Raw genomic sequence first — 54,852 nt, 5'->3', positions numbered from 1 at the left:
TCGTCGAATATGGCCCGGGCGTCGGCACCTTCTGTCGCCCGATTCTGGAGAAGATGGCGCCCGACGCGACCTTGCTCGCGATCGACACCAACCCCGATTTCATCAACTATCTGCGCCACACGATCGCGGATTCGCGCTTCGTCGCGGTCCACGGCTCGGCCGCCGACGTCGAGACGATCGTGCGCGATCACGGGCATGAAAAGGCCGATTACGTCCTGTCCGGCCTCCCCTTTTCGACGCTGCCGACCGGCGTCGGCCCGGCGATCGCCGCCGCGACGCAGCGCGTGCTGCGCACCGAAGGCGCCTTCCTGGTCTATCAGTTCAGCCCCAAGGTCCATGATTTCATCGCGCCGCACTTCCCGCGGATCGATCACGGGATGGAATGGTGGAACGTGCCGCCGGCGCAGCTCTATTGGGCGTGGAAGGACGGCGAGTAATCGCCTCTAGCCCCTCCCCTGAAGGGGAGGGGTGTTGAAGACTCACTCCTCGTCGATCGCCAGGTTGAGCCCGCGCGATACGGTGGGATCAAGCACGCCGACCACCAGATAAGCGACGAACTGCCGCACGCGCTGCCACCAGCCGGTCTCGGCGCGATAGCGTTCGGGGGTCACTTCCGCCGATTGCGCCACCTCGCCGTCGACATAGCGGTGGACATAAGCGGCAAAGGCCTCGTCCTCGATCCGCAGCATCAGCTCCAGATTGATCAACAGGCTGCGCATGTCGAAATTGGCGCTGCCGATATGGACGGCGCTGTCGATCGCATAAAGCTTGGTATGCAGCTTCGACGGCAGATATTCGAAGATCCGCGCGCCGCGCTTCAGCAACCCGCGATAGGTGAAGCGCGCGGCGGCGATCGTCGTCTTGTTATCCGAATGCGCCGCGGTGACGATACGCACCTTCGCGCCGCGCAGCCCGACGCGATCGAGCCGGCGCAGCATCCGCGGGCTGGGGGTGAAATAGCCCGCGACGATATCGATCCGGCGGCCGAAGCGGATATCGTGCCGCACCGCGCGCACCCACGGTGACAGCCGCCGCGTCGGCCCGCCGATCAGCCACCGCACCCGCCCGCTGTCCTCGCTCCATTGCGCAAGCTGGCGGCCGAGCCGCCGCGCCGGGCGGTTCGGCGCGCTCGCCCAGCCGTATAGCGCATCGAAATAGCCGGTGATCCGCCCCGCCGCCGGCCCCTCGACCAGCAACCCCAGGTCGCGCCACGCCTGCTTGCCGCTGGTAAAATAATCGTCCTCGACGTTGAACCCGCCGATCAGGATGCGCGCGCCGTCGGCGAGCGCCATCTTCTGGTGGTTGCGCAACAGATAGCTGCGGCCGAAGCGCGGGATGAACCGGCACAGCGAGACCCCTGCCGCCTCCAGCGGGGCGAAGAATTGCCGGCGCCGCTCGACGTCGCTGCCGAAACCGTCGACGATCAGCGTCACCTTCACCCCGCGCGCGGCGGCGGCGATCAGCGCCTCGTTGACGCGGCGGCCGGAATCATCATCGGCATAGATATAATAAAGGATGCGCAGGCTCTCCCGCGCGCCCTCGATCAATCCGATCAGCGCATCGAGCCGCGCCGGCCCTTCGGTCAGCAGCGTCAGACGATTGCCGTCGACGGTGAAATGCTCCATCGCCACCCTGATGGCCGGATGCGGCGCGCGCGACAAGCCGGGGCGGGCGCACTTTTCTTGACTTTGCCCGCCCGCCTCCCTAGATCGCGCGCCTTCATCCAGCGATATTTTGCGAAGGAATAGCGTCCATGGCGCGCGTCACGGTCGAGGATTGCGTCGACAAAATCCCCAACCGCTTCGATCTGGTTCTGCTCGCAGCGCAGCGCGCGCGGCAGGTTTCGGGTGGTGCGGAGCTGACGATCGATCGCGATCGCGATAAAAATCCGGTCGTCGCGCTGCGCGAGATCGCCGAAGAGACGATCCTGCCCGACGATCTGGCCGAATCGCTCGTCGGCAGCCTGCAGCGCGTGCAGATCGACGACGATGACGAGGCCGATGCGGTCGGCAGCCTCGCCGCCTCGGCGGAAGCGCTGCGCCTCACCGCCGCCGCCCCGCCGCGCAACCAGAATCTCGGCGCCGATTACGAAGGCTGAGAATCTGGGGCTGAGAATCTGGGGCTGAGATCGCCCGAAAAAAAAGGCCGCGACCGTCATCCACGGTCGCGGCCTTTTTTTTGCGCGCCCCCGCTGACACCCCCCGTTCGGGCGGAGCTTGTCGAAGCCCGATAAGCTCAGGCGAACGGATTGCCTACAGGCTCAGCGTGGTGCTCAGCGACAGGATGTGATCCATCATCGGGCGATCGCCGCCGCGCGCGAAATGATATTGGTTGAGATAGCCGGCCTCGAACGACAGGGCCTCGCTCGCCTGCCAGTTGATCGCGATCAGGTTCCGCATCCGGTCCGCCCCGGTCATCTGCCCCCAATCGGTGTTGTTGAGCTCGACGATGCTCTCGTGGCTCGCGATCAGCGAGACGTCACGCGGCGCGATCGGCAGCGTCGCCTTGATCCGCGGGCGGAGACGAAATCCGGTCATGTCGGCGGCGGTGCGGGAGCGGTATTCGAGCCGCAGCCGGCCGGCGAGCCTCACCCGACCCAGGCGGCGAGTCACCTCGACCTGCGCGCGGACGCGGTTCTCGACGTTGCGGGCGCGGCCGCCGGAATAGCCGTTCACCCGCGCATAGGTCACCTGCACCGCCACATGCTTGGCGATCTCGCGCGTCGCCCCGCCGATCCACAGCGATTCGTACAGCCCGCCCGAATTGTCGCTGAAACGATAGGCCGCTTCGACGTCGATCCGCGTCCGCTGGTCCAGCCTGACCTTGCCCGTGGTGGTCAGCCACAAAGCGCGATCCTCCACCTGCGCCAGCGCCGGCGCGGCGACGAGCGAAACGGGAAGCGCGAAAAGGCTCGGGCGCATGCGACGGTGGATCAGGCGGCGGCGAGCGCCTCGTCGCTGACGAACATGTTCCACCGCCGCTCGTGCCCGAAGGTGCTCGGCTTGCCGTGGCCGGGGACGAAGGCGGTATCGTCGCCCAGCGGCCACAATTTGGTGACGATCGAGGTGATCAGCTGCTGATGATCGCCCTGCGGCAGATCGGTCCGCCCGATCGATCCCTGGAACAGCACATCGCCGACCTGCGCGAATTTGGACGGGGCATGGTGGAAGATCACATGCCCCGCGGTGTGGCCGGGGGTGTGATAGACGTCGAGTGTCAGCTCGCCCACCGTCACCGTATCGCCGTCGTTGAGCCAGCGGTCGGGCTCGAACGGCACCCCCTCGATCCCCCAGTTGCGCCCGTCGTCGGCGAGCCGCGCGAGCCAGAAGCGATCGTCCTCATGCGGCCCCTCGATCGGCACGCCGAGCTCGTCGGCGAGCGGCTTCGCCGAACCGGCGTGATCGATATGGCCGTGGGTGAGGAGCAATTTCTCGACCGTCACCCCCGCCTCGGCGATCGCGGCGCGGATCCGCGGGAGATCGCCACCGGCGTCGATCACCGCCGCCTTCATCGTGCGGGTGCACCAGATGATCGTGCAATTCTGCTCGATCGCCGTCACCGGCACGATCATCGCGCGGAGCGCAGGTTCTGGCGCGGCGCGCGGCGCGGGTTCGGTCATCGGGTCAATCCTTTCTCCCGATCCCTAACCCGCGCCGCGCCCTTGCCGCAAGGCGGAGCACCGGGCATGCAGCGCGCGCGATGCTCCCACCCCCGCCTTTCGTCCTGCTCGACGATGCCCGCCCCGGCGGCGCGGCGGCGCGGCTCTATCGCGCGCCGGCCGCGGTGATCGAGGTGCGGCAGCCCGGCGACATCCCCGCCGCGCTCGCCGCGCTGCGCGCCGGGGTGGCGGCGGGGCGGCAGGCAGCGGGCTTCCTCGCTTATGAAGCCGGCCTGGCGCTGGAGCCGGGCGCGGGCGACGCGGCTTTGCCCGACGCGCCCTTGCTATGGTTCGGATTGTTCGACGGTTTCCAGGAAATCGCCGATGTCGCCGCCGGGCTTCCCGACCCGGCCGGGGCATGGGTCGGCGCGCCCGAGCCGGAGGTGACCCGCGCCGATTATGACGCGATGATCGCGCGGGTGCAGGCGCTGATCACCGCCGGCGACATCTATCAGGCCAACCTCACCTTTCGCGCGAAGGTGCGCTTCGCGGGCGATCTGCCGGCGCTCTATGCCGCGGTGCGCGCGCGGGCGGCGGCGGGGTGGGGCGCGATCGTCGCCACCGGGCGCGAGACCCTGCTCTCCTTCTCGCCCGAATTGTTCTTCGCGCTCGACGATGGGCGAATCACCTGCCGCCCGATGAAGGGCACCGCGCGGCGCGAGCGCGATCCGGCAGCGGATGCCGCGGCGGCGGCGGCGCTGGCGGCGGACCCCAAGCAGCGCGCCGAAAACCTGATGATCGTCGATCTGATGCGCAACGATCTGTCGCGCGTCGCGCAGGCGGGCAGCGTCAAGGTGCCCGACTTGTTCGCGGTCGAGCGTTATCCCACCGTCCACCAGATGACCTCGACCGTCACCGCCGCGCTCGACGCGGGGCATGATGCGATCGACGTGCTCGCCGCCTTGTTCCCGTGCGGCTCGATCACCGGCGCGCCAAAGGTGCGCGCGATGCAGGTGATCGGCGAGGTCGAGCGCAGCCCGCGCGGCGCCTATACCGGGGCGATCGGGCGGATCGACGCCCCGGCCTCGGCGCAGTTCAACGTCGCGATCCGCACGCTGCACGTTCCGGCCGGCGCGAAACACGCTACGATCGGGCTCGGCGGCGGGATCGTCGCCGATTCCAACGCCGTCGACGAATGGGACGAGGCGCTGGCGAAAGGAGCTTTCTTGACCCACGGCGCGGGCGATTTCGACCTTGTCGAGACGATGGCCTTCGATCCCGAGGCCGGGGTGGCGCGGATCGAGCGGCATCTCGCGCGGCTCAAGGCGAGCGCGGCGGCGCTCGGCTTCGCGTTCGACCGCCACGCCGCGCGCAACGATCTGCAGGCCGCGACCTTCCGGCTGCGCCGCCCGGCGCGGATCCGGCTGCTCGCGGCGCGATCGGGGCGGATCGCGATCGAGACCGGCCCCGCGCCACTCGCCGCGCCGCGCGCGTGGCGTGTCGCGCTGGCGCCGCTGCCGGTCCCCGCGGGCGACTTCCGCTTGCGCCACAAGACCAGCGACCGTGGCTTCCTCGATCGCGCGCGCGTGGCGTCGGCGGCGGACGAAGTGGCGTTCGTCGACCCGCACGGTTTCGTCACCGAGGGAAGCTTCACCAATATCTTCGTCGAGCGCGACGGCGCGCTCGTCACCCCGCCGCTCGCGCGCGGGCTGCTCCCCGGGGTGTTGCGCGGCGAGCTGATCGATCAGGGCCGCGCGCGCGAAGGGGATTTGACCCCCGACGACCTCGCCGGCGGCTTCTTCGTCGGAAATGCGCTGCGCGGGCTGATTCCGGCCGTTGTTGCGGTTGCGAAATCGCCGGGCCTCCCGCTATAGGCCGCGGCGACATCAGCCATCGTTATGAGGCACGCGACATGAAGCCTTCCGCCGCGCTTGACCGTATCAGCCCTTCGCCGACGCTGGCGATCACCACCAAGGTGCTGGAACTCAAGCGTGCCGGGGTCGATGTGATCGGGCTGGGCGCGGGCGAGCCCGATTTCGATACCCCCGATTTCGTCAAGGAAGCTGCGATCCAGGCGATTCGCGACGGCAAGACCAAATATACCAATGTCGACGGCACGCAGGAGCTGAAGGAGGCGATCGTCGCCAAGTTCAAGCGCGACAACCACCTCGATTACACCAGGCAGCAGGTCAGCGTGAACGTCGGCGGCAAGCACACGTTGTTCAACGCGCTCGTCGCGACGCTCAACCCGGGCGACGAGGTGATCGTCCCCGCGCCTTATTGGGTGAGCTATCCCGATGTGGTGCAATTCGCCGGGGCGACCCCGGTGATCGTCGCCGCCGGCGCCGCGCAGGGCTATAAGCTGACCCCCGAGATGCTCGAGGCGGCGATCACCCCGCGCACCAAGTGGCTGATCCTCAATTCGCCCTCCAACCCGACCGGCGCGGCCTATACCGTCGCCGAGCTCAAGGCGCTGGGCGCGGTGCTCGAACGCCACCCGCAGGTGTGGATCTTCGCCGACGATATGTACGAGCATATCGTCTACGACGATTTCGTCTTCGCGACGATCGCCGAGGTGTGCCCGTCGCTCTACGAGCGCACGCTGACGGTCAACGGCTGTTCCAAGGCCTATGCGATGACCGGCTGGCGGATCGGCTTCGCCGCGGGCGCGCCGTGGCTGATCAAGGCGATGGCCAAATTGCAGTCGCAATCGACCTCCAACCCCTGCTCGATCGCACAAGCGGCGGCGACAGCGGCGCTCAACGGCGACCAGTCGTTCCTCATCGAGCGCAACGCGGCGTTCAAGTCGCGCCGCGATCTCGTCGTGTCGATGCTCAACCAGACCGACGGCATCACCTGCCCGCGCCCCGAAGGCGCCTTCTACGTCTATCCCGAAGTCTCCGGGGTGATCGGCAAGACGACGCCGGGCGGCAAGCGGATCGAGAACGACAGCGATTTCGTCGGCTATCTGCTCGAGGATGCGCGGGTCGCGGCGGTGCAGGGGGTGGCGTTCGGCCTCTCGCCGGCGATGCGGATCAGCTACGCCACCGGCGAGGACGTGCTGCGCGAGGCGTGCGAGCGGATCCAGCGCGCCTGCGCCGCGCTGCGCTGAAGAGATTTCAGCCGCGAAACACAGCGTTTCGGTTACCGCAATACAACGGCAATGAACCGCACCCTATGTAGCGGCTGAACGACGGCGTCAGGCCGCGTTCAGCGACAACAAATTACAGGCTTTCTTGGGTTTCCGGCGCAGCGCCCCCCAGCGGGCCGCGAAGAAGCGAGTCGAAAAGAGTTAAGCAGATGATCCAGTTCCTGAAATCGACCTTCCTGTGGCAATTCGCCGGAGGTTTCCTGATCGGGGCGGTCGGGCTGTTCGCGCTGCATCCGGCGTCCGCCGTCACCGCCACGACCGATGCGCCGACGCATATCGTCAAGCGCTGATAGCATCGCGCACGCGCGCGCATTATATCGGCGGACATGATCCGCGCTCCCATGACGATCGCCGCGGTCCTGGTGACCGCCAGCCTTCCCTTCCTCCCCGCCCGCGCCGAACGCGCGGTGCCGATCCCGCCCCCGGCGCGCGACGTGCCCGCCACCCCGAGCGCGCAGACCGCAATCCTCGCCGGCGGGTGCTTCTGGGGGATGGAGGCGGTGTTCGAGCGGGTGAAGGGCGTCCGCGCGGTGACCTCGGGCTATGCCGGCGGCGCGGCGCATAGTGCCAATTACAGCGCGGTTTCGAGCGAATCGACCAAACATGCCGAAGCGGTGCGAATCGTGTTCGATCCGCGTCAGGTGAGCTACGGCACGTTGCTGCGCATCTATTTCTCGATCGCGCATGATCCCACCCAGCTCAACCGTCAGGGGCCGGACCGCGGCCCGAGCTACCGTTCGGCGATCTTCCCGCAATCCGAGGCGCAGCGCGCGGTGGCCGAGGCCTATATCGCGCAATTGACCCAGGCGCATGCCTGGCCGCAGCCGATCGTGACGCGGATCGAGCGCGGCGATTTCTTTCCGGCGGAGGCGGTCCACCAGAATTTCTACGATCGCAACCCGACCAATCCCTATATCGTCCGCTGGGACAAGCCCAAGGTCGCCGCTTTCCAGGCGGCCTTTCCCAAGCTGGCGAAATAGGAAGATTCCCCCTCCGCCGTTCGGGCTCAGCGCGAACGGCGGGACGGATTAGCCTGTCGCGTTAAGCACCCGCGCCTGCTCGATCAGCAGCACCGGCACCCCGTCACGGATCGGATAGGCGACCCCGGCGGCGTCCGACGCCAGCTCCTGCGCCGCTTCGTCATAGACGAGCGGCCGCCGACTCACCGGGCACACCAATCGTTCGAGCAGCCAGGCGTCGATCATTGCAAGGTCACGCGATCCTGCCCGTCGTGTCGCCCGAAGAATTGCAGCAGCTGGACGATCAGTTCGGCGCGCTCGGCGATCGTCTTCGTTTCGAGCAGCGCCTGTTTGGCGGCGGCGTCGAACGGCGCGATCTGCGCGATGCCGTTGACCAGGCTGGCGTCGTCGAGCCGCCCGACCGCATCCCAATCGACCGCATAGCCCTGCGCCTCGGCGAAACGCTTCGATTCGAGCTCGAGCCCGGCGCGCGCGGCGAGCGACAGATCGTCGTCGGGCGCGCTATCGAGCAATTCGGCCTCGACCTGCCGGAACGGAGTCGACACTTCGAGCTCGCGCGTGACGCGGAACAGCGATACCCCCTCGAGGATGATGTTCGAGCGGCCGTCCTCCAGCATCTCGATATCGGCGATCCGCCCGACGCAGCCGATATCGTAGAGCTGCGGGATCTTCGCCTCGGCGTCGCCGCGCGGCTGGATCATCCCGATCCGCCGGTCACGCGCCATCGCATCGGATATCAGCGCACGATAGCGCGGCTCGAAGATGTGCAGCGGCAGATGCATCCCCGGAAACAGGATCGCACCGGCCAGAGGAAAGATCGACAGCCGCGTCATGTCACCCGAACAGGACGGCGGAAAGCTTGCGGCGCTGCTGCGCCACCCACGGATCCTCCAGCCCGACCACCTCGAACAATTTGAGCAATTGCTGGCGCGCCGCGCCCTCGTTCCAGTCGCGCTCGGCGGCGGTAATCGCGAGGAACCCCTCCGCCGCCGCGTCGCGATCGCCCGCCGCCATCTGCGCATTGGCCAGATCGTAGCGCGCCTGGAGATCGTCGGGGTTCGCCGCGACCTTGGCCTCGAGCGGCGCGAGATCGTCGACCGCGGGCGCCGAGCGCGCGAGATCGAGCGCCGATTTGGCGCGCTCGATATCGGGGAGCTTGGCCAGCTCCTCGGGCAGCGCCGCGATCGCCGCTTCGGCGGCGGCGGTATCGCCCGCCGCGACCAGCGCGCGGATCCGCCCCGAAACCACCGCGGGATGATCGGGGGCCATTTCGGCGAGCTGGTCGAAGATCGACAGCGCCCGCGCGGCGTCGCCCGCGGCGAGCACTTCCTCGCCCATCGCGATCAGCGGCTCGAGCTCCGCTTCCTGTGCCTGCGCCTCGCCCTGGATCGGCAGCTGGCGCAGCAACTGATCAAGCATCACGCGGAGCTGCGATTCGGTGCGCGCGCTCGTCAGATCGGCGACGAGTTGCCCCTGGAACATCGCATAGACGGTGGGGATCGACCGCACCTGGAATTGCGCGGCGATGAACTGGTTCTTGTCGGTATCGACCTTGGCCAGCACCACGCCCTTATCGGCATAGGCCGCGGCGACCTTTTCCAGCACCGGCGCCAGCGCCTTGCACGGGCCGCACCATTCCGCCCAGAAATCGATGATCACGAGCTGCGTCATCGACGGCTCGACCACATCGCGCCGGAACGCCTGTACCGCCGCCTTTTCCGCTTCGTTCATTCCAAGGGTCGCCAAGAGCCGCTTCCTGCTAAAATCACTGCGGCCCTTATGTGGGGACGGGCCGGGGGAAGCAAACCCCCCGGCGCGCGAATCAGCGTCTGAGTGAGGAATGACGGCGCTGGAGCGCGCCTTACCCGCTCCTCCTTCTTTCCTTCTCCCCTCCCCGCTTTCTTCTCCCCCTTCTTCCCCCCTCCCTTGTTCAAGGGAGGGGGGAAAGCAGGGAAGGTTCAGAAGGCGGCGGTGATCGAGAACAAAGCGGTCGATCCGGCGATCGAGCTGCCGTCCTTGGTCGAGGAGAAGTTCGGCACGATATAGGCCGAACGACGCCGGGTGATATCGGTATCGATCCACGCCGCGCTCAACGTCAGCGGGGTGCCCTTCACCGCGAAATCGGCGCCGAGCATCCAATCCCAATAATGGCCGGTCGGCGCCGCGCTGGTGCCGTTCGGGCCGAGCCCCGGGTTGCCGTGCGAATAGCCGAGATGCGCCTTGGCGGTCAGCGGCGTCTTCGGGATCGCGGCCGACAGATCGCTCCAGACATAGAGATTGTCGTGCTTGGCGCCGGGATGATCGGGCACGCCGGTCGCATAGCTGGCGGCATTGTCATACCATTTGCCGAGCGCTTCCTGCTTGGGTGCATAAGCCACCCCGACGAGCACGGTCGCCGGCCCGGCGGTGCCCGACAGCTTCACATAAGGCTCGGCAAAGTCGGTCTTGTTCGCCCCGCCGGGGTACATGTACCAGGTGAGCCCGGCATCGACCGAGATGCCCCCGCCGAGCGACCTTTTATACCCGCCGATCAGGTCGAGCTCCATATTGGCGCCGCCGAACGTGCCCCAGCCGGCCAGGTTCGATGCCCAGGTGCTGACGTAGAAGCCGCTCTTGTGGGTCACCGTGATGCCGCCCTGCACCGCGGCATGCTTGTCGGTCTGCGATACGCCGCGCAGGCGATAATCGCTGACCAGCGCGACGCTGCCGGTGACGGTGATGTCCTTGGGCGGCGCTGTTTCCTGCGCCGCGGCGGGCGAGGCGGCGGCACCGAGCGCCAGAGCGAGAGAGAGATAGACTGTCTTCAATGGAACCTCCTTGTGAGAAGAGGCTCCTCCTGCTGCGCGATCGCCGGTGCTCTCACCGCAGGGCGGCGGGCACCGGTTGATCGGCAGCTGTTACGCTAGTGCAGCAATTTCTCCCATATATTGCTATATTGTATCGAAATGTTGCCGGATGCCCGCTCAGTGGGCAAGTGTGGCCAAACGGCCACTGTCGCCCCCCAGCAACTCGACCGGCGTGCCGCTCGCGCGACGCCGCTGGAGCCAGTCCCGCAACAGCTCGGCCGTCGTATGGTCGACCGCGGCGAGGCGGGTGACGTCGAGCCGCACCGGCTTGCCCGCCGGGACGCGATCGAGCGTGGCGGAGAGCTTGGGCAACGTGACGAAGGTCGCGGTGCCGTCGAGCGCGATACGGTGCGTCTCGCCCTCGGGCTCCTCTTCCACGCCGAGCCGCAGCCGGCGCAGGTGCGGCGCGAGCTCGAGCAGCGTCAGCCCGATGCCGACCAGCACGCCGGTCAACAGATCGGTCGCCACCACCATGATCAGCGTCGCCGCCCAGATCACCACCGGCAACGGGCCGTGATCGCGCAGCAAATGTTTCGCATGGGTGAGGCTCACCAGCCGCCAGCCGGTGACGACGAGGATCGCGCCGAGCGCCGCCATCGGAATCTCGCGCAGCAGCCACGGCAGCAACGCGACGAAACCGAGGATCCACACGCCGTGGAGGATCGCCGAGGCGCGGGTGATCGCACCCGCCTGCACATTGGCGGACGAGCGCACGATCACCCCGGTCATCGGGAGCGCGCCGGCCGCGCCGCACAGCAGATTGCCGATGCCCTGCGCGCGCAATTCCTTGTTGTAATCGGTGCGCACGCCGTCGTGCATCTTGTCGACCGCCGCCGCCGACAGCAGGGTTTCCGCCGAGGCGATGAACGCGATCGCCACCGCCGCCGCGATCACCGACGGATCGAGCCATTTCGCCCAGAAACCGCTTTCGGGGAGCGAGATCGCCGCGGTGATCGACGCGGGCACCTGCACCTTGGCGACATCGAGCCCCAGCGCGACGGTGAGCAAGGTGCCCGCCACCACGCCGACCAGCGCGCCGGGCATCAGCCGCAGCGCCGCCGGGCGCCACTTCTCCCACGCCAGCATCGCGCCGATCGTGACCAGGGCGACGATGAACGCGAGTTCGGCCGCCGCCATGTTGCTGAGCGACAGGCCGAGCAGCCGCCCGGGCATCGCGGCGAGGTTGGCCGGGCCGCTCGACAGCGGCTTGGCGTCGAACAGCACATGGAACTGGCCGACGACGATCAGCACGCCGATCCCGGCGAGCATGCCATGGACCACCGCCGGGCTGATCGCGCGAAACCACCCGCCGAGCCTGAACACCCCGGCGACGACCTGGATCGCGCCGGCGAGGATGAGGATCGGGCCGAGTGCGCTGAATCCCTGATCGCGCACCAGCTCGAACACGATGACGGCGAGCCCCGCCGCCGGGCCGCTGACCTGCAACGGCGATCCGGCGAGCGCGCCGACGACGATCCCGCCGATGATCCCGGTGATCAGCCCCTTTTCAGGCGGCACGCCGGAGGCGATCGCGATGCCCATGCACAGGGGCATCGCGACGAGGAACACGACGATCGACGCGGTAAGATCGCGCCCGAGGAATTGCAGCCGCGGCACCGATACGCCGGGCCGCGCGGACATCGCCTGGGTCATTACTCGGCCGCCTCTGCCTGGACGAAATCGGCGGCGAGGCGCTGCGCCGCGCGGACGGCGACCGGCAGCGGCTCATTCTCGCGCACCGGCAGGAAGCGCCCGGTCTCGCCGTCGAGCGCGAGCATCTGGCCGGCATGGATGTCGACGAACCAGCCGTGGAGCGCGATCTCGCCGCGCGCGATCCCCGCCGCGACCGACGGGTGGGTGCGCAGATGCGCGATCTGCACCACGACATTCTCGAGGCTCGCCGCGCGCACCGCCGCGCCGTTTTCAAGGTTGGGGTAAGAGGCGTCGAGCACCGATTTCGCCGCCTGGCTGTGGCGCAGCCACGCCGCGACATTGGGCATTCCTTCGAGCAGCTCGGGATTGACCAGCGCCTTCATCGCGCCGCAGTCCGAATGGCCGCAGACGATGATGTCGCGCACCTTGAGCGCGGCGACGGCGAATTCCACCGTCGAGGAGACGCCCCCGTTCATCGTCGCGAACGGCGGGACGATATTGCCCGCGTTGCGGCATACGAACAGGTCGCCAGCCTCGGCCTGCATGATATGTTCGGGGACGACGCGCGAATCGGCGCAGGAGATCATCAGCGCCTTGGGGCTCTGCCCCTGCGTCGTGAGCTTGGCGTAAAGCGCCTGCTGGCTCGGGAATACCTGTTTCTCGAAGCTGAAGACGCGTCCGATGAGGTCGTTCACTGGATCTGCTCCTCTTGTCATGGAGCAGGATAATTAAGCCGGCAATTTTGCTGCGACGCCGCGGAAATGTTAAATTTTGTGTCCGGGCAAATGGATAGTCGCCTCCAGCCCGTGCGGCACGCGGTTCGCCAGCGTCAATGTGCCACCCTCGGCCTGCACCGCCTGCGCCGCGATCGCCAGCCCGAGCCCGAAGCCGACCGTGTCGCGCCGCCGCGCCGGATCGAGCCGGACGAACGGCTGGAGCACCGCGACGAGCTGATCCTCGGGGATCCCGGGGCCGTCATCGATCACCCGCACCGTCACCGCCGCGCCGTCGGTCGACAGCGCGATCGTCAGCCGATCGCCATAATGGAGCGCATTGTCGACCAGATTGGTCAGCGCGCGCTTGAACCCCGAGCGACGCAGCCGAAGCTCGAGATGATCCGGCCCGACATAATCCGCCGCATGGCCCGCGTCCTGCGCATCGTCGACCAATGTCGCGCACATCACCGCCAGATCGACCGGCACGGGCGCCTCGGGATCGCTGTCGCCGCCGAGAAAGGCGAGCAGCGAGGTGATCATCGCCTCCATTTCGGCGACATCATGCCCGATCGCGTTGCGCGTCTCCGGGTCCGCCACCCCTTCGCTACGCAACCGCAGCCGCGCGAGCGGGGTGCGCAGATCGTGCCCCACCGCGGCGAGCGCCTGGGTGCGGTTGTCGATCAGCGCACGGATTCGCGCCTGCATCCGGTTGAACGCGACGACCACGCGGCGCACCTCGCCCGGGCCGTCCTCCGGCACCGGATCGACCGGATCATGCCCGACGCGGTCCGCCGCCACCGCCAGCCGGCGCAGCGGCAGCAACGCGCGGCGCAGCATCAGCCCGCCGATCACCATCAACGCGATCGCGGGGACCAGCGCCAGCGCGACGCGCTCGAACCCGAAATCGAGCCGCGCCACCGGCTCGAGCGTGCGGAAATGCAACCAGCTGCCGTCATCGAGCTGGAGCCCTCCGCTCACCGCCGAGCTGCGCCCGGGCAGGGTCAGGCGGATGCGCAGATCGCGTGTGCCGAGCGACGGCTCCCATTCGACGATCTGCCGGCGCATCTGATCCAGCGCGGGCGCGACCGACGGGACGCGCGGCGGATCGCGATCCCAGTGGATCTCGTAGCGATCGGTGGTGAGATGGCTCGCCATTTCGGGGCGCGTGCCCGGCGGGCGATCCTCGACCAGCCGGCGGCAGATGACGAGATGCTCGGCGAGCCGCCGTGCCTCGTCGTCGCGCACCGAAAACTGGCTCGCGCGCTCATACAGCAAGGTCGAGACGCCGAACTCGATCAGCATCGTCAGCAGCAGGATCGCGACGACCTGCCCGAGCAGGCCGGTCGAGGGGATCAATTTCCTCAACGGCGCTCCACCGGCACGTTGAGCATATAGCCCACCCCGCGCACCGTGACGATCGGCGCGGCATGGCCTTCGCCCGAAAGCTTGCGGCGCAGCCGGCTGACCAGCACGTCGATCGAGCGATCCGAGCTGTCCCCCAGCCGTGTGCGCGACAGCTCGATCAATCGCTCGCGCGCGATCACTCTTTGCGCATGATCCGCCAGCACCACCAGCAGATCGAATTCGGCGCCGGTGAGATCGACCACCGCCCCCGTCGGCGAGATCAGCTCGCGGCGCGGCAGATTGACCGTCCACCCCTCGAAGGTCATCACCCCCGCTTCGCGCGCGCCGGTGCCGCGATCGAGCGCCGGGCGGCGCAGCACCGCGCGCACCCGCGCGACCAGCTCGCGCACCCCGAACGGCTTGGCGATATAATCGTCCGCGCCCAGCTCCAGCCCGACGACGCGATCCATTTCGCTGGAGCGCGCCGACATGAAGATGATCGGCACGTCGCTTTTCTGGCGCAGCGCGCGGCACAGATCGATCCCGCTGGTGCCGGGCAGCATGATATCGAGCAGGACGAGATCGACCGGCCCCGAATCGAGCGCCAGCCACATTTCCGGCGCGGCGGAGGCGGGGCGGACGACAAAGCCGTTTTCCTGCAATGCGCGCGCGGTGAGCATGCGCAATGCCGGATCGTCCTCGACGAGCAGGATAACAGGGGCGGTCATCGTGCGTGGGCCTAATCGCGAACGGGCCGCGCGGTCAACGTGACGACAATCGAACAGGGGGGGGTTGGCAAGCCCGAAATCCGCTGCTAGTGGCCGCGCCTCACCCGCCCGGAAGCTTCCGGGCCAGGCGCCAGAGCGGGCGTAGCTCAGGGGTAGAGCACAACCTTGCCAAGGTTGGGGTCGAGGGTTCGAATCCCTTCGCCCGCTCCAGTCGCGATGCGACGGCCGATCGAAATTTCAGCGTAAAATCAACGATCAGCGCGAATGCCGCGATCGCCGGACATGAGTCGGCCGCCGACGCATGGGCGCCGGCGGCCGTGAGATCCGGCTTACCAGAAGAAGTTGCGGATCACGTCGACGACGATGCCGCGGCGATAATCGATCAGCAGCACGTCGTTATAATGCCGCACCCAGCGGGTGTAGGGCCGCGCCGGCGGCAGGCGATAGCGCCACGGATCGGCGATCCAGTAACGCTGACCATAATAATTCGGCGCGATGCGGACACCCGCGCGGAACGATTGATAGCGGAACGGCGCATTCCAATTGCCACGGGCATAGAGCGAGCGATTCTGGTCGCGCCAGCGGCGCCAGTCGTCGCGCGCCCAGACGCGGTTGCGGTCCTCGCGCAGATCGCGTCGCGCATCGCGCAGGTCGCGCTCTTCGCGGCGGACATCGTGCCGGTCGCCATAGCGCCGCGCCTGATCCAGCTCATATTGCTGCTGGCGGACATCGCGCCGATCGCGGCGCAGATCGTCGTTGGTCTGGGCCGAGGCAACCGCCGGGAACGCCGTCGCCGCCATCAGCACGCCGATGATCAACTTGCGCATCTCTTTCTCCTTTTACTCGCTGGCGCACGGCACAAAGCCGCGTCGCCACATCCGGTTTATCGGCGGGTGGCGCTGAACCGGCCAGGAACGGCGCGGTCAGCAACGAGCAAGGTAACGAAATCGCTGTATAATATTGCGTCGGCCGAGCGCACGGCGACGCGCGCCGATGCCGCGCGAACGGCATCGGCGGCACATTGGCCGGCTATTACGAAATCCCGTCGTTACGGCGTGTCGCGACCGCCGCCGCCGCCACCCGGCCCCATCGCGCCGACCGTGCCGATATTGCCGAACAGATCCTGGAAGAAGCCACGGCGCCGGCCGAGCGTCGGGGTGGTCTTCTTCATCGGGGTGATATCGGCGATCTGGTCCATCCCCGAACGGCGCACCGCGCTGACATTGCCGTTGCGATCGAAGCTGATCTGCATCGTCAGCTGATCGTGCGCCTTGGGCTTGTTGTACGCATAATTGCGGCTGTCGCGCGAAATATAATACCAGTCGCCCTGGTTGAACTGCGCAGCGAAGGTGGGATGCCCCAGCGTGGCGAGCACCGATTCGCGATTGTCGACCCCGGGCTGGATCGCATTCACCAGGTCGGCGTCGACGATATAGCCCTGATGCGACCGGAGCGAGGTGCAGCCGGAAAGCGCGATCCCGGCAGCAAGCGCGACGATCAGAAAGGGTTGGCGCATGGATACTCCGCGAACAGTGAACCCAACCGGCACATTGCGTCCGCGGGCGAACGCCTCAATATGCCGGGGCGAACATCGATACAAGGCAAGGACAAAAGCAGGCGTGGGATTCCTCGACAGGTTCCGCAGGACATCGCGGCAGGACGTGGCGGCGGTGCCGCTCTATCAGGCGGTGGTGGCGCGCGCGCGCCAGCCGCATTGGTATCTCGACGGCGCGGTGCCCGATACGCTCGACGGCCGGTTCGACATGGTCGCGGCGGTCACCGCCTTCGTGCTGATGCGGATCGAGGACGAGCCCGCCGCGGCGCAGCTCGTCGCCGATCTCACCGAGCGGTTCATCGACGATATGGATGCGCAGATTCGCCAGATCGGCTTCGGCGACATGGTCGTCGGCAAGCAGGTCGGGCGGATGATGGGGATGCTCGGCGGACGGCTCGGCGCCTATCGCACGGGAGTCAGCGACGGCGATCTCGCTACGCCGCTGCGGCGCAACCTCTATCGCGGCGTCGATCCGGCGCCGGCGGCGGTCGCGTATGTCCGCGATCGCCTGCTCGATTTCCACGCCGCGCTGAAGGCGGTGCCGCTCGACGCGATCGAGCGCGGGGAATTGCCGTGAGCGCCCCCGAATTCTCGCGCCCCGAACGACTCGACACGATCGGCGAGGCGCCGCGTACCGTGACGATCGAGGCGGATATCGACGAGCGCCGCCGCGTCGCCGGCCGCTTCGGGCTGATCGCAGTCGAGCGGCTCGCGGCGACCTTTGCGATCCGCCGCGACACCGCCGGGGTGATAGCCGACGGACGGGTGACCGCGGCGGTGACGCAGGCCTGCACGGTGACCGGCGATCCGCTGCCGGCGACGATCGACGAGAAAGTGACGCTGCGCTTCGTTTCCGCCGGCACATCCGAGGAAGAGGTCGAGCTGGGCGAGGAATCGCTCGACACGATCGAGATCGACGGCGGCGCGATCGATCTGGGCGAGGCCGCGGCGGAGACGATGGCGCTGTCGCTCGATTCCTATCCGCGTGGGCCCCGCGCCGCCGAGGCGCTGCGCGAGGCGGGGGTGGTCGACGAGGGGCAGAGCGGCCCGTTCGGCGCACTCGCCGCGCTTAAGGACAAATTGGGGAAGCAATAACAGCCTCCTCTCACCGTCATGCCGGGCTCGACCCGGCGTGACGATCTGGAGCTAATCCCGATCCGGCCCGAGCGACGCATCGACGTCGCGCGGGCGGACGAAGCGCGTGAGCTGCGCGCGGCCCGGCGCGGCATCTGCCCAATGATCGATATCGAAGCTGAGTTCGGCGAGCGTCGCGGTGGGGTATTTCTCCTCCACCTCCTCGCGCAACCCGCCGCCTTCGGGCACGAGCAGCAGCACGAGATCCTCGAGCCCCGGGTTATGCCCGATCAGCATCAGCCGATCGGCGTCGGCCGGGGTTTCGCGCACCACATCGAGCAATGTCGCCGAGGATGCGAGATACATCCGCCGATCCCACGCCGGATAAAGCGGCGCGCCATAGCCGGCCGCCACCGCCTCGATCGTCTCCACCACCCGCACCGCGGGCGAGGCGACGACGTGATCGAACCGCAGCCCGAGCGATTTCAAATGCCGCCCCATCGTCTGCGCGGCGCGGCGCCCCTTGGCGTTGAGCGGGCGATCGAAATCGCGCGCGACCGGATCGTCCCACCCGGACTTGGCGTGGCGCAGCAGCGTCAGCGTCTTCACGGGCGGGCAAACTCCGGTCTTCTCAAATCTCGGGAGCCGCGTCATGCCCCAGACGCGCGCCGGAGGAAAGACGCTCCCGCACCCGCGCGATCGCCTCGTCGAGCGGAACGCGCGCGATCGCCACCCCCGGCGGGAAGGCGGTGAGCAGCCGCGAGGGCATCGCCGCCGACAACAGGACGAAGGCGCCGCGATCCTGCGCCGAACGGATCAGCCGCCCGAACGCCTGCGCCAGCCGCGCGCGGACGATGCGGTCATCATAAGCGCTCCCCCCGCCCGCCAGCCGCCGCGCGGCGTGGAGCACGCTCGGCTTGGGCCACGGCACGCCCTCCATCACCACCAGCCGCAGCGAATGGCCGGGCACGTCGACCCCGTCGCGCAACGCATCGGTGCCGAGCAACGAGGCATGCGGATCGTCGCGGAAGATATCGACCAGGGTGCCGGTATCGATCGGATCGACATGTTGCGCGTGGAGCGGCAGCCCGGCGCGCGCCAGCCGGTCGGCGATCGCGGCATGCACCCCGCGCAACCGGCGGATCGCGGTGAACAACCCCAGGGTGCCGCCCCCCGCCGCCTCGATCAGCCGCGCATAGGCATTGGCCAGCGCGGCCTGGTCGCCGCGCTTCACATCGGTGACGATCAGCACCTCGGCGGCGTCGGCATAGTCGAACGGGCTCGCCGCCTCGAAGCGGGTCGCGGCGAGCGCGAGATGCGGCGCCCCGACCCGCGCCTCGGCGGTCGCCCAGTCGCCCCCCGCGGTCAGCGTCGCCGAGGTGACCAGCGCGCCATGCGCCGGACGCAGCACCGTTGCGGCGAACGGCCGGGTCGGATCGAGCCAGCGGCGGTGGAGCCCGATATCGAATTCGCGCCCCTCGATGCGATCGACCGCGAGCCAGTCGACGAAATCGGCATCCGCCGGCCCGCCGACCCGCGCGAGCAGCGAGAGCCATGCCGCCACCGTCTCGGCGCGCCAGCCGAGCGAGGCGATCGCGCCCTCGACTCGTGCGCGCGCCGGGCCGTCCATCCAGTCGGGCGCCTCGTCGAGCACCGCCTCGAGCCGCTTGCCGAGCGTGACGAGCGGGCGGAGCAACGCGTCGAGCGCCTGCGCGGCGGGCGCGGCGGCGTCGATCAGCGCCGGGGTCGGCGCGGCGATCTCGGTCTCCAGCCCGTAGCCCGCGTCGCCCGGCTGTTCGGCGCGGGCATAGACCAGCCCGCGCACCGCCGCGAGCAACGCCTCGATCGGGCCGAACGGCGCGCCTTCGGCGACGCGCCCGATCCAGCCGTCGCTCGCCAGCGCCTGCGCCGCATTGACCGCGTCGCCGATCGCGCGGCCGCCCGCTTCGTCATAGCTCGCGACATCCGACAATCGCGCCGCTAGCCCGCGCCGCCGCCCGCGGCTGCCGCCTTCGGGGCCGAGCAGCCAGCGGCGCAGCTCGATCGTCTCCTGTCCGGTCAGCGCGGTGGCGAACATCGCGTCGGCGGCGTCGAACAGATGATGCCCCTCGTCGAACACATAGCGTGTCGGGCGAGTCGCCGCCTCGCGGCCGCGTGCGGCGTTGACCATCACCAGCGCGTGATTGGCGATGACGATATCCGCCTCGACCGAGGCGCGCGACGCATGTTCGATGAAGCATTTCCGGTAATGCGGGCAGCCGGCGTAGATACATTCGCCGCGCCGGTCGGTCAGCGCCGCGGTGCCGTTGCGGCGGAACAAGGTGACGAGCCAGCCGGGGAGATCGCCCCCGACCATATCGCCGTCGGCGCTATACGCCGCCCAGCGCGCGACGAGCTGCGCCAGGATCGCCGCGCGCCCTGTAAAGCCGCCCTGTAGCGCATCCTCCAGATTGAGCAGGCAGAGGTAATTCTCGCGCCCCTTGCGGGTGACGACGCGCGCCCTGCGCACCGCCGGATCGGGGTGGAGCCGCGCGGTCTCGTGCGCGAGCTGGCGTTGCAGCGCCTTGGTATAGGTGCTGATCCATACCGCGCCCTGCGCCTGCTCGGCCCATAGCGACGCGGGGGCGAGATAGCCCAGGGTCTTGCCGATCCCGGTCCCCGCCTCGGCGAGCACGAGATTGGGCGAGTCGCGGGTGACGCGCGGGGCGAAGGCGCCCGCCGCCGCCTCGGCATAGGCGCGCTGCCCGGGGCGCGGTTCCCGCGTCGCGCCGGTCAGCCGGGCGAGCCGCTCGTCCACCTCCTCGCGGTCGAGCGTCACGACGCGCGGCATCGGGCGCGGCGCGGCTTCGTCCCATTCGGGGAGGCGGGTGAACAGCCAGCGCTCCGCGCCGCGCGGGCGCGCGATGCGATCGGCGAGCAAAGGCGCCCACGGCCAGCGCAGCCGGAACAGCGCCTGCACCCCGGTCCACGCCCCCTCGCGCTCGGGCCAGTCGCCGTCGGGAATCGCCAGCAGCCGCGCGGCGGCATCGCGCAGGAACGGCGCGACCGCGGCGTCGTCGGCGGGCACGTCGAGCCCGGTCGCGGCGGCGAGCCCCTTGGGCGTCGGCACCATGAAGCGCGCCGGGCGGAGGAAGGCGAACAATTCGAGCAGATCGAGCCCCGACAGCTCGGCATAGCCGAGTCGCTGCCCGATCAGCGGCGCGTTGAGCAGGATCACCGGGGTATCGGCGGCGATGCGGATCGCCTCGCCGCGGCCGATCGCGCGCACCTCCCCCTCATGCGCGATCCACACGCCCGAATGGCTGGCGTGAAGCGCGGGGTAAGGGGCAAAGTTCACGAAGTTCACACGTGTGCGATTAGAACATAGCGGCAACCCGCACCACCCCGGCATGCGCCCGCCCTGGCGAAGGCCGGGGCCCAGTCGCGAACGGCTCGTTGCTGGACCCCGGCCTTCGCCGGGGTGGAGAATTCCCGGCAGGCGATAGTCTCGCTGCACCGATCATGCACCTTGGGGTGGATTCCCGACCCCCTGTGTGCTTTAGGCCGCCCGTTTCCTATATGGTGAGGCCACGCATCCCATGAACATCCATGAATATCAGGCGAAGGAACTGCTCGCCAAGTTCGGCGTCCCCGTTCCGGCGGGCTATGCCGCAATGACGGTCGACGAAGCGGTCGAAGCGTCGAAGAAGCTCCCCGGGCCGCTCTACGTCGTCAAGGCGCAGATCCACGCCGGCGGCCGCGGCAAGGGCAAGTTCAAGGAATTGCCGGCCGACGCCAAGGGCGGCGTCCGCCTCGCCAAGACCGCCGAGGAAGTCCGCGCGCACGCGACCGACATGCTCGGCAACACGCTGGTGACGATCCAGACCGGCGAGCACGGCAAGCAGGTCAACCGCCTGTACATCACCGACGGCGTCGACATCGCCAAGGAATTCTACCTCGCGGTGCTGGTCGATCGCGCCACCGGCCGAGTCGCCTTCGTCGTGTCGACCGAGGGCGGGATGGATATCGAGACCGTCGCGCACGACACGCCGGAGAAGATCCACACCTTCGACGTCGACCCCGCGACCGGCTTCATGCCGCACCACGGCCGCGCCGTGGCGACCGCGCTGGGGCTGACCGGCGATCTCGCCAAGCAGGCGCAGAGCCTCGCCGGCAAGGTCTATGACGCCTTCCTCGGCACCGATGCCTCGCAGATCGAGATCAACCCGCTCGCGGTGACCGACGACGGCAAGCTGATGGTGCTCGACGCCAAGGTCGGCTTCGACGGCAATGCGATGTTCCGCCACAAGGATCTCGCCGAGCTGCGCGACGAGACCGAGGAAGATCCGGCCGAGCTGGAAGCCTCCAAGTACGACCTCGCGTACATCAAGCTCGATGGCGACATCGGCTGCATGGTCAACGGCGCCGGGCTCGCGATGGCGACGATGGACATCATCAAATTGAACGGGATGTTCCCGGCCAACTTCCTCGACGTCGGCGGCGGCGCGACCAAGGAGAAGGTGACCGCGGCGTTCAAGATCATCCTCAGCGATCCCGCGGTGAAGGGCATTCTCGTCAACATCTTCGGCGGGATCATGCGCTGCGACATCATCGCCGAAGGCATCGTCGCCGCGGCGAAGGAAGTGAACCTCTCGGTGCCGCTGGTCGTCCGCCTCGAGGGCACCAACGTCCAGCAGGGCAAGGAAATCCTCGCCAACTCGGGGCTCGCGATCGTTCCCGCCAACGATCTGGGCGATGCGGCGAAGAAGATCGTCGCCGAGGTCAAGAAGGCCGCGTGATCCGTTCCGCCGCGTCGTTCCTCTCGGGGCGACGCGGCGGATACAATGCCGGCAAAAGGTCGTCGCAAGTGCGGCGGCCTTTTTTGTGTCCCCGCCTTCGCGGGAGCACAAAGTTGTTGGAGCGTCGTGCTTTCCCACTTTCCACCCCGGCGAAGGCCGGGGTCCAGCCGTGCGCCGATCGTAACTGGGCCCCGGCCTTCGCCGGGGCGGATCACATTTTTCACACTAGCTTTAGAATCTCTTATCCTGCCCTTTTCGGGCGAAGGGGGTGCGTCCTATCTGCCGTGCTGCGGCACGGCCTTCCTTACGGCAACGCCGCATTTTTCGATCTCGGTACGGTTACGCCAGCGCAACGAATTTCGCATGCACGCCGTTTGCCGCAGCATGATATTACGCGACTGAACCGCGCCAGCGCCCCGCCCCATCTCCCGCAACGGACGTTTGGGCTGGACTTGCGTCGATTCTGCTGCATTAGCGAACCACTGTTCGAAAATCGCGCCAATGGAGATGCTGCCGATGAAGGTGCTGGTGCCGGTCAAGCGCGTGCTTGACTATAACGTGAAGCCCCGCGTGAAGGCGGACGGCTCGGGCGTCGACCTCGCCAATGTGAAGATGTCGATGAACCCGTTCGACGAAATCGCGGTCGAGGAAGCGATTCGCCTCAAGGAAAAGGGCGTCGCGACCGAGATCGTCGCGGTCTCGATCGGCGAAGCCAAGGCGCAGGAAACGCTGCGCACCGCGCTGGCGATGGGCGCCGATCGCGCGATCCTCGTCCAGACCGACGAGAAGGCCGAGCCGCTGGCGATCGCCAAGATCCTCGCCAAGATCGCCGGTGAAGAGCAGCCGGGGCTGATCATCCTCGGCAAGCAGGCGATCGACGACGACAACAACCAGACCGGCCAGATGCTCGCCGGGCTGCTCGGCTGGGGCCAGGGCACCTTCGCCTCCAAGGTCGAGGTGTCGGGCGAGACGGTCAAGGTCACCCGCGAGGTCGACGGCGGGCTCGAGACCGATTCGTTCAAGCTGCCGGCGATCGTCACCACCGATCTCCGCCTCAACGAGCCGCGCTATGCCTCGCTGCCCAACATCATGAAGGCGAAGTCGAAGCCGCTTGGCGTCAAGTCGCCGGGCGATTACGGCGTCGACGTGACCCCGCGCCTCACCACGCTCAAGGTGGTCGAGCCGCCGAAGCGCACCGCGGGGGTCAAGGTTGCCGACGTCGACGAACTGGTCGCGAAACTCAAGGCGATGGGAGTTGCCAAGTGAAGACGCTCGTTTGGGTCGAACATGACGGCGCCACCGTCAAGGATGCCACGCTTTCCGCGGTGACCGCCGCGTCGAAGCTGGGCGAGGTTCATCTGCTCGTCGCCGGCCAGGGCGTCGGCGCGGTGGCCGAGCAGGCCGCCAAGATCGCCGGCGTGGGCAAGGTCCATGTCGCCGACGACGCCGCCTTCGCGCATGCGCTGGCCGAGAATGTCGCGCCGCTCGTCGCCGAGCTGATGGCAAGCCACGACGCCTTCGTCGTGCCCGCGACCAGCAACGGCAAGAATGTCGCGCCGCGCGTCGCCGCGTTGCTCGACGTGATGCAGATCAGCGACATCCTGTCGGTCGAAGGGCCGGACACCTTCACCCGCCCGATCTACGCCGGCAATGCGATCGCGACGGTGCAGACCAAGGACGCCAAGAAGGTGATCACCGTGCGCGGCACCGCCTTCGAAAAGGCGGCGCCCGAGGGCGGTTCGGGCGCGATCGAGGCGGTCGCCTCGACGGGGGACAAGGGGCTTTCGACCTTCGAGGGCCAGGAAATCGCCAAGTCCGAGCGGCCGGAGCTGACCTCGGCCAAGATCATCGTCTCGGGTGGTCGCGCGCTGCAGAACAGCGAGAATTTCCACGCGATCATCGAGCCGCTCGCCGACAAGCTCGGCGCGGGCGTCGGCGCAAGCCGCGCGGCGGTCGACGCGGGCTATGTGCCCAACGACTATCAGGTCGGCCAGACCGGCAAGATCGTCGCGCCGGAAGTCTATATCGCGGTCGGCATCTCGGGCGCGATCCAGCACCTCGCCGGGATGAAGGATTCCAAGACGATCATCGCGATCAACAAGGACGAGGACGCGCCGATCTTCCAGGTCGCGGACATCGGGCTGGTCGGCGATCTGTTCAAGGTGGTGCCCGAGTTGACGCAAAAGCTCTAAGCTCGTGGAGCGAAGCTCCACGGGGGTGCCCAAGCGGAGCGAGGGCATAGAGCCACGGCCGGCCGGCGCCGCCACAGCGGCGTCCGACGACGCGGGACTTGCTCCCGCGTCGGCCCCGGATCGAAAGGGCGACGCCTCACCCGAGGCGCCGCCCTTTTTCGATTCCCGTTTCCTCCTCGTCATTCCCGCGAAGGCGGGAATCCATCAACGCTGGCGGCGCGATTCTATCGCTGAGGTCTGAGTGAATGGATTCCCGCCTTCGCGGGAATGACGGGAGGGGGGGAGGCCAGCACCTGACCACTGGCACGCGCCGCATTCCGCGCTAACCTTGCGCTCATGCTTCTCGCCCTGCTCCTCGCCGCCGCTGCCCCCGCCGCGCAGCCCGCACCGCCGCCGCCTGCGCCCGCCGCCAAGCAATGGCCGATCAAGGAAGGCGATTTCGTCATCCGCGATTTCGCCTTCCGCTCGGGCGAGACGCTCCCGAGCCTCAGGCTTCACTACACCACGCTCGGCACCCCGCATCGCAACGCGGCGGGGGAGATCGACAATGCGGTGATGGTGCTCCACGGCACCGGCGGCACGGGGAAGCAATTCCTCCAGCCGCAATTCGCCGACGAGCTCTACGGCCCCGGCCAGCCGCTCGACATCACCCGCTATTTCATCATCCTTCCCGACAATATCGGGCATGGCGGGTCGTCCAAGCCGTCGGACGGGCAGCGGATGGCCTTCCCGCGCTACGATTATGACGACATGGTCGCCGCGCAGCACCGGCTGCTCGCCGAGCATTTCGGGATCCGCCAGATGCGGCTGATCATGGGCACCTCGATGGGGTGCATGCACGCCTTCGTATGGGGCGAGACCTTCCCCGATTTCTCCCGCGCGCTGATGCCGATGGCGTGCGAGCCGGTGCAGATCGCCGGGCTCAACCGGATGTGGCGCCAGCTCGCGATCGATTCGATCGAGAACGATCCGGCGTGGAACCGCGGCAATTATACCGCCCAGCCGGCGCAGGGCGTGCGGGGCGCTGCCTCGCTGCTGTTCATCGCCGGTGGGGCGCCGCTCTATCTCCAATCGACCTATCCGACACGCGACGCGGCGGTCGCCTATGCGCGCGAGAAGGTCGCCGCGTCGATCAAGGGGATCGATGCCAACGATCTGATCTATCAGCTCGATTCGTCGCGAAACTACGATCCCTGGCCCAGGCTGGAGGCGATCCGGGCGCCAATGCTGTGGATCAATTCGGCCGACGATTTCATCAACCCGCGCAACCTCCCCTTCCCCGAGGAAGCGGTGAAGCGGATGCCCGACACCCGCTTCCGGCTGATCGCCGAGACCGCCGACACCCGCGGACACGGCACGCATACCTGGGCGAAATTCTGGAAGAACGATCTCGCCGGGCTTCTGGCACGCACCGCGCCATGACGCTTGCCGCGCCGCACCGGGTTTTCTAACCGCGCGGTCATGCGCGTTCTCGCCCTGCTCGCCGCCCTTCTCCTCGTCGCCCCGGCTGCCGCGCAGCGCGCCGACCGGGCGAGCCCGGGGTTCGTCCGGGTGCGGCTGGAGACCGCGCTCGGCAATGTCGTCCTCGCGCTCGATGCGAAGCATGCGCCGGTCTCGACCGCCAATTTCATGCGCTATGTCGACGACGGGCGGTTCGACGGGATCAGCTTCTATCGTGTCGCGCGGAGCAAGCAGGCGCCGCAATTCGGCTTCGTCCAGTCGGGGATCCGCACCGACGCGCGGCGCTTCCTCGATACGATCGCGCACGAGCCGACCAACAAGACCGGGATCCGCCACCTCGACATGACGATCTCGATGGCGCGGCGCGGCGAGCCGGGATCGGCCAACGGCAATTGGTTCATCACCGTCGGCGCGATGCCGTCGATGGACGCCTCCCCCGGCCACCCCGGCTATGCCGCCTTCGGGCGAGTGGTCGGCGGGCAGGACGTGGTGCGCCGCATCCTCGCCCAGCCGACCGGCGGCGGGATGGGGGGCACGATGCTGATGAAGCCGGTCTACGTCCGACGCGCAGTGCGACTCGACGGGACGCCCAGGCCGACCGGGCGCCCGCGCCCGTGGCTGATCGAGGGGCGCAAGGACGGATGATGCGCCGCCGCCTGATCGTCACCGGGCGGGTGCAGGGCGTCTATTATCGCGACTGGTTCGTCGCGCGGATGCGTGCGCTCGGGGTGAGCGGCTGGGTGCGCAACCGGGCGGACGGTTCGGTCGAGGCATTGGTGGAATGCCCCGAACACCTGATCGAGGCGGTCATCGCCACCGCGCGACAGGGCTCGCCGCCGTCGCGCGTCGATGAGGTCGCGGTCAGCGTCGACGCCTCCGACGAGCCGCTGGAGGGTTTCCACCGCCGCTCGACCGCGTAAACCCCTCCCCCCCGATGAAGAATCACCCGCGCGGCGCGACCGTCTCGATCGCGGGGCCGTGCGACGGCGGCGCGGCATTGGCCTGATAGGCGATCGTCAGCCCCCATATCGCGAGCACCGCGGTGACGATCCACGTCCCGAGCGCCCCGGCGGCGCGCAGCGGGTTGGGCGCGGGGCGCGCCATGCCGAGCGGATGGAGCAGCCGCGCGACGACGAATATCGCGGTGAGCGTCCACAATAGCAGCGACGGGCCGCGCGCCAGCTCGATCAGCGCGGTGAGAATCACCACCAGCGGCGCATATTCGGCGAAATTGGCGTGCGCGCGCATCCCGGCGAGCATTTCGGGCTTGCCGCCGTCGCCGATCGACACGCCCCCCATCCGCCCGCGCACCAGCCGCAGCCCGAGCCACAGATTGATCAGCCCGGCGGCCGCCGCCAGCACCAAGGTCACCGGAAGCATCATCATTCGCCCCTCCCTTTATTCCCCGTCTGTTAGCCCGATCCACGGGGGCATATTCCATCCTTACGTCATTCGCGCGAAGGCGGAAATCCATTCGCGCCGGGGGTGCGGCGCGATTCGCGCGGCGCGGCCGACATGAACCCCCGGCCCCGGCGCGGACAAGGCGACCGGATGCGGCGACGCCGGATTCCGCCGCGGGAATTTCGCCATTCGCGCGCGCGGCTTGCAACGCGAGGATAATCCGCTATAGGCGCGGGGCTTCGCGATGCGCCCGGCCGCCCGGCGCGGCCGGCGTATGTATATACGTCGGTTGCGTCTCAGTCGTTCTGGGCGAATCGCCTCCTTTTGAACTGAATACGGATCAAGGTGCCGCGATGGCCGTCCCCAAGCGAAAAACTTCTCCTTCCCGCCGCGGCATGCGTCGCGCGCACGATGCGCTCTCGGTCGAGGCGTTTCAGGAATGCCCGAACTGTGGCGAACTGAAGCGTCCGCACAATCTGTGCCCGGCATGCGGCCATTATAACGGACGCGAAGTCGTTTCCGTCGAGGGCTGATAGCCCGGCCAACAGGGGGGTCGCCGGTTGATGTCCGACAGCTCGTGGATCGCCGTCGATGCGATGGGCGGTGACGAGGGATTGTCGGTCATGCTCGCCGGCGTCGCGCGCGCGCGCCGTCGCTTCGAGGGGATGAAATTCCTTCTCGTCGGCGACGAGGCGGCGATTCGCGACGGGCTGAAAAACCACCCCAATCTGAGCAGCAATGCGGAGATCGTCCACGCGCCCGACATCGTCGGGTCGAGCGAGACGGCCGGCCGTGCGCTGCGCCGCGCCAAGACCACCTCGATGGGCATCGCGATCGACTGCGTGAAGCAGGGTCGCGCGGGCGCCGCCGTGTCGTCGGGCAACACCGGCGCGCTGATGGCGATGGCCAAGCTCGCGCTGCGCACGATGCCGGGGATCGATCGCCCCGCGCTCGCCGCGCTGCTGCCCTCGCTCGGCGCGAACGACGCGGTGATGCTCGATCTCGGCGCCAATACAGAGTGCGATGCGCGCAACCTGATGCAATTCGCGGTGATGGGCGCGGCCTATGCGCGCACGATGCTCGATCTCGAAAGCCCGCGCGTCGCGCTGCTCAACATCGGCAGCGAGGATCAGAAGGGCACCGAGGAGATTCGCGACGCCGCGCAGGGCCTGCGCGCCGCGACGCATCTGCCGCTGCGCTTCACCGGGTTCATCGAGGGCAATCAGCTGTCGCGCGGCGATGTCGACGTGATCGTCTGCGACGGCTTCTCGGGCAATATCGCGCTCAAGACCGCCGAGGGCACCGCGCGCTTCGTCGCGGACCTGCTGAAGCGCGCCTTCACCTCATCGGTACGCTCGAAGATCGGCTTCCTGATCTCGCGCCCGGCGACCGAGCTGCTGCGCGATCATCTCGATCCCAACAATCACAATGGCGCGGTGTTCCTCGGGCTCAACGGGCTGGTGGTGAAGAGCCACGGCGGCGCCAACGAGCTCGGCGTGGCGACCGCGATCGGCGCCGCGGCCAAGATGGTGCAGGCCGATCTCGCGCGGCGCATCGCGACAGACCTCGGCAATTTCGAAAAGCAGACTTCATGATCAGAAGCGTCATCACCGGAACCGGATCGGCGCTTCCCGCGCGGCGCGTGTCGAACGCCGAAATGGCGGAGATGGTCGATACTTCCGACGAGTGGATCGTCGAGCGCACCGGGATCCGCTTCCGCCACATCGCCTCGCCCGACGAGACCACCGCGACGCTGGCGACCGACGCGGCCAAGGCGGCGCTCGCCGCCGCCGGGGTGCATGCGCAGGAGATCGACCTGATCGTCCTCGCCACCGCGACCCCCGATCAGACCTTCCCCGCCACCGCGACCAAGGTGCAGGCGGCGCTGGCGATCGACGATTGCACCGCGTTCGACGTCGCCGCGGTGTGCTCGGGCTTTCTCTATGCGGTGCAGGTGGCGGACAGCATGATCCGCGCCGGCGGCCACGCCAAGGCGCTGGTGATCGGCGCCGAGACGTTCAGCCGCATCCTCGACTGGGAGGATCGCGCGACCTGCGTCCTGTTCGGCGACGGCGCCGGGGCGATCGTGCTCGAGGCGCAGGACAGCGCCGACGAGGGCGGGCGCGGCATCCTCGCCACCCGGCTCCACGCCGACGGGCGGCATAACGAATTGCTCTATGTCGACGGCGGCCCCTCCACCACCGGCACGGTCGGCAAGGTGCGGATGAAGGGGCGCGAGGTGTTCCGCCACGCGGTGGTCAATCTCGCCACGGTGATGGGGGAATCGCTCGTCGCCGCCGGCCTCTCCGCCGACGATGTCGACTGGGTCGTGCCGCACCAGGCCAATGCCCGCATCCTCGACGCGACCGCGCGCAAGCTCGGCCTGCCCGCCGAAAAGGTGGTGATGACGGTCGATCGCCACGCCAATACCTCCGCCGCGTCGGTCCCGCTCGCGCTCGATACCGCCGTGCGCGACGGGCGTATCGTTCCGGGACAGATCGTCGTCCTCGAGGCGATGGGCGGCGGTTTCACCTGGGGCGCCTCGGTCGTCCGTTTCTGAAACGGGACGACTCCCATAAAAACAAATTACTTTCTGGCGACGAACCAGGGTGATAAACTTACAATATTGGTCATCTATTCCTGGGGGGGAGTGAGGCTGGAATGAGTGATGCGGGAACCTTGACGCGTGCGGACCTGTCCGAGGCACTGCACCGACAGGTGGGATTGTCGCGAGCCGATTCAGCACGAATGGTAGAGCAGGTGCTCGATCTTTTGTGCGATGCGCTGGCGGCGGGGGAAAATGTCAAGATATCGGGCTTCGGCACTTTTGTCTTGCGCGATAAAGGCGAGCGGATCGGGCGAAATCCCAAAACCGGCGTCGAGGTGCCGATCGCACCACGCCGCGTGCTCACCTTTCGCGCCAGCCAGATGATGCGCGATCGCATCGTCGCAGCGGGGTAGAGTGACGGGACCGGACGCCAAGGCAGCGGGTGCATTTCGGACGATTGGTGAAGTCGCGGCGGCCACCGGCTTGCCGCAACACGTCCTCCGATATTGGGAAACGCGCTTTCCCCAATTGCGCCCGCTGACCCGCGCCGGCAACCGCCGCTATTACCGGCCCGACGATGTCGCACTGGTCGAGCGGATCGACCGGCTGCTCAATCACGACGGCTATACCGTGAAGGGCGTGCAGAAATTGCTCGCGAGCGAAGGCAAACGAGCGGCCACGCCGTCCGTCCCGTCGCTGCGTGCGGTGCGCACGATGCTGCAGCAAGCGCTGGATTACGACGCCGCCGTCTGAGGGGCGTGGTGTGTCGTGCGTCATCCCAGCGGAGGCTGGGATCGCGGGCCGTTGGCGCGACGCCTGAGGCACGAGACCCCAGCTTGCGCTGGGGTGACGGTCTATTTTACCCCCCGTCATGCCAGCGAAAGCTGGCATCTCCCTCGGCACACGCGACGGTGCAACATGGGCGGCTGGACCTATTTCATGACCAACAAGCCGCGCGGCGTGCTCTACATCGGGGTGACGGCGCATCGCGCAGCGCGGGTCGATCAGCACCGGCGCGGGGCCGGGTCGTCATTCTGCCGGCGCTATGGGCTGACGCGGCTGGTGCTCGCCGAACCCCATGACACGATCCTCGACGCGATCGTGCGCAAGAAGGCGCTCAAAGCGTGGAAGCGCGACGGGAAGATCACGCTGATCGAGGCGACGAAGCCGCGGTGGGACGACCTGTTCGACCTGATCGCTTGAGAGAACCCGTCGCCCCAGCGCAAGCTGGGGCCGCGTGCCGCAAGCGATGCGATCAGAACCTGTCCAGCGAGCGCTCGCCGCCCGAGATGCCAGCGTTCGCTGGCATGACGACTTCTCGCTATCCCCACCGCGCCAGCCCGCGCGCGAGCATCGCCGCGACCTGATCGGCGATCGCCTCGGTCGGCCGGTCCTCCGCCCAGACACCGAAGCGCAGCCCGAGGAACACGTTCATCCCCATGATCGCCCAGGCGTGGACCTCGCCCGCGTCCTCGATCAACTCACCCCGCGCCGCCGCCGCCTGCAGCCGCTCGCGGATGCGGTCGGCGGTGGTGGAATAATGCAGGCGAAAGCTTTCCGGGTCGACGAATTCGGCCTCGTCGATGATGCGGTAGATCTCCTTGTGCCCGCGGACGAATTGCAGGAACTGCTCCAGCCCGGCGCGCTCGGCGGCGATCTGGTCGGGCGCGGCGCGGATCGCGGGGGCGACATGATCGCGCACCTGATCGGACATGTCGCGGACCAACGCGCGGAACACCGCATCCTTCGAATCGAACCAGGTGTAGAAGCTGCCCAGCGCCACCCCGGCACGCCGCGTGATCCCGCTAATCGACGCCGCATAGAAGCCGTGCTCGCTGAACTCCGCCGCCGCGGCGTCCAGAATCGCGCGCTGGGTGCGCTGCCCGCGCGCGGTGCGCGGGCGCTTCGCCGCCCCTTCGCCTGTCGCGCCCTTCGCTGAATCCGCGCCATCCCCGGTCTCACTCATCCCCGCCTCACATCCAAGTTGAAACCTGGTTCAAGTTTCAGTATTGCGCTTTCGTCCGGCGCACAAGTCGCGAGCCAGCGACGTGCCGCAAAGGGGAGGATTATACCCGTGTCGAGCTTTTTCCCGTCCCGTTCGCTGCTCCGTGGCAGCGCCGCCATCCTCGCGCTGACCGCCGCCGCGCCCGCGCTGGCGCAGGAGGCGCCTGCGGCCGAACCGGGCGTCGCCACCGGCAATGATGTCGTCGTCGTCGCCCGCAAGCGCGCCGAGCGGCTGCTCGACGTGCCGATCGCGGTCAGCGCGCTGACGTCGGATCAGCTCGCCAAGCAGCAGACGATCGACCTGTCAGGGGTCCAGGGGACGATCCCCAACGTCAATCTGGTGCAGGGCCGCGGCTCGAGCTCCAACGCCAATATCTTCATCCGCGGCGTCGGCCAGCCCGACGCGCTGCAGACTTTCGACCCGGCGGTCGGCGTCTATGTCGACGGCGTCTATATGAGCCGCATCCAGGGCGCGTTGTTCAACCTCTACGACATCGATCATATCGAGGTGCTGCGCGGGCCGCAGGGAACGCTTTACGGCAAGAACACGATCGGCGGCGCGGTCAACGTGATCAGCCGCAAGCCGAGCACCAACGAGATCCACGCCATGGGGTCGTTCACCTATGGCAGTTACAATCAGGTGCTGGCGAACGGCTATGTCTCGGCCCCGCTGGTCGAGGGCAAGCTCGCGCTCAGCGTCGCCGGGGTCTATGACAAGCGCGACGGCACCGTCACCGATCCGCTGACCAACCGCAAATATAACGATCGCGACACGCTCGCCGGGCGCGCGATCCTGCGCTGGACGCCGTCGAGCGACGTCGAGTTCCTGCTCGAAGGCGATTATACCCGCCAGCGCACCGCCGCGACGCTCGGCTATGCCACCGCGCCGCTGATCCAGACCGATTTCGTCACCGGCGCGCGCGTGCTGTCGCCGGCCTATCCCTATGGGCCCTACAATTACAAGGCATCGACCGGGCTGGGGCCGGATCAGGGCCAGCGGCTCGACCATTGGGGCGTCTCGCTGACCGGCAATATCCGCCTCAACGACATCCTGTCGCTGACTTCGATCACCGCCTATCGCGATCTGCGCCCGGATTATTACCTCGATTTCGACGCGACCCAATATCAGGTCGCCGATGCCTTCGTCGGCTTCCGCCAGCATCAGTTCAGCCAGGAGCTCCAGCTCAAGCTCGATACCGAGAAGCTCAAGGGCGTGTTCGGCCTCTATTATCTCAACGAACGCGTGCGCTCGCATCAGGAATCCTATGACGATGCGCTGTTCACCGTGCTGAAGGCGCCGATCACCTTCACCCGGCTGATCGACGACAATCAGAACACCAAAAGCTATGCCGCGTTCGGCCAGCTGACCTATAATTTCACCGATCAGCTCTCGCTGACCGGCGGGTTGCGCTACACGCGCGAGGACAAGACCTATTCGCGCTTCACCACCACCGTCTCCAGCCTCGCCGCGCTGAACGGCATTTCGTTCGCTTTCCCCGGCAATCTGCCCGCGCCCTATAACGGCGGCAATTCGGTCAGCTTCGATGCCTGGACGCCGTCGGCGACGCTGTCGTACAAGCCGGCGCGCAACGCGACCCTGTATGTCTCGGCCTCGCGCGGGTTCAAATCGGGCGGGTTCAACGGCCGCGTCAATTCGGCCGCCGACGTGACCCAGATCGTCGACGGCAAGCCGGTGATCGTGCCCTATTTCAAGCCCGAGACGGTGTGGACCTATGAAGCCGGCGCCAAAGGCGAGTTCCTGGGCGGCGCGGTGACGATTTCGAGCGACGTCTTCTATTCCGACTATCGCGATTTCCAGGCGCGGGTCGGCGGCGGCGCGATCGGCGCGACCGCCAACGGCTCCTTCCCGGTGCTCAACGCGGGCAAATTGCGCATCTGGGGCGTCGAATCCGAGATCGCGGTGCACCCGACGCGCGAATGGTCGATCCGCACCAGCTTCGGCTATCTCAACGCCAAATATCTCGAGTTCAACGACGGCCGTCGCACCGCGCCGACCGGCAAGGACGCCTTCTCGTGCAACCCGACCGGCAAGCAGATCACCTGCAAGCCGGCATTCGCCCCACCGATCAACTTCTCGGTGGCGACCGATTATGCGGTGCCGCTCGGCAGCGCGGGCACGCTGACCTTCGGCGGCGACGCGCGCTTCGTCGACAAGCAATGGCTGTCGGTCGACAACCGCCCGGGGCTGACGGAAAAGGGCTATTGGCTGGTCAACGCGTTCGTCCAGTACGATGCGCCGGGCAACAAATGGTATCTGCGCGGCGGGGTGAAGAACCTCACCAAGGCGGTCTATCTCACCGATGCGCAGGAATTCTCCAGCGTCGGCAACATCCAGACCGCTTATTACGGCGATCCGCGCACGTGGAGCGGCACTTTGGGCTTCCGTTTCTAAGTGAAGCCACGGATAAAGGGGGAAGGGGCCGGCAACGTCCGGCCCCTTTTTGCGTCGGGAGAGGAGAGGCGATGATCGATCGCGAACGGCCGGGCTATCCGCGGCTGGTGCTGGCGATGCTGTTGCTGGTCTATGCCTTCAACTTCCTCGATCGACAGATCCTCGGCATCCTGGCGAAACCGATCCAGGCCGAGCTGAACCTCAACGACGCGCAATTCGGGCTGATCGGCGGTCCGCCCTTCGCGATCCTCTATTCGGTGCTCGGGGTGCCCTTCGCCTTGCTCGCCGATCGCGTCGGCAAGGCGCGGGTGATCGCCGCCGCGCTGATCGTGTGGAGCGGGTTCACCGCCCTGTGCGGCTTGGCGGGCGGGTTCTGGAGCCTGTTCGCCTATCGCATGGGGGTCGGCGTCGGCGAGGCGGGCGGGGTCGCGCCTTCCTATGCGCTGATCGCCGATTATTACCCGATCGAGCGCCGCGCGCGCGCGCTCGGCATTTATTCGATGGGCATCCCGATCGGGCTCGCTGTCGGGGTGCTCGCCGGCGCCTATATCGCCACATTGGTCAACTGGCGGGTGGCGTTCTTCACCGTCGGTATCGCCGGGATCGTGATCGCGCCTTTCTTCCTGTGGATCGTCCACGATCGCGCCAAGCCCCCGGTCCCCGTCGCCCCGGTCGCGGCCTCCGCCGCGCCGCGCGTCACGCTCTGGACGGTCTTCTCGATCCTCGCCGCCAAGCCCGCCTTCTGGCTGATGGCCTTCGCCGCCGGGTGCAGCTCGCTCGCCGGCTACGGCCTTGCTTTGTGGGTGCCCAAGATCCTGATGACGCGGTTCGACTGGAGCCTGATCACCGCGGGGCAGTTCATGGGGTCGCTGCTGCTGACCGGCGGCGCGGGGGGCGTGTTCCTCGGCGGGGTGCTCGCCGACCGGCTCGGGCGCGCCGATCGCGGCTGGTATCCGCGGCTCCCGGCGATCGCCTGGCTGATCACCGCGCCGACCTTCATGCTCGGGCTCATCACCCCGTCGCCGGTGCTCGCCTGGTTCTGCCTGCTGATCCCCAATGCGCTCAACATCTTGTGGCTCGGCCCGCTCAACACCGCGGTCCAGCACCTCGCCCCGCCGCAGATGCGCGCCAGCGCCTCGGCGACCTTCCTGTTGATCAACAACCTCGTCGGGCTCGGGGTCGGCCCGTGGCTGCTGGGGACGATGTCGGTCGCGCTCAAGGCGCAATATGGCGCGGATTCGCTGCGCTATGCCGCGATCATCGGCGCGGGCTTCTATCTCGTCGCGGCGGTGCTGGGGGTGTTGGCGGTCAGGGCAGTACGGCGCGGCTGGATCGAGGAAGCGGTCTAATCCCCGTTCGGGCTGAGCCTGTCGAAGCCCTGCACTTTTCTTCGGGCGAAGAAGGGCAGCCCTTCGACAAGCTCAGGGCGAACGGAGGGTGGGTATTACCGTTCGCGCGTCGCGGCGAATTTCACCTTGGGGTAGCGATCGGCGACATAGCCGACCTCCCATGCGCTCTTGGCGAGGAACACCGGGTTGCCGTCGCGGTCCTTGGCCAGCGCGCTGCGGTTGATCTCGACGAACTCCTTGAGCGCGGCGGCATCGTCGGACGAGATCCAGCGCGCGGTATCGAACGGCGCCGGCTCGAGCCCCGCGGCGACCTTATATTCGGCCTCGAGCCGCGAGATCAGTACGTCGAGCTGGAGCTGCCCGACCACCCCGATGATCCAGTTCGACCCGATCTCGGGATAGAAGACCTGGGTCACCCCCTCCTCGGCCATATCGTCGAGCGCCTTGCGCAACTGCTTGGTCTTGGTCGGATCCTTGAGCGCGACGCGGCGCAGGATCTCGGGGGCGAAATTGGGCAGCCCGGTGAAGCGCACCGCGGCGCGCTCGGACAATGTGTCCCCCACCCGCAAGGTGCCGTGGTTGGGGATGCCGATGATATCGCCGGGATAGGCCTCGTCGGCGATCTCGCGATCCTGCGCGAAGAACAGGATCGGCGAATGGACCGCGATCGGCTTGCCATGCCCGGTCGGGGTGAGCTTCATCCCGCGCTTGAAGGTGCCCGAGCACAGCCGCATGAAGGCGATACGGTCGCGGTGCTGCGGGTCCATATTGGCCTGCACCTTGAACACGAAACCGGTGACTTCCTTTTCCTCCGGCCCGATCGGCGCCGGCTCGGCCGGCTGCGCGCGCGGCGGCGGGGCATATTGGGCGAGCGCGGCGATCAGCTCGGCCGGGCCGAAATCCTTGAGCGCGGAGCCGAAATAGACCGGGGTCAGATCGCCGTTGCGATACGCCTCGGCATCGAATTCGGCATAGCCCGCCTGCGCCAGCTCGACTTCCTCGCGCACCTCGTCGGGGAGGATCGGCTCGGCATCGACCTTGCCCTGGAAGGTGCGGCTGTCGCCCTCCGGCCGGCTGATCGACCAGCGCTTCAAGTCGAGCACGCCCTCGAACGTGCCGCCCATCCCGACCGGCCAGGTCATCGGCGCGACATCGAGCGCGAGCACGTCGGCGATCTCGTCGAGCAGCTCGAATGCGCTGCGCCCCTCGCGATCGACCTTGTTGACGAAGGTGATGATCGGCACCGAGCGCAGCCGGCACACTTCGAACAATTTGCGCGTCTGGCTCTCGATGCCGCGCGCGGCATCGATCACCATCACCGCCGAATCGACCGCGGTGAGCGTGCGATAGGTATCCTCGCTGAAATCCTCGTGCCCCGGCGTATCGAGCAGGTTGAAGGTCACCCCGTCCTTCTCGAAGGTCATCACCGACGAGGTGACCGAGATGCCGCGCTGCTGCTCGATCTTCATCCAGTCCGATCGCGCGCGCCGGTTGGCGCCGCGTGCCTTGACCTCGCCGGCGAGATGGATCGCGCCGCCGACATAGAGCAGTTTTTCGGTCAGCGTGGTCTTGCCGGCGTCGGGGTGCGAGATGATCGCGAAGGTGCGGCGGGGAGAAGTCATGGCTCGGGCTTTCGTCAGGCCGGAAATGGATATGCGATAAGGGAAAAGCGCGCCTGGTTACGATTCGGCGAGCAATGTCACCCGCATCGCGATCCGCTTCGCCGCGCCGGGCTCGACCTCGAACACCCCGGGCTTGGCGCGGAAATCACCGGTGAAGCCGGCCGGATCGGCGATGCCGTGCCACGGCTCGATACAGATGAAATGCGCGCCGGGTTTGGTCCAGATGCCGAGCATCGGGGTATCGGGAAAGGCGATTTCCAGCCGCGCGCCGCCGTCGCCGCGATAGGTCAGGCGGTCGGAATGGAGCCGGTCCCAGATCAAAGCGTCATGCGCGAACAGATCGTCGCGCAACGCCAGCGTGCGGCCGTCGAGCGGCGACGCACGCGGCGCGGGGGCGATCTGGCCGTCGGCATCGATCTGGCGCAAGGCCGCGGGCTCGTCGGCGGAGAAGATGATGCGGTGCGCTTCCTTCGCGCCCCCGCCGGGCAACGGCCAGGCGAAGGCGGGGTGGAAGCCGAAGCTCGCCGGCAGCGGCACGTCGCCCGGATTCTCGATCGACACGTCGACCGACAAAGTCGCGCCCGCGATGCCGAACGTCACCGCCAGCCGGAAGGCGAAGGGGTAGACCGTGCGCGTCTCCGCGCTGTCGGTCAGCACGAAGGTCGCGCGATCGGCGGCTTGCTCGGTCACCGCGAACATCGTCCGCCGCGCGAAGCCGTGCTGCTTCATCGCATAGGCGCGGCCGTCGACGCGGATCGTTTCGCCCGTGGGCTTGCCGACCACCGGGAACAGCAGCGGCGCGTGGCCGGTCCAGAACGCCGGATCGGCATCGGTCATCAATTCGCGGCCGGCGGCATCCTTCAGCGACGTCAGTTCCGCGCCGAGCGCGTTGATCGTCGCCGAAAGCCCGTCGCCCGCGATGATGACTTGTTCAGCCACGCAGCACCGCGCCCTGTTTCGCCGCGGCGGCGACCACCTTGTCGGCGATCGCCTTCAGTTCGGCATCGGTGAAGCTCTTGTCGCCGGGCTGGAGCACCACCTCCAGCGCGACCGACTTCTTGCCCGCCTCGACCCCGGCGCCGGTGAACAGATCGAACACCCGCGCCGAGACGATCGCCGCCTTGTCCGCGCCCTTGGCCGCGCGGACCAACGCATCGGCACTCACCTCCTCGGGGACGAGGAAGGCGAAATCGCGCCGCACCGGCTGGAGCACGGGCGGCGCATAGGCCGGGCGCATGAACCCGCCGCCGCCGCGCTTCGCCGGCAAAGCATCGAGGTACAGCTCGACCGCCGCCACCGCGCCGCCGAGATCGAACGCCTCGATCGTCCGCGGGTGGAGCATACCGAATGCGGCGAGCACCGTCTTCGGCCCGAGCCGCAGCGTCCCCGACTGGCCGGGATGCCAGGCATCGCCCGTCCAAATCGAATCGGGGCCGAACACCTGCAGATTGTCGACCGGCGCGCCCGCCGCGGCGAGCAGCGCGAGCGCCTCCGCCTTGGCGTCGAACGCGTCGAACGCCGCGGCCTTGCCCTCGCGCCAGCCGCGCGGACGGCGATCGCCGGCGAGTACCAGCGCCAGCGTGGGGCGCTCGGCATCGGCGAGATAGCGCCGCCCGATCTCGAACAGCCGCACCGCGCCCGCGCCGCGCCTGGCGTTGCGCGCCGCGGCGGAGAGCAGCCCCGGCAACAGCGAGGGGCGCATCACCTTGAGATCCTCGCTGATCGGATTGGCGAGCGTCCACGCGCCGCCGCCGAACACCGCGGCCTCCTTTTCGGAAAGGAAGCTCCACGTCACCGCCTCGTCGAGCCCGCGCGCGGCCGCCGCGCGGCGGATGCGGCGTTCGAGCTTCTGCTCGGCGCTCGCGGTCGGCTTGGCCACGCCCGGGGCGCGGTCGAGCGGGGTCGAGGGGACATTGTCGATCCCGACGATGCGGATCACTTCCTCGACCAGATCGGCGGTGCCGTCGATATCGCGCCGCCATGTCGGGGGCGAGACCTGCCAGTCCGCCGTCACGGTGAAGCCGAGCGATTCGAGGATCGTGCGTTGCCGCTCGGGCGCAACCGCGAGCCCGCCGAGCGTCTCGGTCCGCGCCGGATCATAGGCGTAGCTGCGCGTGCCGAGCGGCGCTTCGCCCGCGCGGGTGATCGCCGAGGGGGTGCCGCCGCAATGGTCGACCACCAATTTGGTCGCGATCGCGAGGCCGTCGTCGAGGAACGCCGGATCGACCCCGCGCTCGAAACGCTGGCGCGCGTCGCTGGTCAGCGCGAGCTTCTGCCCGGTGCGCGCGATATGATCGGGGTCGAAATAGGCGCATTCGATGATCACATCGGTGGTCGTTTCCGACACCCCCGAATCCTCGCCGCCCATGATCCCGCCGATATCGTGGACGTGGGTGTCGTCCGCGATCACCGTCATCGTCGCGTCGAGCGTATAGGTCTTGCCGTTCAGGGCGAGCACCGTTTCCCCGTCGCGCGCGCGCCGCGCGACCAGCCCGCCCGACAGCTTGGCCTTGTCGTAGACATGGAGCGGGCGCCCGAGATCGATCGAGACGAAATTGGTGATGTCGACCAGCACCGAAATCGGCTTCTGCCCGATCGCGGTCAGCTTCTGCCGCATCCACGCCGGCGCGACGCCGTTGGTGACCCCCGAGACCGCCTGCGCGTAGAATGCCGGGCAGCCCTCCGGGTCATCGGTGCGGACATCGGGTGCGGGGCTGTCGCCCGCCACCGGAGCGATCGCTTCGGTGCGATAGACCTCGGCGAGCGGCCGCAAGGTTCCCAACCCCGCCGCTGCCAGATCGCGCGCGATCCCGCGCACCCCCATGCAATCCTGCCGGTTCGGCGTGATCGCGACATCGATCACCGGATCGTCGAGCCCGGCATAAGCGGGATAAGCGGTGCCGATCGGGGCATCGGCGGGGAGCTCGATGATCCCGTCATGCTCGTCGCCCAGTTCGAGCTCGCGGCTCGAACACATCATGCCGTTCGATTCGACGCCGCGGATCGCCGCGACCTTGAGCACCATCCCGTTCGCCGGGACGGTCGCGCCGGGCATGCCGAACACCCCGACCAGCCCCGCGCGCGCATTGGGCGCGCCGCACACGACCTGCAACGGGCCGTCCCCTGCATCGACGCTGAGCACCTGCAATTTGTCGGCCTGCGGGTGGCGTTCGGCGGTCAGCACCTTCGCGATGCGGAACGCGGCGAGCTTTTCGCCGGGATTGTCGACGCCCTCGACCTCGAGCCCGATGCGGGTCAGCGCTTCGACGATATCGTCGAGCGATGCCTGGGTATCGAGATGCTCCTTGAGCCAGCCAAGCGTGAACTTCATGCGCCGACTCCCCCGCTCAGCGTCGGCACGTCGAGCGCCGAGAATCCATAATGTTTCAGCCAGCGAATATCGCCGTCGAAGAAGGCGCGGAGATCGTCCATGCCATATTTGAGCATCGCCAGCCGATCGATCCCGCAGCCGAAGGCGAAGCCCTGCCACTCATCGGGATCGAGCCCGCAGGCGGCGATCACCTTGGGGTGGACCATTCCCGAGCCGAGCACTTCCATCCAGCCGCCGCCTGATCCGCCGATCACGCGCTTGCCCTTCTCCAGCGTATAGCCGACGTCGACCTCGGCCGAGGGCTCGGTGAACGGGAAATAGGACGGGCGCAGCCGCAGCACGATATCGTCGCGCTCGAAGAACGCCTTGAGGAAGGTCTCCAGCGTCCATTTGAGATGGCCGAGCGTGATCCCCTTGTCGATCACCAGCCCTTCGACCTGATGGAACATCGGGGTGTGGGTCGCGTCGCTGTCCGAGCGATAGGTACGCCCCGGCGCGATGATGCGGATCGGCGGCTTCTGCTGGAGCATCGTGCGGATCTGCACCGGCGAGGTGTGGGTGCGGAGCAGCATTTTTCGCTCGCCGTCGGGCTGATCGGGGAAATAGAAAGTATCGTGCATCGCGCGCGCCGGGTGGCTTTCCGGGATGTTGAGCGCGGTGAAATTGTGCCAGTCGTCCTCGATCTCCGGCCCGGTGGCGACCGCGAAGCCCAAATCGGCGAAGATTTCCGCCAGTTCGTCCATCACCTGGCTGACGGGATGGATCGTTCCGGCCGCGGGGGTGTCGACCGGCAGCGTCATGTCGAGCCGCTCGCTCGCCAGCCGCGCATCGAGCGCCGCGGCATCGAGCGCCGCCTTGCGCGCCGCGATCGCGCCGGCGACGGCCTCGCGCAGCCCGTTGATCCGCGGCCCTTGCGACTGACGCTCTTCGGGCGACATCCCGCCGAGCGTCTTGAGCAACGCGGTTATCGAACCGTTCTTACCCAACGCCGCGACGCGCAGCGCCTCGAGCTGGTCGAGCGTTTCGCTCCGGTTGATCTGATCGATCAGATGTTCTTGTCGGTCGAGTTCAGCCACTTCTCACTCCGTCATTCCCGCGGAGGCGGGAATCCATTCACGCTGTCGGATCGATCGGATCGAAACCGAGGCCAACCGCCAGATCGATCCAATTCGGGTTCGTTTCCTCGATCAGCCGCAGCTTCCAGTCCCGATTCCACTTCTTCAACTGCTTCTCGCGACGGATTGCCGCTTCCATCGTATCCGCCATCTGAAACCAGACCAGCCGCGCCACCCCGTAGCGGGTGGTGAAGCCCTCGATCAATCCATCACGATGCTGAACCAGCCGCGCCATCAGATTTGATGTCACCCCGATGTAGAGCGTGCCGTGTCGGCCGCTTGCCAGGATGTAAACGCAAGGCTGTCGCTCCATCACGGCGTTCCGCACGAATGGATTCCCGCCTTCGCGGGAATGACGAGGGTGGAAATGAAAAGGGCGCCGGTGGCCTAGACCACCGACGCCCCGTTTCTGCTTGCGCGTGAGGTCCGCCTCAGGCGGCCTGGGGCAGCGCCGCCTTCGCCTGCGCGATGATGGCGGTAAACGCCTCGCCTTCGTGCATCGCGATATCGGCCAGCACCTTGCGGTCCAGTTCGATCCCGGCCAGCTTCAGGCCGTGCATGAACTGGCTGTAGGTCAGCCCTTCGGCGCGGACGCCGGCGTTGATGCGCTGGATCCACAGGCCGCGGAAGGTGCGCTTCTTCACCTTGCGGTCGCGATAGGCGTACTGGCCGGCCTTTTCGACCGCCTGCCGCGCGACGCGGATCGTGTTCTTGCGACGACCGCGATAGCCCTTGGCTGCCGCGAGAATGTTCTTGTGCTTGGCGCGGGTGGTTACGCCCCGCTTGACGCGTGCCATTGTTCCCGTCTCCTCAGTTCAGGCCGTAAGGCGCCCAGGCCTTCACGGTCTTCGTGTCGGCATCCGACAGCACGCTGGTGCCGCGGTTCTGGCGGATATATTTGCCGTTGTGGCTGATGAGGCGGTGGCGCTTGCCGGCCACGCCGTGCTTGATCTTGCCGGTCGCGGTGAGCTTGAAGCGCTTCTTCACGCCGCTCTTGGTCTTGAGCTTGGGCATTTTCGTCCTTTCTATTCGGGCGAGGTCAAAACGGCCGCGGCAGCCCTTGTGGCCGGGCCGTTCGTCATGATCCTCGCGCGGGAAGCGGCGCCTTTAGCCGCGGCGCCGGGAAAATGCAACCAAGCGGCTCAGCCGGCCTCGACCTTGGCGGACGCGGGGAGGTCATAGCCCACGCGATCCTCGTCGAGGATGCCGTTCCTCACCCAGGTGCCGTGGGCATGCGCGGTCGCCAGCACATGCCATTCCGTCTGCCCCGGCCAGCTTTTCACCCGCACGATCTGCTGCGCGAAGGCGCGATTCGGCTCCATCATCACCCAGCCCAGCGGGCGCTCGGCGGTGGCGCGCGCGCCGGCGGCGGCCATCGCCGCGCGGATGCGGTTGGCGACCTCTTCGGGCAGATATTGCCACACCACCGAATGCATCAGCACCCGCGTCACCCCCGCTGCTTGCGGTTCGGCGAGTCGCGCCTCGATCCAGTCGGCGGCATCGGCACGCACCAGATCGACGCTGCGCGCACGCTGCATCGCGATCGCGCGACCGAGCCGTTCGGCGCGCGCCGGGGTCTCGGGCCAGACATACGCCAGCAGCCGCGCCTCGACCGCCGCATCGGTGGCGTCGAGCGGCTGGACGTCGCAGCCGCGCACCGAAACGATATCGATATCAACCGGCGCGGGCGGGTCGCCGCGCCATTCGGGGCGGATCGTCACCGGCGAATCGGGCGGCCCGACGCGCACCCCGCCGAGATCGAACGCATAGCGATCGATCAGCAGGTTGAGCCCCGCGCTCGATCCGATTTCGAGCAATTCGATCTTCGGGCCATAGCGCCGCGCGATCTCCATCAGCCCGAGGATCAACGCCCCCGAGCGCCCCGGCTCGTTGGTCTGCGGCGGGCCGTCGAGCCACGGGAAGATCGTGTCGTCATGCGCGACCAGCGCGGCATTGACCGCCGCGGCGATCGCCCCCGGATCAATCACCTCGCCGGCAAACACCGCCGCCAGCCCCGCGTCGCGCCCGGCGCGCACCAAGGCGTGGAGCCCGCCGCACAATCGCAGCGGCAAGGCGTCACGGGTCGGCTCGCCGGGCCAGTCGAGCACCCGTGCGCCGGTGCGGCTCGCGCGGGTCAGCCCGTCGCCGATCGCCGCGCACAATCGCGCGTACATCGGTGCGTCCATGTGGCGGCAGTAGAATTCCTGAATGTGGAAAGCGCCGCGAACATTCTCCTCCGTCGCCATAGGGCCGTCCTCCTCGGCTCGTATTGCGCCTCTCCGCCCCCCCGCGTAAAGGCCGCGCCCGTGACCGAAAAGATCGTCATCGCCGTTCCCAAGGGCCGCATCCTGAGCGAGGCGCTGCCGTTGCTCGCCCGCGCCGGCATCGTTCCCGAGGCGGCGTTCGGCGACGAGGACAGCCGCGCTTTGCGCTTCGCGACGCAGACCCCCGAGATCGAGCTGATCCGCGTCCGCGCCTTCGACGTCGCGACCTTCGTCGCGCACGGCGCGGCGCAGCTCGGCATCGTCGGATCGGACGTGCTCGCTGAATTCGCTTATTCGGAGCTTTACGCCCCGGTCGATCTCGCGATCGGCCATTGCCGCCTGTCGATCGCCGAACCCGCCGAAATGGCGGCGCGCGACGATCCGCGCGGCTGGAGCCATGTCCGCGTCGCGACCAAATATCCGCACGTCACCGAGGAGCATTTCGCGCGCCGCGGGGTGCAGGCGGAATGCATCAAGCTCAACGGCGCGATGGAGCTGGCGCCGACGCTGGGGCTCGCGCCGCGCATCGTCGATCTCGTTTCCTCGGGGCGGACGCTCAAGGAAAACGGCCTCGTCGAGGTCGAGCGGATCATGGATGTCTCCTCGCGGCTGGTCGTCAACCGCGCGGCGATGAAGACCCGCGCCGGGGTGGTGCCGCTGGTCGAAGCGTTCCGGCGCGCGGTCGAGGCATGATCCGGCTCGACGCCAGCGCGCCCGGCTTCGCGGCGGATTTCGCGGCTCTGGTCGATGCGCGGCGCGAATCCGATGCCGATGTCGCGCGCGACGTATCCGCGATCCTGCGCACGGTGCGCGACGAGGGCGACGCCGGGCTGCGCGCGCTGACGCAGAAGCTCGATCGCCACGATCTCGATCAGACCGGCTGGCGCATTGCGCCCGAGGATTGCGCCGCCGCCTTCGCCGCGCTGGCGCCCGATCTGCGCGAGGCGCTGGAGCTCGCCGCGGCGCGCATCCGTGCCTATCATGTGAAGCAGCGCCCCGACGACCTTGCCTTCACCGACGACGCCGGGGTCAGGCTCGGCGCGCGGTGGCGCGCGGTCGATGCCGCCGGGGTCTATGTGCCCGGCGGGCGCGCGGCCTATCCCTCGACATTGCTGATGAACGCCATCCCCGCGAAAGTGGCGGGGGTCGAGCGGCTGGTGGTGGTGACCCCGACCCCGAACGGCGAGGTCAATCCGCTCGTGCTCGCCGCGGCGCATCTCGCCGGGGCGGACGAGGTGTGGCGCGTCGGCGGGGCGCAGGCGATCGCTGCGCTCGCCTGGGGCACCGATCGGATCGCACGCGTCGATGTCGTCACCGGGCCGGGCAATGCCTGGGTCGCCGAGGCGAAACGGCAGGTTTACGGCGTGGTCGGGATCGATATGGTCGCCGGGCCGAGCGAGATCGTCGTGATCGCCGACGGCGCCAACGACCCCGAGTGGATCGCCGCCGACCTGCTGAGCCAGGCCGAGCATGACGTGACCACCCAGTCGATCCTGTTCACCGACGATGCCGCTTTCGCCGATCGCGTCGCGGCGGCGGTCGAGCGCCAGCTCGCCACTTTGCCGACCGGGGAGACCGCGCGCGTCGCCTGGGAGACGAATGGCGCGATCATCCTCGTGCCGACGCTGGCCGATGCCTGCCCGCTGACCGACCGGCTCGCGCCCGAGCATGTCGAGATCGCGACCGACGATCCGCACGCTTTGTTCGATCGCTTGCGCCACGCCGGCTCGGCCTTCCTCGGGCGGCATACCCCCGAAGCGATCGGCGACTATGTCGCCGGGCCGAATCACGTCCTTCCCACCGGGCGCCGCGCGCGATTCGCCAGCGGGCTCGGCGTCACCGATTTCATGAAGCGGACGAGCTTCCTCGAACTCGACGCCGCCGCGCTCGGCAAGCTCGGCCCGGCGACGGTCGCGCTGGCCGATGCCGAGGGGCTGCCCGCGCATGCGGCGTCGGTGGCGCTGCGGCTGGCCAAGGGGTAACATCGCGCCTAAAGGCTCGTTGCATGTCCCGTACCGCAGCACGTTCCAAGGCCCGCGCCGCCGCGCGCCTCGCCGCCGTCCAGGCGCTCTATCAGCATGAGATGGAGAAGACGCCGGTGGCGGCGCTGATCCACGAATTCCACCACCACCGGCTCGGCGCAACGATCGAGGACGCCGAATATGCCGAGGCGGACGAAACCTTCTTCGACGATATCGTCCAGGGTGCGATCGCCCGCGCCGAGGAAATCGACGCGCTGATCGAACCCCGGCTGCAGGGCTGGACGCTCGCGCGGCTGGACAAGCCGATGAAGGCGATCCTGCGCTGCGGCACCTATGAACTGCTCGCGCGCGCCGATGTCGCGGTGGGCACCGCGATCAACGAATATGTCGATGTTGCGCACGCCTTTTACGACCGGCGCGAGGCAGGGTTCGTCAACGGGCTGCTCGACGCGATCGCCAAGGACGTCCGCATCTGATGGGCGAGGTCGTCAACCTCCGCGTGGCGCGCAAGGCGAAGCGCCGCGCCACCGAGGCCGCGACCGCCGCCGCCAACCGCGCCGCCTTCGGGCGTACCAAGGCGGAGAAGGCCGCCGACCGCGCGGAGAAAGAACGCGCCGAACGCTCGCTGGATGGCGCGAAGCGCGAGGATTGATCCCCCCGCGCTAAATCAGCCGTTCACCGCGCGGGTCAGGTTGAGGAACACGTCTTCCAGATCGGCTTCCTTGGTCGACACGTCGACGATCCCGAGCCCGGCGCCCTGCACCGCGGCGAGCACTTCGCCCGCGTTCACCTTGTCCTTCTGATAGGTGATTTCGAGCGTCCGCTCGCCCTTGAGCACGATCTTGTCGAACGCCGGTGCGACCGGCAGCGCCACGAGATCGCGATCGACCGTCACCGCGACGACCTTCTCCTGCGCCTTGCCGACCAGTTCGCGGGTCGGCTCGTTGGCGATCAGCCGGCCGTGATTGATGATCGCGATGCGATCGCATAATTCCTCGGCTTCCTCGAGATAATGCGTCGTCAGCACCACCGTCACGCCGCGCTCGTTGAGCTCGCGGACATAGTTCCACAATTGCTGGCGCAGCTCGATATCGACCCCCGCGGTGGGCTCGTCGAGCACCAGCACCGGCGGCGAATGGACCATCGCCTTGGCGACCATCAGCCGCCGCTTCATCCCGCCGGAGAGCGTGCGGGCATAGGCCTTGGCCTTGTCCTCCAGATGCACCGCGCGGAGCAATTCCATCGAATGCCGCTGCGCCTTGGGCACGCCATAGAGCCCGGCCTGGATCTCCAGCGTCTCCAACGGCGTGAAGAAGGGATCGAACAGGATTTCCTGGTTGACGATGCCGATCGAGGCCTTGGCGTTGCGCGGGTGCGCGTCGATGTCGAACCCCCAGATCGCGGCGGTGCCGCTGGTCTTGCGCACCAGCCCGGCGAGGATGTTGATCAGCGTCGACTTGCCCGCGCCGTTCGGCCCGAGGAGGCCGAAGATCGCCCCCGCGGGGACGTCGAAGGTCACATTGTCGAGCGCGCGCTTGCCGCCCTGATAGGTCTTGGAGAGATCCCGGATGGCAATCGCAGCGTCTGTCATGCCGCGGCATTTACGGTGCGCCGCGGGTGATTGCTAGGCCGCGCCGCTCTTGCTAATCGCGGGAACCATGTTGCCGCCACCCGAAGTCACCCGCGTATCCCACCGCCGCGTCGCCTGCGACGGCGCGCATGACGGTCTCCCTGCCGCGCTCGGCCACCCGCGCGTGTGGCTGGAGATCGACGAGAGCGGCTATAGCGATTGCGGCTATTGCGACCGCCGCTTCGTGCTGATCGGCGGCCCCGCCGACGGGGTCGACCAGTCGACCCTGCCCGATCACGGCGACAGCGCCGGGCGTTAAGCCCACAGCCGTTCGGGCTGAGCTTGTCGAAGCCCTGCACTTTTCTTCCGAAAGAAGCGCAGCCCTTCGACAAGCTCAGGGCCAACGGGAAGGACTACGAGCGCAAAGGCTTTGCCGCGCGGCTCCCAGTCCCTATCTAGCGGCAATGACCGCCACCGATCCCCGCTCGTTCCTGTATCGCGACACGCTCGACCCCGCGGCCGCGGCGCGACTCACCGCCGATGCGCTCGCCGCCGCCGATGACGGCGAACTCTATCTGCAATATCGTAAGTCGGAGGCATTCGGCTTCGACGACGGGCGGCTCAAGACCGCGAGCTACGACACCCATTCGGGGTTCGGCCTGCGCGCCGTCTCGGGCGAGATGACCGCCTTCGCCCACGCCAACGAGCTTTCCGAAGCCGCGATTCGCCGCGCAGCGGAAACGATGGCGCTGATCGATCCGTCGAACGGCGCCAAGGCGCCCTCGCCCAAGGGCACCAATCATCATCTCTACACCGATGCCGATCCGCTCGATCTGGTGCCGTTCGCCGACAAGGTGAATCTGTGCCAGTCGATTGACGCCGCGGCGCGCGCGCGCGATCCGCGCGTCGCGCAGGTCTCGGTCGGGCTGTCGGGGACGTGGAGCGTGGTCGAGATCGTCCGCCCCGACGGCTTCGTCGCCACCGACGTGCGCCCGCTGGTGCGGCTCAACGTCCAGATCGTCGTCGAGCAGAACGGCCGGCGCGAGACCGGCACCTTCGGCATTGGCGGCCGCTACCTCTACGATTCGCTGTTCGATGAGGCGACGTGGAACCGCGCGATCGACGAGGCGCTGGCGCAGGCCCTGGTCAATCTCGAGTCGGTCGATGCGCCGGCGGGCGAATTCACCGTCTTGCTCGGGCCGGGCTGGCCGGGGGTGCTGCTCCACGAGGCGATCGGGCACGGGCTGGAGGGCGATTTCAACCGCAAGGGCACCTCGGCCTTTTCGGGGCGGATCGGCGAGCAGGTCGCCGCGCGCGGGGTGACGGTGGTCGACGACGGATCGATCCGCGATCGCCGCGGCAGCCTGACGATCGACGACGAGGGCACCCCGACCGGGGAGACCGTGCTGATCGAGGACGGCTTCCTCAAGGGCTATATGCAGGATCGGCTCAACGCGCGGCTGATGGGGGTCGCGCCGACCGGCAACGGGCGGCGCGAGAGCTTCGCCCACGCGCCGATGCCGCGGATGACCAACACCTTCATGAAGGGGGGCAAGGACGATCCCGCCGAATTGCTCTCGCGGGTCAAGAACGGCATCTTCGCCAAATCGTTCGGCGGCGGGCAGGTCGATATCGTCTCGGGCAAGTTCGTCTTCTCCTGCACCGAGGCGTATCGCGTCGAGAACGGCCGGATCGGCGCGCCGATCAAGGGCGCGACATTGATCGGCGACGGCCCGACGGTGCTGACCAAGGTGCTCGGCGTCGGCAATGATTTCGCGCTCGACGAGGGCGTCGGCATGTGCGGCAAGGCGGGGCAGAGCGTCCCCGCCGGGGTCGGCCAGCCGACCTTGCTGGTCGAAGGGCTGACGGTGGGCGGCACCGCCGCCTGAAGGGCCGATCCGAACGCCGCGGTTCGGATCAGATTTGGGCGCTTATCCGCTGGCTTTCCGCCTCCTCCGCCGTCATCATCCGATCGGGAGCAAAGAGGGGGGAGGCGGATGCCTCATGCACGGAACGCGGCTGCGGTGATCGCTGCCGCGATATTGCTGCCGGTCGCCAGCGCGCGCGCGGAGGAGTGCAAGGTCGCCAAATACGGCACGCTCCCGGTCGAGATGGTCGGCCTGCGCCCGATGACGCAGGTCAAGATCAACGGGCAGGACACGCGCTTCATCCTCGATACCGGCGCTTTCTTCAGCACGATGTCGCGCGCCACCGCGGAGGCGCTGTCGCTCAAGACGAGTCCCGCGCCGCCGGGCTTCTATATGTCGGGGATCGGCGGCCGCGTGTCGGTCGATATCGCGCGGGTCAAGGATTTCGGGATCCTCGGGACGACGCTCAACAATATCGAGTTCCTCGTCGGCGGCTCCGACACGGGCAGCGGGCTGATCGGCGCCAATCTGCTCAATTTCGCCGATGCCGAGGTCGATCTCGCGCACGGCCAGTTCTCGCTGATGAAGGTCACCGGCTGCAGCAAGCGTGCTCTCGCCTATTGGGCGAAGGACGGGGATTACAACATCGCCGATCTGGTCCCCAACGAAAGCCGTGCCAACCGCCACGTCTTCGTCAATGTCATCGTCAACGGGCAGCGCGTGCGCGCGTTGCTCGATACCGGGGCGCCCGCCACGCTGATCAGCCGCCGCGCTGCGGAGCGCGCCGGGATCGATCTCAACGCGCCCGATGTGAAGGCGAGCTATACGGCCAGCGGCTTCGGGCAGAAATCCTATCGATCGTGGACCGCGCGGATCGCGTCTTATTCGATCGGCAGCGAAACCATCCAGCGTGCGCGGATGCAGGTGATGGACGGCGAACTCGGTATCGGCACCGATTCGCCCGACATGCTGCTGGGAGTCGATTTCTTCCTCGCGCATCACCTGTTCATCGCCAAAAGCCAGAACAAGCTCTATTTCACCTATAATGGCGGGCGGGTCTTCTCCTTCCAGAAGGCGCCGGTGGCGAGCAGCCAGCCCGCCACCGATCCCGCCAACCCGTCGACCGCACCGAAGACCGCCCCCGAGCTGGCGCTGCGTGGCCGCGCCTCCCTCTCGCGCGGCGAGACGGCCAGGGCGCTCGACGATCTCGATGCCGCGATCCGGCTCGATCCGGACAAGCCCGATTATTACACCGCACGCGCCGAGGCGCGGCTGCACGATCACAAGCCCGATCTGGCGGCCGCCGATCTCGACAGCGCGCTCAAGCTCGCGCCGCAGGATCTTGCTGCGCTGCTGATGCGCGCCCAGCTCAGCCTGCACCGCAAGGACCGTGCCGCGGCCGCGCGCGACATTGCGGCGGCGCAACCGCTCGCCGCCGCCGGCTCGCACGAGGCACGGACGATCGCGAGCCTCTATATCGCGCTCGACCAGCCCGATCGCGCGCTCCCTTTGCTCGATGCCTGGATCCGGCTCCACGGCGAGGACAATAAGCTCGGCAGCGCGTTGAACGCGCGCTGCTGGGCGCGCGGGCTAGCCAATCAGGCGCTTGAAGGTGGGCTCGACGATTGCCGTAAGGCGATCCGCCGCGACGGCGCGAACCCCGCCTATCTCGACAGCCTCGGGCTGATCCAGTTCAGGCTTGGGCGTTATGCCGAAGCCGTCGAAACCTATGCCAAGGCGGCGGCGGAAATGCCGAAGAGCGCGGAGACGCGCTACGGACTGGGGCTCGCGCGCAAACGCAACGGCGACGTTGCGGGCGGCGATGCCGATATCGCCGCGGCCAAGGCGATCGACCCCGAAATCGCCGCGCAATTCGCGAAATTCGGGCTATAGCGGAGGGCAGGAGCACCCCTTCGCAATGGCCGAATTCTTTTCCGCACTGACCGACGACCACCGCGCCTTCATCGCGCGGCAGCCGATGTTCTTCGTCGCCACCGCCGCCGCGGCGGGGCGGGTCAACCTGAGCCCCAAGGGGATGGACACCTTTCGCGTGCTCGATGCGCGCAAGGTCGGCTATCTCGACCTCGGCGGATCGGGCAACGAGACGCAGGCGCATCTCGCCGCCGACGGGCGGATCACGATCATGTTCTGCGCCTTCGACAATCCCGCGCTGATCCTGCGCATCTACGGCCGCGGCGAATTCGTCGTCGCGGGCGATGCGGATTATCCCGCGCTCGCGGCGCATTTCCCCCCGCTCCCGGGGCAGCGCCAGATCTTCGTGATCGCGGTGGACAGCATCCAGACCTCGTGCGGCTGGGGCGTGCCGCGGATGACGCTCGACGCCGAACGCCAGACTTTGGTCAAATATCACGCGCAGCAGGATCCCGCCGCGCGGCTGGCCAAGATCGCGGGGCGCACCCACAGCATCGACGGGCTGCCGGTGCGCGTCCAGACCGAGATCCCGCCGGGGCGGTTATGAGCCTGGTCGAGCTCGGGCGCTACGATCGCAACCTCGCCAATATCCTGGTCGGCCGGCTGGAGAGCGAAGGCATTCCCGCGGTCGCGTTCGATTCGGGGTCGAGCATCGCCGACGGCAGCTGGCTGCTGATCCCGGTGCGCGTGATGGTCGACACCGAGGATCTCGACGCGGCCCGCGCGATCGTCGGCACTGCCTGATTTTTAGGCAGCCCTTCGCAACTGCACAAATTTTGCCCGCGCAATAGCTATTGAGCGTTAGAATTATCTCGGTCGCCTTGAGCTTGTCGAAGGGCTTGTCCTTCTTCCTTGCGAAGAAAAGGGCAGGGCTTCGACAGGCTCAGCCCGAACGGCATTAACCCCACAAGCATTTGGCACGACCATTGCGAGACGCCCTCTCGGATCAACCGGAAGGGGGCACGATGAAGCTCATCATAGCCATCATCAAGCCGTTCAAGCTCGACGAGGTGAGGGAAGCGCTCACCGTGCTCGGCGTGGCTGGCATGACGGTCACCGAGGTCAAGGGCTTCGGCCGACAGAAGGGCCAGACCGAAATCTATCGCGGTGCCGAATACAGCACCAACATGGTGCCCAAAATCAAGATCGAGGTGGTGTGCGCCAGCGCGCTCGCCGACCGCGTGGTCGAGGCGATCCAGGCCTCGGCCAACACCGGCGCGATCGGCGACGGCAAGATCTTCGTCCTCGATGTGGGGCAGGCCGTGCGCATCCGCACCGGCGAAACCGACGATTCCGCGCTGTGAAGGGGGATATGATGAAGCGAACCACGATGATGGCCGGCCTCGGCCTGGTCGCGACGCTCGCGCTCGCCGCGGCGCCCGCCTGGGCGCAGCCGGCGGCGGCAGCGGCCTCGCCGATCCCGCCGGCGACGGTCAACAAGGGCGACACCGCCTGGATGCTCGTCTCGACCTTGCTGGTGCTGATGATGTCGGTGCCGGGGCTCGCGCTGTTCTACGGCGGGCTGGTCCGCACCAAGAACATGCTGAGCGTGCTCACCCAGGTGCTGATGATCGTGTGCATGGTCGCGGTGGCCTGGGTCACCTATGGCTATTCGGTCGCCTTCACCGGCGGAAACGCCTTTTTCGGCGGGCTTTCCAAGGCTTTCCTGATGGGGGTCGATGCCAATAGCCAGGCCGCGACCTTCTCCAACGGGGTCTATATCCCGGAATATGTCTATATCTGCTTCCAGATGACCTTTGCGTGCATCACCCCGGCGCTGTTCGTCGGGTCGGTGGCGGAGCGGGTGAAATTCTTCCCGCTGATGCTGTTCACGCTGCTGTGGGTCACCGTCGTCTATTTCCCGATCGCGCATATGGTGTGGTATTGGGGCGGCCCCGATGCGGTGGCCGCGGCCGCGCTCAAGGGCGCCGATGCGCTCGCCGCGCAGAATAGCGACGCGGGCTATCTCTTCCAGAAGGGCGCGCTCGATTTCGCGGGCGGCACCGTCGTCCATATCAACGCCGGGATCACCGGGCTGGTGCTGTGCGTCCTGCTCGGCAAGCGCATCGGCTTCCCGCGCGAGCCGATGCCGCCGCATTCGCTGACGATGACGATGATCGGCGCCTCCTTGCTATGGGTCGGCTGGTTCGGGTTCAACGCCGGCTCCAATCTCGAGGCCAATGGCGTCACCGCGGTCGCCTTCATCAACACCTTCGTCGCCACCGCTGCCGCCGGGCTCTCCTGGCTGCTCGTCGAGCAGGCGGTGCGCGGCAAGCCCTCGCTGCTCGGTGCCGCTTCCGGCGTCGTCGCCGGGCTGGTCGCGGTGACCCCGGCGTCGGGCTTCGCCGGCCCGATGGGGTCGGTGGTGCTCGGGCTGGTCGTCTCGCCGATCTGCTTCTTCTTCGTCTCCACGGTGAAGTCGAAGTTCGGTTATGACGACAGCCTCGACGTGTTCGGGGTCCATTGCATCGGCGGGATCACCGGCGCGCTCGCGACCGGTATCCTCGATGCGCCGGCGCTCGGCGGGCAGGGCATCGCCGATTATGCCGCCAAGCCGGGGACGATGGCCGCGGGCACCTACGACATGGTCGGCCAGTTGGTGACCCAGTTCGAAGGCGTGCTGCTGACGCTCGTCTGGTCGGGGGTCGGCGCGGTCGTGCTGTTCTTCGCGATCGACAAATTGTGGGGCATGCGCCCGAGCGCCGACGTCGAGCGCGAAGGCCTCGACATCGCCGAGCATGGCGAACGCGCCTACCATTACTGACGAAATCGGGGCGGGCGCGGTGCCCGCCCCCACCCTGGTTCCTCCTGCGGGACAACCTTCCCCGGTGCGCAAGCGCCGGGTTTTTTTATCCGGGCAGGCGGATCTCGAACAGCGTCGGCCAGCGCTTGCCGGTGATGAACAGCCGGCGGCCCTGCGCATCCCAGGCGATGCCGTTGGCGACCGCCTCGATATCGTTCGACAGCCCCACTTCGGCGACGATCGCGCGCAGATCGACCACCGCGGTCACCCGCCCGCTCGCCGGATCGATCCGCACGAGATACGGCGTGCGCCAGACATTGGCGAGGATCGCGCCGTCGACCGCCTCCAGCTCGTTGAGCTGGTCGATCGGTTTGCCGTTGATCGTCACCGCGATGCGCCGGCGCACCGCCATCGTCGCGGGATCGTGGACGGTCAGCGTCGCGCTGCCGTCCGAGCGGACCAGCGCGTCGCCCAGCGTCGTCAGCCCCCAGCCTTCGCCGCGATAACGCGCGGTGCCTATCCGCGCGAGCGTTGCGGCATTCCAGCGATAGGCGACGCCGCCGTGCCAGGTGAGGCTGATCAGCGCGTTCTTCCACACCGCCAGCCCCTCGCCGAACATCCCGGCGGGGATCGT

General features: G+C 67.8%; 61 protein-coding genes and 1 tRNA gene (2 of these 62 running past the window's edge). 34 read left to right on the top strand and 28 right to left on the bottom strand.

Annotated features, from left to right (window positions below):
* Window positions 1-437: the 3' portion of a class I SAM-dependent methyltransferase gene (locus NED98_RS15230; protein WP_179513065.1), read on the top strand. 184 nt of this gene lie to the left of the window's left edge; the window shows 437 of its 621 coding nt (coding positions 185-621); the start codon falls outside the window, past its left edge; the stop codon is at window positions 435-437.
* Between the two features lie 42 nt (window positions 438-479).
* On the opposite strand, the gene NED98_RS15225 is transcribed toward NED98_RS15230, so the two are convergent.
* Window positions 480-1,625 carry a phospholipase D-like domain-containing protein gene (locus NED98_RS15225; RefSeq protein WP_179513064.1) on the bottom strand — a complete coding sequence of 382 codons (1,146 nt, stop codon included), beginning with the start codon at window positions 1,623-1,625 and terminating at the stop codon, window positions 480-482.
* 128 nt (window positions 1,626-1,753) lie between these two features.
* Here NED98_RS15225 and rpoZ point away from each other — a divergent pair, with 128 nt between their 5' ends.
* On the top strand, window positions 1,754-2,098 hold the full coding sequence (gene rpoZ / locus NED98_RS15220) for a DNA-directed RNA polymerase subunit omega (RefSeq protein ID WP_179513063.1): 345 nt from the start codon (window positions 1,754-1,756) through the stop codon (window positions 2,096-2,098).
* A gap of 154 nt (window positions 2,099-2,252) precedes the next feature.
* Here the strand turns inward: rpoZ and NED98_RS15215 are convergent, their stop codons facing one another.
* Together NED98_RS15215 and NED98_RS15210 are read right to left on the bottom strand one after the other, a co-directional pair.
* Complete coding sequence (locus NED98_RS15215) at window positions 2,253-2,921, bottom strand: DUF2490 domain-containing protein (RefSeq protein WP_265313557.1); 669 nt, start codon at window positions 2,919-2,921, stop codon at window positions 2,253-2,255.
* An 11-nt stretch (window positions 2,922-2,932) separates the two neighbouring features.
* Window positions 2,933-3,619: an MBL fold metallo-hydrolase gene (locus NED98_RS15210; RefSeq protein ID WP_179513061.1), complete on the bottom strand. Its 687-nt coding sequence runs from the start codon at window positions 3,617-3,619 to the stop codon at window positions 2,933-2,935.
* A gap of 80 nt (window positions 3,620-3,699) precedes the next feature.
* Here NED98_RS15210 and pabB point away from each other — a divergent pair, with 80 nt between their 5' ends.
* The 4 genes from pabB (at window position 3,700) to msrA (ending at window position 7,729) form a co-directional block, all read left to right on the top strand.
* A complete protein-coding gene (gene pabB, locus NED98_RS15205) occupies window positions 3,700-5,472 on the top strand; it encodes an aminodeoxychorismate synthase component I (protein WP_265313556.1) in 1,773 nt (590 codons plus the stop codon).
* A gap of 38 nt (window positions 5,473-5,510) precedes the next feature.
* Window positions 5,511-6,710, top strand: coding sequence for a pyridoxal phosphate-dependent aminotransferase (locus NED98_RS15200; RefSeq protein ID WP_265313555.1), 1,200 nt, complete (start codon window positions 5,511-5,513; stop codon window positions 6,708-6,710).
* Window positions 6,711-6,898: 188 nt separating this feature from the next.
* A complete protein-coding gene (locus tag NED98_RS15195) occupies window positions 6,899-7,039 on the top strand; it encodes a hypothetical protein (protein ID WP_179513058.1) in 141 nt (46 codons plus the stop codon).
* Between the two features lie 51 nt (window positions 7,040-7,090).
* Window positions 7,091-7,729 carry a peptide-methionine (S)-S-oxide reductase MsrA gene (msrA, locus tag NED98_RS15190; protein WP_265268845.1) on the top strand — a complete coding sequence of 213 codons (639 nt, stop codon included), beginning with the start codon at window positions 7,091-7,093 and terminating at the stop codon, window positions 7,727-7,729.
* A gap of 48 nt (window positions 7,730-7,777) precedes the next feature.
* Here the strand turns inward: msrA and NED98_RS15185 are convergent, their stop codons facing one another.
* The 8 genes from NED98_RS15185 to NED98_RS15150 all read right to left on the bottom strand — a co-directional run bounded on the left by NED98_RS15185 (window position 7,778) and on the right by NED98_RS15150 (window position 15,016).
* The gene (locus NED98_RS15185) at window positions 7,778-7,954 is read right to left on the bottom strand and encodes a Trm112 family protein (protein WP_265313554.1); all 177 of its coding nucleotides are present in this window, start codon (window positions 7,952-7,954) and stop codon (window positions 7,778-7,780) included.
* Window positions 7,951-8,562: an LON peptidase substrate-binding domain-containing protein gene (locus NED98_RS15180; protein WP_265313553.1), complete on the bottom strand. Its 612-nt coding sequence runs from the start codon at window positions 8,560-8,562 to the stop codon at window positions 7,951-7,953. The genes NED98_RS15185 and NED98_RS15180 overlap by 4 nt, the downstream gene beginning before the upstream one ends.
* Before the next feature lies 1 nt (window position 8,563).
* Window positions 8,564-9,460: a tetratricopeptide repeat protein gene (locus NED98_RS15175; RefSeq protein ID WP_179513795.1), complete on the bottom strand. Its 897-nt coding sequence runs from the start codon at window positions 9,458-9,460 to the stop codon at window positions 8,564-8,566.
* A 227-nt stretch (window positions 9,461-9,687) separates the two neighbouring features.
* The gene (locus NED98_RS15170) at window positions 9,688-10,536 is read right to left on the bottom strand and encodes a TorF family putative porin (RefSeq protein WP_179513054.1); all 849 of its coding nucleotides are present in this window, start codon (window positions 10,534-10,536) and stop codon (window positions 9,688-9,690) included.
* A 156-nt stretch (window positions 10,537-10,692) separates the two neighbouring features.
* Window positions 10,693-12,228 (bottom strand): SulP family inorganic anion transporter, encoded by a 1,536-nt coding sequence (locus NED98_RS15165; RefSeq protein ID WP_265313552.1) that lies wholly within the window; start codon window positions 12,226-12,228, stop codon window positions 10,693-10,695.
* The gene (locus NED98_RS15160) at window positions 12,228-12,923 is read right to left on the bottom strand and encodes a carbonic anhydrase (RefSeq protein ID WP_179513052.1); all 696 of its coding nucleotides are present in this window, start codon (window positions 12,921-12,923) and stop codon (window positions 12,228-12,230) included. The genes NED98_RS15165 and NED98_RS15160 overlap by 1 nt, the downstream gene beginning before the upstream one ends.
* A 69-nt stretch (window positions 12,924-12,992) precedes the next feature.
* Window positions 12,993-14,246, bottom strand: coding sequence for an ATP-binding protein (locus tag NED98_RS15155; protein WP_179513794.1), 1,254 nt, complete (start codon window positions 14,244-14,246; stop codon window positions 12,993-12,995).
* 59 nt (window positions 14,247-14,305) lie between these two features.
* On the bottom strand, window positions 14,306-15,016 hold the full coding sequence (locus NED98_RS15150) for a response regulator (RefSeq protein ID WP_179513051.1): 711 nt from the start codon (window positions 15,014-15,016) through the stop codon (window positions 14,306-14,308).
* A gap of 135 nt (window positions 15,017-15,151) precedes the next feature.
* On the opposite strand from NED98_RS15150, the gene NED98_RS15145 reads away from it, so the two are divergent.
* Window positions 15,152-15,226: transfer RNA gene (locus NED98_RS15145), tRNA-Gly, on the top strand.
* 119 nt (window positions 15,227-15,345) lie between these two features.
* Here the strand turns inward: NED98_RS15145 and NED98_RS15140 are convergent.
* Entirely contained in the window at window positions 15,346-15,843 is a 498-nt protein-coding gene (locus NED98_RS15140; protein ID WP_265313551.1) for an RcnB family protein, read from the bottom strand.
* A gap of 221 nt (window positions 15,844-16,064) precedes the next feature.
* On the bottom strand, window positions 16,065-16,532 hold the full coding sequence (locus NED98_RS15135) for an outer membrane protein assembly factor BamE (protein ID WP_179513049.1): 468 nt from the start codon (window positions 16,530-16,532) through the stop codon (window positions 16,065-16,067).
* A gap of 103 nt (window positions 16,533-16,635) precedes the next feature.
* Here NED98_RS15135 and NED98_RS15130 point away from each other — a divergent pair, with 103 nt between their 5' ends.
* Window positions 16,636-17,148: a ubiquinol-cytochrome C chaperone family protein gene (locus NED98_RS15130; protein ID WP_265268765.1), complete on the top strand. Its 513-nt coding sequence runs from the start codon at window positions 16,636-16,638 to the stop codon at window positions 17,146-17,148.
* Window positions 17,145-17,666: a YceD family protein gene (locus tag NED98_RS15125; RefSeq protein WP_265313550.1), complete on the top strand. Its 522-nt coding sequence runs from the start codon at window positions 17,145-17,147 to the stop codon at window positions 17,664-17,666. The genes NED98_RS15130 and NED98_RS15125 overlap by 4 nt, the downstream gene beginning before the upstream one ends.
* A 51-nt stretch (window positions 17,667-17,717) precedes the next feature.
* Here the strand turns inward: NED98_RS15125 and NED98_RS15120 are convergent, their stop codons facing one another.
* Complete coding sequence (locus NED98_RS15120) at window positions 17,718-18,254, bottom strand: histidine phosphatase family protein (protein ID WP_179513046.1); 537 nt, start codon at window positions 18,252-18,254, stop codon at window positions 17,718-17,720.
* Between the two features lie 22 nt (window positions 18,255-18,276).
* Window positions 18,277-20,982 carry an ATP-dependent DNA helicase gene (locus tag NED98_RS15115; RefSeq protein WP_265313549.1) on the bottom strand — a complete coding sequence of 902 codons (2,706 nt, stop codon included), beginning with the start codon at window positions 20,980-20,982 and terminating at the stop codon, window positions 18,277-18,279.
* Between the two features lie 241 nt (window positions 20,983-21,223).
* Here NED98_RS15115 and sucC point away from each other — a divergent pair, with 241 nt between their 5' ends.
* Entirely contained in the window at window positions 21,224-22,423 is a 1,200-nt protein-coding gene (sucC, locus tag NED98_RS15110) for an ADP-forming succinate--CoA ligase subunit beta (protein WP_179513044.1), read from the top strand.
* Window positions 22,424-22,698: 275 nt separating this feature from the next.
* Here sucC and NED98_RS15105 read toward each other — a convergent pair whose 3' ends face one another.
* Window positions 22,699-22,962, bottom strand: a complete 264-nt coding sequence (locus NED98_RS15105) for a hypothetical protein (RefSeq protein WP_179513043.1) — start codon at window positions 22,960-22,962, stop codon at window positions 22,699-22,701.
* Between NED98_RS15105 and NED98_RS15100 the strand changes: the two genes are divergently transcribed.
* The 5 genes from NED98_RS15100 (at window position 22,940) to NED98_RS15080 (ending at window position 26,996) form a co-directional block, all read left to right on the top strand.
* On the top strand, window positions 22,940-23,689 hold the full coding sequence (locus NED98_RS15100) for an electron transfer flavoprotein subunit beta/FixA family protein (RefSeq protein WP_265313548.1): 750 nt from the start codon (window positions 22,940-22,942) through the stop codon (window positions 23,687-23,689). The two genes, NED98_RS15105 and NED98_RS15100, sit on opposite strands and share 23 nt — an antisense overlap.
* On the top strand, window positions 23,686-24,615 hold the full coding sequence (locus tag NED98_RS15095; RefSeq protein WP_179513041.1) for an electron transfer flavoprotein subunit alpha/FixB family protein: 930 nt from the start codon (window positions 23,686-23,688) through the stop codon (window positions 24,613-24,615). The genes NED98_RS15100 and NED98_RS15095 overlap by 4 nt, the downstream gene beginning before the upstream one ends.
* Window positions 24,616-24,951: 336 nt before the next feature.
* Window positions 24,952-26,037: an alpha/beta fold hydrolase gene (locus NED98_RS15090; protein ID WP_179513040.1), complete on the top strand. Its 1,086-nt coding sequence runs from the start codon at window positions 24,952-24,954 to the stop codon at window positions 26,035-26,037.
* Between the two features lie 39 nt (window positions 26,038-26,076).
* Window positions 26,077-26,721, top strand: coding sequence for a peptidylprolyl isomerase (locus tag NED98_RS15085; protein ID WP_265313547.1), 645 nt, complete (start codon window positions 26,077-26,079; stop codon window positions 26,719-26,721).
* Window positions 26,721-26,996, top strand: a complete 276-nt coding sequence (locus tag NED98_RS15080; protein WP_265268770.1) for an acylphosphatase — start codon at window positions 26,721-26,723, stop codon at window positions 26,994-26,996. The genes NED98_RS15085 and NED98_RS15080 overlap by 1 nt, the downstream gene beginning before the upstream one ends.
* Before the next feature lie 22 nt (window positions 26,997-27,018).
* Here the strand turns inward: NED98_RS15080 and NED98_RS15075 are convergent, their stop codons facing one another.
* Window positions 27,019-27,462, bottom strand: coding sequence for an MAPEG family protein (locus tag NED98_RS15075; protein ID WP_349293267.1), 444 nt, complete (start codon window positions 27,460-27,462; stop codon window positions 27,019-27,021).
* 368 nt (window positions 27,463-27,830) lie between these two features.
* On the opposite strand from NED98_RS15075, the gene rpmF reads away from it, so the two are divergent.
* From rpmF to NED98_RS15045, 6 genes are all read left to right on the top strand, one after another.
* Window positions 27,831-28,010 carry a 50S ribosomal protein L32 gene (gene rpmF, locus NED98_RS15070; protein ID WP_179513037.1) on the top strand — a complete coding sequence of 60 codons (180 nt, stop codon included), beginning with the start codon at window positions 27,831-27,833 and terminating at the stop codon, window positions 28,008-28,010.
* Window positions 28,011-28,040: 30 nt separating this feature from the next.
* The gene (gene plsX / locus NED98_RS15065) at window positions 28,041-29,072 is read left to right on the top strand and encodes a phosphate acyltransferase PlsX (protein ID WP_179513036.1); all 1,032 of its coding nucleotides are present in this window, start codon (window positions 28,041-28,043) and stop codon (window positions 29,070-29,072) included.
* The gene (locus NED98_RS15060) at window positions 29,069-30,037 is read left to right on the top strand and encodes a beta-ketoacyl-ACP synthase III (protein ID WP_265313546.1); all 969 of its coding nucleotides are present in this window, start codon (window positions 29,069-29,071) and stop codon (window positions 30,035-30,037) included. The genes plsX and NED98_RS15060 overlap by 4 nt, the downstream gene beginning before the upstream one ends.
* A gap of 101 nt (window positions 30,038-30,138) precedes the next feature.
* On the top strand, window positions 30,139-30,438 hold the full coding sequence (locus tag NED98_RS15055; protein WP_179513034.1) for an integration host factor subunit alpha: 300 nt from the start codon (window positions 30,139-30,141) through the stop codon (window positions 30,436-30,438).
* A gap of 1 nt (window position 30,439) precedes the next feature.
* Entirely contained in the window at window positions 30,440-30,778 is a 339-nt protein-coding gene (locus NED98_RS15050; RefSeq protein WP_179513033.1) for a MerR family transcriptional regulator, read from the top strand.
* 165 nt (window positions 30,779-30,943) lie between these two features.
* Window positions 30,944-31,228, top strand: coding sequence for a GIY-YIG nuclease family protein (locus NED98_RS15045; protein WP_265313545.1), 285 nt, complete (start codon window positions 30,944-30,946; stop codon window positions 31,226-31,228).
* A gap of 118 nt (window positions 31,229-31,346) precedes the next feature.
* Here NED98_RS15045 and NED98_RS15040 read toward each other — a convergent pair whose 3' ends face one another.
* Window positions 31,347-31,991, bottom strand: coding sequence for a TetR/AcrR family transcriptional regulator (locus NED98_RS15040; protein ID WP_265313544.1), 645 nt, complete (start codon window positions 31,989-31,991; stop codon window positions 31,347-31,349).
* Between the two features lie 108 nt (window positions 31,992-32,099).
* Here NED98_RS15040 and NED98_RS15035 point away from each other — a divergent pair, with 108 nt between their 5' ends.
* Window positions 32,100-34,442 (top strand): TonB-dependent receptor, encoded by a 2,343-nt coding sequence (locus NED98_RS15035; RefSeq protein ID WP_265313543.1) that lies wholly within the window; start codon window positions 32,100-32,102, stop codon window positions 34,440-34,442.
* Window positions 34,443-34,513: 71 nt separating this feature from the next.
* Window positions 34,514-35,791, top strand: a complete 1,278-nt coding sequence (locus NED98_RS15030) for a spinster family MFS transporter (RefSeq protein WP_179513029.1) — start codon at window positions 34,514-34,516, stop codon at window positions 35,789-35,791.
* Window positions 35,792-35,886: 95 nt separating this feature from the next.
* Here NED98_RS15030 and NED98_RS15025 read toward each other — a convergent pair whose 3' ends face one another.
* The 8 genes from NED98_RS15025 to NED98_RS14990 form a co-directional block, all read right to left on the bottom strand.
* The gene (locus NED98_RS15025; RefSeq protein WP_179513028.1) at window positions 35,887-37,413 is read right to left on the bottom strand and encodes a peptide chain release factor 3; all 1,527 of its coding nucleotides are present in this window, start codon (window positions 37,411-37,413) and stop codon (window positions 35,887-35,889) included.
* A 57-nt stretch (window positions 37,414-37,470) separates the two neighbouring features.
* Complete coding sequence (locus NED98_RS15020; RefSeq protein WP_265313542.1) at window positions 37,471-38,352, bottom strand: aldose 1-epimerase family protein; 882 nt, start codon at window positions 38,350-38,352, stop codon at window positions 37,471-37,473.
* Window positions 38,345-40,744 (bottom strand): phenylalanine--tRNA ligase subunit beta, encoded by a 2,400-nt coding sequence (gene pheT, locus NED98_RS15015; RefSeq protein ID WP_265313541.1) that lies wholly within the window; start codon window positions 40,742-40,744, stop codon window positions 38,345-38,347. Before pheT ends, NED98_RS15020 begins: the two co-directional genes overlap by 8 nt.
* On the bottom strand, window positions 40,741-41,793 hold the full coding sequence (gene pheS, locus NED98_RS15010; RefSeq protein ID WP_218850249.1) for a phenylalanine--tRNA ligase subunit alpha: 1,053 nt from the start codon (window positions 41,791-41,793) through the stop codon (window positions 40,741-40,743). The genes pheT and pheS overlap by 4 nt, the downstream gene beginning before the upstream one ends.
* Before the next feature lie 64 nt (window positions 41,794-41,857).
* Entirely contained in the window at window positions 41,858-42,172 is a 315-nt protein-coding gene (locus NED98_RS15005) for a GIY-YIG nuclease family protein (protein WP_265313540.1), read from the bottom strand.
* A gap of 118 nt (window positions 42,173-42,290) precedes the next feature.
* A complete protein-coding gene (rplT, locus tag NED98_RS15000; protein ID WP_179513024.1) occupies window positions 42,291-42,656 on the bottom strand; it encodes a 50S ribosomal protein L20 in 366 nt (121 codons plus the stop codon).
* 13 nt (window positions 42,657-42,669) lie between these two features.
* On the bottom strand, window positions 42,670-42,873 hold the full coding sequence (gene rpmI / locus NED98_RS14995) for a 50S ribosomal protein L35 (RefSeq protein WP_179513023.1): 204 nt from the start codon (window positions 42,871-42,873) through the stop codon (window positions 42,670-42,672).
* Window positions 42,874-43,001: 128 nt separating this feature from the next.
* A complete protein-coding gene (locus NED98_RS14990; RefSeq protein ID WP_265313539.1) occupies window positions 43,002-44,105 on the bottom strand; it encodes a DUF2332 domain-containing protein in 1,104 nt (367 codons plus the stop codon).
* Window positions 44,106-44,165: 60 nt separating this feature from the next.
* On the opposite strand from NED98_RS14990, the gene hisG reads away from it, so the two are divergent.
* From hisG to NED98_RS14970, 4 genes are read left to right on the top strand one after another with little or no spacing between them, the layout of a single operon-like run.
* Window positions 44,166-44,816 (top strand): ATP phosphoribosyltransferase, encoded by a 651-nt coding sequence (gene hisG, locus NED98_RS14985; RefSeq protein WP_265268781.1) that lies wholly within the window; start codon window positions 44,166-44,168, stop codon window positions 44,814-44,816.
* Window positions 44,813-46,105: a histidinol dehydrogenase gene (gene hisD / locus NED98_RS14980; protein ID WP_265313538.1), complete on the top strand. Its 1,293-nt coding sequence runs from the start codon at window positions 44,813-44,815 to the stop codon at window positions 46,103-46,105. The genes hisG and hisD overlap by 4 nt, the downstream gene beginning before the upstream one ends.
* A gap of 23 nt (window positions 46,106-46,128) precedes the next feature.
* Complete coding sequence (gene nusB / locus NED98_RS14975) at window positions 46,129-46,581, top strand: transcription antitermination factor NusB (RefSeq protein WP_179513019.1); 453 nt, start codon at window positions 46,129-46,131, stop codon at window positions 46,579-46,581.
* On the top strand, window positions 46,581-46,757 hold the full coding sequence (locus NED98_RS14970) for a DUF4169 family protein (protein ID WP_265313537.1): 177 nt from the start codon (window positions 46,581-46,583) through the stop codon (window positions 46,755-46,757). The genes nusB and NED98_RS14970 overlap by 1 nt, the downstream gene beginning before the upstream one ends.
* Window positions 46,758-46,772: 15 nt before the next feature.
* On the opposite strand, the gene NED98_RS14965 is transcribed toward NED98_RS14970, so the two are convergent.
* The gene (locus tag NED98_RS14965; protein ID WP_265313536.1) at window positions 46,773-47,696 is read right to left on the bottom strand and encodes an ABC transporter ATP-binding protein; all 924 of its coding nucleotides are present in this window, start codon (window positions 47,694-47,696) and stop codon (window positions 46,773-46,775) included.
* A gap of 67 nt (window positions 47,697-47,763) precedes the next feature.
* Between NED98_RS14965 and NED98_RS14960 the strand changes: the two genes are divergently transcribed.
* The 7 genes from NED98_RS14960 (at window position 47,764) to NED98_RS14930 (ending at window position 54,239) form a co-directional block, all read left to right on the top strand.
* Window positions 47,764-47,994, top strand: coding sequence for a zinc-finger domain-containing protein (locus NED98_RS14960; protein ID WP_179513016.1), 231 nt, complete (start codon window positions 47,764-47,766; stop codon window positions 47,992-47,994).
* 145 nt (window positions 47,995-48,139) lie between these two features.
* Window positions 48,140-49,564, top strand: a complete 1,425-nt coding sequence (gene tldD / locus NED98_RS14955; RefSeq protein WP_265313535.1) for a metalloprotease TldD — start codon at window positions 48,140-48,142, stop codon at window positions 49,562-49,564.
* A 108-nt stretch (window positions 49,565-49,672) separates the two neighbouring features.
* Entirely contained in the window at window positions 49,673-51,436 is a 1,764-nt protein-coding gene (locus NED98_RS14950) for an aspartyl protease family protein (protein ID WP_265313534.1), read from the top strand.
* A gap of 25 nt (window positions 51,437-51,461) precedes the next feature.
* Window positions 51,462-52,022, top strand: coding sequence for a pyridoxamine 5'-phosphate oxidase family protein (locus tag NED98_RS14945; RefSeq protein WP_265268785.1), 561 nt, complete (start codon window positions 51,462-51,464; stop codon window positions 52,020-52,022).
* Entirely contained in the window at window positions 52,019-52,219 is a 201-nt protein-coding gene (locus tag NED98_RS14940) for a putative signal transducing protein (protein WP_265313533.1), read from the top strand. The genes NED98_RS14945 and NED98_RS14940 overlap by 4 nt, the downstream gene beginning before the upstream one ends.
* A 221-nt stretch (window positions 52,220-52,440) precedes the next feature.
* Window positions 52,441-52,779: a P-II family nitrogen regulator gene (locus NED98_RS14935; protein WP_179513790.1), complete on the top strand. Its 339-nt coding sequence runs from the start codon at window positions 52,441-52,443 to the stop codon at window positions 52,777-52,779.
* 11 nt (window positions 52,780-52,790) lie between these two features.
* Window positions 52,791-54,239, top strand: a complete 1,449-nt coding sequence (locus NED98_RS14930) for an ammonium transporter (RefSeq protein ID WP_179513011.1) — start codon at window positions 52,791-52,793, stop codon at window positions 54,237-54,239.
* A gap of 85 nt (window positions 54,240-54,324) precedes the next feature.
* Here the strand turns inward: NED98_RS14930 and NED98_RS14925 are convergent, their stop codons facing one another.
* Window positions 54,325-54,852: the 3' portion of a glutaminyl-peptide cyclotransferase gene (locus NED98_RS14925; protein ID WP_265313532.1), read on the bottom strand. 261 nt of this gene lie beyond the right edge of the window; 528 of the gene's 789 nt are visible here — the last part of the coding sequence; its start codon lies off the right edge, out of view; it ends in the stop codon at window positions 54,325-54,327.

It is taken from the genome of Sphingomonas lycopersici, assembly GCF_026130605.1.
Classification (GTDB): Bacteria; Pseudomonadota; Alphaproteobacteria; order Sphingomonadales; family Sphingomonadaceae; genus Sphingomonas; species Sphingomonas lycopersici.
Note: the sequence above shows the minus strand (reverse complement) of the source record. Positions and strands in the feature narration are given on the sequence as shown.

Excerpts from the sequence above, each read along its gene's own strand:
- NED98_RS15210 (WP_179513061.1), bottom strand. The coding sequence starts at position 3,619 with ATGACCGAACCCGCGCCGCGCGCCGCGCCAGAACCTGCGCTCCGCGCG.
- NED98_RS15155 (WP_179513794.1), bottom strand. The coding sequence starts at position 14,246 with ATGCTGATCGAGTTCGGCGTCTCGACCTTGCTGTATGAGCGCGCGAGC.
- rplT (WP_179513024.1), bottom strand. The coding sequence starts at position 42,656 with ATGGCACGCGTCAAGCGGGGCGTAACCACCCGCGCCAAGCACAAGAAC.
- NED98_RS15200 (WP_265313555.1), top strand. The coding sequence starts at position 5,511 with ATGAAGCCTTCCGCCGCGCTTGACCGTATCAGCCCTTCGCCGACGCTG.
- nusB (WP_179513019.1), top strand. The coding sequence starts at position 46,129 with ATGTCCCGTACCGCAGCACGTTCCAAGGCCCGCGCCGCCGCGCGCCTC.
- NED98_RS14930 (WP_179513011.1), top strand. The coding sequence starts at position 52,791 with ATGAAGCGAACCACGATGATGGCCGGCCTCGGCCTGGTCGCGACGCTC.
- NED98_RS15140 (WP_265313551.1), bottom strand. The coding sequence starts at position 15,843 with ATGCGCAAGTTGATCATCGGCGTGCTGATGGCGGCGACGGCGTTCCCG.
- NED98_RS15040 (WP_265313544.1), bottom strand. The coding sequence starts at position 31,991 with ATGAGTGAGACCGGGGATGGCGCGGATTCAGCGAAGGGCGCGACAGGC.
- NED98_RS15085 (WP_265313547.1), top strand. The coding sequence starts at position 26,077 with ATGCGCGTTCTCGCCCTGCTCGCCGCCCTTCTCCTCGTCGCCCCGGCT.
- NED98_RS15175 (WP_179513795.1), bottom strand. The coding sequence starts at position 9,460 with ATGAACGAAGCGGAAAAGGCGGCGGTACAGGCGTTCCGGCGCGATGTG.
- sucC (WP_179513044.1), top strand. The coding sequence starts at position 21,224 with ATGAACATCCATGAATATCAGGCGAAGGAACTGCTCGCCAAGTTCGGC.
- NED98_RS15100 (WP_265313548.1), top strand. The coding sequence starts at position 22,940 with ATGAAGGTGCTGGTGCCGGTCAAGCGCGTGCTTGACTATAACGTGAAG.
- NED98_RS15030 (WP_179513029.1), top strand. The coding sequence starts at position 34,514 with ATGATCGATCGCGAACGGCCGGGCTATCCGCGGCTGGTGCTGGCGATG.
- NED98_RS14950 (WP_265313534.1), top strand. The coding sequence starts at position 49,673 with ATGCCTCATGCACGGAACGCGGCTGCGGTGATCGCTGCCGCGATATTG.
- rpoZ (WP_179513063.1), top strand. The coding sequence starts at position 1,754 with ATGGCGCGCGTCACGGTCGAGGATTGCGTCGACAAAATCCCCAACCGC.
- hisD (WP_265313538.1), top strand. The coding sequence starts at position 44,813 with ATGATCCGGCTCGACGCCAGCGCGCCCGGCTTCGCGGCGGATTTCGCG.
- NED98_RS15055 (WP_179513034.1), top strand. The coding sequence starts at position 30,139 with ATGAGTGATGCGGGAACCTTGACGCGTGCGGACCTGTCCGAGGCACTG.
- NED98_RS15185 (WP_265313554.1), bottom strand. The coding sequence starts at position 7,954 with ATGATCGACGCCTGGCTGCTCGAACGATTGGTGTGCCCGGTGAGTCGG.
- tldD (WP_265313535.1), top strand. The coding sequence starts at position 48,140 with ATGACCGCCACCGATCCCCGCTCGTTCCTGTATCGCGACACGCTCGAC.
- NED98_RS14935 (WP_179513790.1), top strand. The coding sequence starts at position 52,441 with ATGAAGCTCATCATAGCCATCATCAAGCCGTTCAAGCTCGACGAGGTG.
- NED98_RS15060 (WP_265313546.1), top strand. The coding sequence starts at position 29,069 with ATGATCAGAAGCGTCATCACCGGAACCGGATCGGCGCTTCCCGCGCGG.
- NED98_RS14945 (WP_265268785.1), top strand. The coding sequence starts at position 51,462 with ATGGCCGAATTCTTTTCCGCACTGACCGACGACCACCGCGCCTTCATC.
- NED98_RS14990 (WP_265313539.1), bottom strand. The coding sequence starts at position 44,105 with ATGGCGACGGAGGAGAATGTTCGCGGCGCTTTCCACATTCAGGAATTC.
- pabB (WP_265313556.1), top strand. The coding sequence starts at position 3,700 with ATGCTCCCACCCCCGCCTTTCGTCCTGCTCGACGATGCCCGCCCCGGC.
- NED98_RS15025 (WP_179513028.1), bottom strand. The coding sequence starts at position 37,413 with ATGACTTCTCCCCGCCGCACCTTCGCGATCATCTCGCACCCCGACGCC.
- NED98_RS15150 (WP_179513051.1), bottom strand. The coding sequence starts at position 15,016 with ATGACCGCCCCTGTTATCCTGCTCGTCGAGGACGATCCGGCATTGCGC.
- NED98_RS15215 (WP_265313557.1), bottom strand. The coding sequence starts at position 2,921 with ATGCGCCCGAGCCTTTTCGCGCTTCCCGTTTCGCTCGTCGCCGCGCCG.
- NED98_RS15075 (WP_349293267.1), bottom strand. The coding sequence starts at position 27,462 with ATGATGATGCTTCCGGTGACCTTGGTGCTGGCGGCGGCCGCCGGGCTG.
- NED98_RS15090 (WP_179513040.1), top strand. The coding sequence starts at position 24,952 with ATGCTTCTCGCCCTGCTCCTCGCCGCCGCTGCCCCCGCCGCGCAGCCC.
- pheT (WP_265313541.1), bottom strand. The coding sequence starts at position 40,744 with ATGAAGTTCACGCTTGGCTGGCTCAAGGAGCATCTCGATACCCAGGCA.
- NED98_RS15005 (WP_265313540.1), bottom strand. The coding sequence starts at position 42,172 with ATGGAGCGACAGCCTTGCGTTTACATCCTGGCAAGCGGCCGACACGGC.
- NED98_RS15165 (WP_265313552.1), bottom strand. The coding sequence starts at position 12,228 with ATGACCCAGGCGATGTCCGCGCGGCCCGGCGTATCGGTGCCGCGGCTG.
- NED98_RS15180 (WP_265313553.1), bottom strand. The coding sequence starts at position 8,562 with ATGACGCGGCTGTCGATCTTTCCTCTGGCCGGTGCGATCCTGTTTCCG.
- NED98_RS15225 (WP_179513064.1), bottom strand. The coding sequence starts at position 1,625 with ATGGAGCATTTCACCGTCGACGGCAATCGTCTGACGCTGCTGACCGAA.
- NED98_RS15135 (WP_179513049.1), bottom strand. The coding sequence starts at position 16,532 with ATGCGCCAACCCTTTCTGATCGTCGCGCTTGCTGCCGGGATCGCGCTT.
- rpmI (WP_179513023.1), bottom strand. The coding sequence starts at position 42,873 with ATGCCCAAGCTCAAGACCAAGAGCGGCGTGAAGAAGCGCTTCAAGCTC.
- NED98_RS15045 (WP_265313545.1), top strand. The coding sequence starts at position 30,944 with ATGGGCGGCTGGACCTATTTCATGACCAACAAGCCGCGCGGCGTGCTC.
- NED98_RS14965 (WP_265313536.1), bottom strand. The coding sequence starts at position 47,696 with ATGACAGACGCTGCGATTGCCATCCGGGATCTCTCCAAGACCTATCAG.
- NED98_RS14970 (WP_265313537.1), top strand. The coding sequence starts at position 46,581 with ATGGGCGAGGTCGTCAACCTCCGCGTGGCGCGCAAGGCGAAGCGCCGC.
- rpmF (WP_179513037.1), top strand. The coding sequence starts at position 27,831 with ATGGCCGTCCCCAAGCGAAAAACTTCTCCTTCCCGCCGCGGCATGCGT.
- NED98_RS14960 (WP_179513016.1), top strand. The coding sequence starts at position 47,764 with ATGTTGCCGCCACCCGAAGTCACCCGCGTATCCCACCGCCGCGTCGCC.
- NED98_RS15195 (WP_179513058.1), top strand. The coding sequence starts at position 6,899 with ATGATCCAGTTCCTGAAATCGACCTTCCTGTGGCAATTCGCCGGAGGT.
- NED98_RS15080 (WP_265268770.1), top strand. The coding sequence starts at position 26,721 with ATGCGCCGCCGCCTGATCGTCACCGGGCGGGTGCAGGGCGTCTATTAT.
- plsX (WP_179513036.1), top strand. The coding sequence starts at position 28,041 with ATGTCCGACAGCTCGTGGATCGCCGTCGATGCGATGGGCGGTGACGAG.
- NED98_RS14940 (WP_265313533.1), top strand. The coding sequence starts at position 52,019 with ATGAGCCTGGTCGAGCTCGGGCGCTACGATCGCAACCTCGCCAATATC.
- msrA (WP_265268845.1), top strand. The coding sequence starts at position 7,091 with ATGACGATCGCCGCGGTCCTGGTGACCGCCAGCCTTCCCTTCCTCCCC.